This window comes from Streptomyces sp. NPDC054796 (assembly GCF_053611545.1).
Genome location: NZ_JBSHAO010000003.1, coordinates 112,311 through 169,174, shown reverse-complemented (window position 1 = coordinate 169,174; position 56,864 = coordinate 112,311). Strand labels below are relative to the sequence as shown.

The 56,864-nt window shown below is 72.4% G+C and carries 48 protein-coding genes and 1 pseudogene (2 of these 49 cut by a window edge); 24 read left to right on the top strand and 25 right to left on the bottom strand.

Features of this window, described 5'->3' with window-relative positions:
* From efeB to ACWGJ2_RS03985, 3 genes are all read left to right on the top strand, one after another.
* Positions 1–1,015 carry the 3' portion of an iron uptake transporter deferrochelatase/peroxidase subunit gene (gene efeB / locus ACWGJ2_RS03995; RefSeq protein ID WP_453344347.1) on the top strand. Its footprint begins 245 nt before the window's first position, so only the last 1,015 of its 1,260 coding nucleotides appear in the window; its start codon lies off the left edge, out of view; its stop codon occupies positions 1,013–1,015.
* A 261-nt stretch (positions 1,016–1,276) separates the two neighbouring features.
* Positions 1,277–2,641 carry a cytochrome P450 gene (locus ACWGJ2_RS03990; protein WP_453344346.1) on the top strand — a complete coding sequence of 455 codons (1,365 nt, stop codon included), beginning with the start codon at positions 1,277–1,279 and terminating at the stop codon, positions 2,639–2,641.
* Positions 2,642–2,645: 4 nt separating this feature from the next.
* Positions 2,646–3,752: a hypothetical protein gene (locus ACWGJ2_RS03985; protein ID WP_453344345.1), complete on the top strand. Its 1,107-nt coding sequence runs from the start codon at positions 2,646–2,648 to the stop codon at positions 3,750–3,752.
* Between the two features lie 40 nt (positions 3,753–3,792).
* Here ACWGJ2_RS03985 and ACWGJ2_RS03980 read toward each other — a convergent pair whose 3' ends face one another.
* A complete protein-coding gene (locus ACWGJ2_RS03980; RefSeq protein WP_453344344.1) occupies positions 3,793–4,446 on the bottom strand; it encodes a TIGR03086 family metal-binding protein in 654 nt (217 codons plus the stop codon).
* Positions 4,447–4,565: 119 nt separating this feature from the next.
* On the opposite strand from ACWGJ2_RS03980, the gene ACWGJ2_RS03975 reads away from it, so the two are divergent.
* Positions 4,566–5,564, top strand: coding sequence for a helix-turn-helix transcriptional regulator (locus tag ACWGJ2_RS03975; RefSeq protein WP_453344343.1), 999 nt, complete (start codon positions 4,566–4,568; stop codon positions 5,562–5,564).
* Between the two features lie 41 nt (positions 5,565–5,605).
* On the opposite strand, the gene ACWGJ2_RS03970 is transcribed toward ACWGJ2_RS03975, so the two are convergent.
* From ACWGJ2_RS03970 to pheA, 4 genes are all read right to left on the bottom strand, one after another.
* A complete protein-coding gene (locus tag ACWGJ2_RS03970; RefSeq protein WP_453344342.1) occupies positions 5,606–6,073 on the bottom strand; it encodes a MarR family winged helix-turn-helix transcriptional regulator in 468 nt (155 codons plus the stop codon).
* 138 nt (positions 6,074–6,211) lie between these two features.
* Positions 6,212–7,051 (bottom strand): HAD family hydrolase, encoded by an 840-nt coding sequence (locus ACWGJ2_RS03965; protein ID WP_453344475.1) that lies wholly within the window; start codon positions 7,049–7,051, stop codon positions 6,212–6,214.
* 26 nt (positions 7,052–7,077) lie between these two features.
* Entirely contained in the window at positions 7,078–8,355 is a 1,278-nt protein-coding gene (gene serS, locus ACWGJ2_RS03960) for a serine--tRNA ligase (protein ID WP_453344341.1), read from the bottom strand.
* A 619-nt stretch (positions 8,356–8,974) separates the two neighbouring features.
* The gene (gene pheA / locus ACWGJ2_RS03955) at positions 8,975–9,904 is read right to left on the bottom strand and encodes a prephenate dehydratase (RefSeq protein WP_453344340.1); all 930 of its coding nucleotides are present in this window, start codon (positions 9,902–9,904) and stop codon (positions 8,975–8,977) included.
* A gap of 242 nt (positions 9,905–10,146) precedes the next feature.
* On the opposite strand from pheA, the gene ACWGJ2_RS03950 reads away from it, so the two are divergent.
* The gene (locus tag ACWGJ2_RS03950; protein WP_453344339.1) at positions 10,147–10,833 is read left to right on the top strand and encodes a FadR/GntR family transcriptional regulator; all 687 of its coding nucleotides are present in this window, start codon (positions 10,147–10,149) and stop codon (positions 10,831–10,833) included.
* 166 nt (positions 10,834–10,999) lie between these two features.
* The gene (locus tag ACWGJ2_RS03945; protein ID WP_453344338.1) at positions 11,000–12,328 is read left to right on the top strand and encodes a CynX/NimT family MFS transporter; all 1,329 of its coding nucleotides are present in this window, start codon (positions 11,000–11,002) and stop codon (positions 12,326–12,328) included.
* A gap of 194 nt (positions 12,329–12,522) precedes the next feature.
* Here the strand turns inward: ACWGJ2_RS03945 and ACWGJ2_RS03940 are convergent, their stop codons facing one another.
* The 4 genes from ACWGJ2_RS03940 to ACWGJ2_RS03925 are packed head-to-tail and all read right to left on the bottom strand — an operon-like array spanning position 12,523 to position 16,250.
* Positions 12,523–13,245, bottom strand: a complete 723-nt coding sequence (locus ACWGJ2_RS03940; protein WP_453344337.1) for an ABC transporter permease subunit — start codon at positions 13,243–13,245, stop codon at positions 12,523–12,525.
* Positions 13,246–13,259: 14 nt separating this feature from the next.
* The gene (locus tag ACWGJ2_RS03935; protein WP_453344336.1) at positions 13,260–14,177 is read right to left on the bottom strand and encodes an ABC transporter ATP-binding protein; all 918 of its coding nucleotides are present in this window, start codon (positions 14,175–14,177) and stop codon (positions 13,260–13,262) included.
* A gap of 5 nt (positions 14,178–14,182) precedes the next feature.
* The gene (locus ACWGJ2_RS03930) at positions 14,183–15,139 is read right to left on the bottom strand and encodes an ABC transporter permease (RefSeq protein ID WP_453344335.1); all 957 of its coding nucleotides are present in this window, start codon (positions 15,137–15,139) and stop codon (positions 14,183–14,185) included.
* Complete coding sequence (locus ACWGJ2_RS03925; protein WP_453344474.1) at positions 15,129–16,250, bottom strand: ABC transporter ATP-binding protein; 1,122 nt, start codon at positions 16,248–16,250, stop codon at positions 15,129–15,131. Before ACWGJ2_RS03925 ends, ACWGJ2_RS03930 begins: the two co-directional genes overlap by 11 nt.
* A 260-nt stretch (positions 16,251–16,510) precedes the next feature.
* Between ACWGJ2_RS03925 and ACWGJ2_RS03920 the strand changes: the two genes are divergently transcribed.
* From ACWGJ2_RS03920 to ACWGJ2_RS03900, 5 genes are all read left to right on the top strand, one after another.
* The gene (locus ACWGJ2_RS03920; RefSeq protein ID WP_453344334.1) at positions 16,511–17,365 is read left to right on the top strand and encodes a M24 family metallopeptidase; all 855 of its coding nucleotides are present in this window, start codon (positions 16,511–16,513) and stop codon (positions 17,363–17,365) included.
* Positions 17,366–17,490: 125 nt separating this feature from the next.
* Positions 17,491–19,287 (top strand): SDR family oxidoreductase, encoded by a 1,797-nt coding sequence (locus ACWGJ2_RS03915; protein ID WP_453344333.1) that lies wholly within the window; start codon positions 17,491–17,493, stop codon positions 19,285–19,287.
* 215 nt (positions 19,288–19,502) lie between these two features.
* On the top strand, positions 19,503–20,480 hold the full coding sequence (locus ACWGJ2_RS03910; RefSeq protein ID WP_453344332.1) for a MerR family transcriptional regulator: 978 nt from the start codon (positions 19,503–19,505) through the stop codon (positions 20,478–20,480).
* 474 nt (positions 20,481–20,954) lie between these two features.
* On the top strand, positions 20,955–22,145 hold the full coding sequence (locus ACWGJ2_RS03905; RefSeq protein ID WP_453344331.1) for a hypothetical protein: 1,191 nt from the start codon (positions 20,955–20,957) through the stop codon (positions 22,143–22,145).
* A 63-nt stretch (positions 22,146–22,208) separates the two neighbouring features.
* On the top strand, positions 22,209–22,757 hold the full coding sequence (locus ACWGJ2_RS03900) for an RNA 2'-phosphotransferase (RefSeq protein ID WP_453344330.1): 549 nt from the start codon (positions 22,209–22,211) through the stop codon (positions 22,755–22,757).
* Positions 22,758–22,799: 42 nt separating this feature from the next.
* Here ACWGJ2_RS03900 and pspAB read toward each other — a convergent pair whose 3' ends face one another.
* The 3 genes from pspAB to ACWGJ2_RS03885 form a co-directional block, all read right to left on the bottom strand.
* On the bottom strand, positions 22,800–23,390 hold the full coding sequence (gene pspAB, locus ACWGJ2_RS03895; RefSeq protein ID WP_453344329.1) for a PspA-associated protein PspAB: 591 nt from the start codon (positions 23,388–23,390) through the stop codon (positions 22,800–22,802).
* A gap of 71 nt (positions 23,391–23,461) precedes the next feature.
* Positions 23,462–24,367, bottom strand: coding sequence for a zinc metalloprotease HtpX (htpX, locus tag ACWGJ2_RS03890; RefSeq protein WP_453344328.1), 906 nt, complete (start codon positions 24,365–24,367; stop codon positions 23,462–23,464).
* 194 nt (positions 24,368–24,561) lie between these two features.
* On the bottom strand, positions 24,562–25,449 hold the full coding sequence (locus ACWGJ2_RS03885; RefSeq protein ID WP_453344327.1) for an LLM class flavin-dependent oxidoreductase: 888 nt from the start codon (positions 25,447–25,449) through the stop codon (positions 24,562–24,564).
* 174 nt (positions 25,450–25,623) lie between these two features.
* Here ACWGJ2_RS03885 and ACWGJ2_RS03880 point away from each other — a divergent pair, with 174 nt between their 5' ends.
* Positions 25,624–26,520 (top strand): Cof-type HAD-IIB family hydrolase, encoded by an 897-nt coding sequence (locus tag ACWGJ2_RS03880; RefSeq protein WP_453344326.1) that lies wholly within the window; start codon positions 25,624–25,626, stop codon positions 26,518–26,520.
* A gap of 42 nt (positions 26,521–26,562) precedes the next feature.
* Here the strand turns inward: ACWGJ2_RS03880 and ACWGJ2_RS03875 are convergent.
* The 5 genes and pseudogenes from ACWGJ2_RS03875 to hisC all read right to left on the bottom strand — a co-directional run.
* Positions 26,563–27,885, bottom strand: a pseudogene (locus ACWGJ2_RS03875) (GAF domain-containing sensor histidine kinase); the annotation flags it as partial.
* 61 nt (positions 27,886–27,946) lie between these two features.
* Entirely contained in the window at positions 27,947–31,999 is a 4,053-nt protein-coding gene (gene cydD / locus ACWGJ2_RS03870; protein WP_453344325.1) for a thiol reductant ABC exporter subunit CydD, read from the bottom strand.
* 93 nt (positions 32,000–32,092) lie between these two features.
* Positions 32,093–33,094 (bottom strand): cytochrome d ubiquinol oxidase subunit II, encoded by a 1,002-nt coding sequence (gene cydB / locus ACWGJ2_RS03865; protein WP_453344324.1) that lies wholly within the window; start codon positions 33,092–33,094, stop codon positions 32,093–32,095.
* A 15-nt stretch (positions 33,095–33,109) separates the two neighbouring features.
* Positions 33,110–34,633 (bottom strand): cytochrome ubiquinol oxidase subunit I, encoded by a 1,524-nt coding sequence (locus tag ACWGJ2_RS03860; RefSeq protein WP_453344323.1) that lies wholly within the window; start codon positions 34,631–34,633, stop codon positions 33,110–33,112.
* A 211-nt stretch (positions 34,634–34,844) separates the two neighbouring features.
* Positions 34,845–35,927, bottom strand: a complete 1,083-nt coding sequence (gene hisC, locus ACWGJ2_RS03855) for a histidinol-phosphate transaminase (protein ID WP_453344322.1) — start codon at positions 35,925–35,927, stop codon at positions 34,845–34,847.
* Between the two features lie 342 nt (positions 35,928–36,269).
* Between hisC and ACWGJ2_RS03850 the strand changes: the two genes are divergently transcribed.
* From ACWGJ2_RS03850 to ACWGJ2_RS03840, 3 genes are all read left to right on the top strand, one after another.
* Complete coding sequence (locus ACWGJ2_RS03850) at positions 36,270–37,394, top strand: LacI family DNA-binding transcriptional regulator (protein WP_453344321.1); 1,125 nt, start codon at positions 36,270–36,272, stop codon at positions 37,392–37,394.
* Positions 37,395–37,679: 285 nt separating this feature from the next.
* The gene (locus ACWGJ2_RS03845) at positions 37,680–39,029 is read left to right on the top strand and encodes a metallophosphoesterase (RefSeq protein WP_453344473.1); all 1,350 of its coding nucleotides are present in this window, start codon (positions 37,680–37,682) and stop codon (positions 39,027–39,029) included.
* Between the two features lie 211 nt (positions 39,030–39,240).
* Positions 39,241–40,227, top strand: a complete 987-nt coding sequence (locus tag ACWGJ2_RS03840) for a hypothetical protein (protein ID WP_453344320.1) — start codon at positions 39,241–39,243, stop codon at positions 40,225–40,227.
* Positions 40,228–40,374: 147 nt separating this feature from the next.
* Here the strand turns inward: ACWGJ2_RS03840 and ACWGJ2_RS03835 are convergent, their stop codons facing one another.
* From ACWGJ2_RS03835 to ACWGJ2_RS03820, 4 genes are all read right to left on the bottom strand, one after another.
* Entirely contained in the window at positions 40,375–41,580 is a 1,206-nt protein-coding gene (locus tag ACWGJ2_RS03835) for a cystathionine gamma-lyase (protein WP_453344319.1), read from the bottom strand.
* A 50-nt stretch (positions 41,581–41,630) separates the two neighbouring features.
* Entirely contained in the window at positions 41,631–42,575 is a 945-nt protein-coding gene (locus ACWGJ2_RS03830; RefSeq protein ID WP_453344472.1) for a fructosamine kinase family protein, read from the bottom strand.
* 98 nt (positions 42,576–42,673) lie between these two features.
* Entirely contained in the window at positions 42,674–43,189 is a 516-nt protein-coding gene (locus tag ACWGJ2_RS03825; RefSeq protein WP_453344318.1) for a low molecular weight protein-tyrosine-phosphatase, read from the bottom strand.
* Positions 43,190–43,241: 52 nt separating this feature from the next.
* Positions 43,242–43,619: a phage holin family protein gene (locus ACWGJ2_RS03820; protein ID WP_453344317.1), complete on the bottom strand. Its 378-nt coding sequence runs from the start codon at positions 43,617–43,619 to the stop codon at positions 43,242–43,244.
* A gap of 63 nt (positions 43,620–43,682) precedes the next feature.
* Here ACWGJ2_RS03820 and ACWGJ2_RS03815 point away from each other — a divergent pair, with 63 nt between their 5' ends.
* Positions 43,683–44,000 carry a cupin domain-containing protein gene (locus tag ACWGJ2_RS03815; RefSeq protein WP_453344316.1) on the top strand — a complete coding sequence of 106 codons (318 nt, stop codon included), beginning with the start codon at positions 43,683–43,685 and terminating at the stop codon, positions 43,998–44,000.
* 224 nt (positions 44,001–44,224) lie between these two features.
* Positions 44,225–44,446, top strand: a complete 222-nt coding sequence (locus ACWGJ2_RS03810) for a DUF5326 family protein (RefSeq protein WP_453344315.1) — start codon at positions 44,225–44,227, stop codon at positions 44,444–44,446.
* On the opposite strand, the gene ACWGJ2_RS03805 is transcribed toward ACWGJ2_RS03810, so the two are convergent.
* Positions 44,409–45,905, bottom strand: coding sequence for a YibE/F family protein (locus tag ACWGJ2_RS03805; protein ID WP_453344314.1), 1,497 nt, complete (start codon positions 45,903–45,905; stop codon positions 44,409–44,411). The two genes, ACWGJ2_RS03810 and ACWGJ2_RS03805, sit on opposite strands and share 38 nt — an antisense overlap.
* Before the next feature lie 220 nt (positions 45,906–46,125).
* Here ACWGJ2_RS03805 and thiC point away from each other — a divergent pair, with 220 nt between their 5' ends.
* The 4 genes from thiC to ACWGJ2_RS03785 all read left to right on the top strand — a co-directional run bounded on the left by thiC (position 46,126) and on the right by ACWGJ2_RS03785 (position 50,261).
* Entirely contained in the window at positions 46,126–47,973 is a 1,848-nt protein-coding gene (thiC, locus tag ACWGJ2_RS03800; RefSeq protein WP_453344313.1) for a phosphomethylpyrimidine synthase ThiC, read from the top strand.
* A gap of 139 nt (positions 47,974–48,112) precedes the next feature.
* Complete coding sequence (locus ACWGJ2_RS03795; RefSeq protein ID WP_453344312.1) at positions 48,113–48,316, top strand: hypothetical protein; 204 nt, start codon at positions 48,113–48,115, stop codon at positions 48,314–48,316.
* 330 nt (positions 48,317–48,646) lie between these two features.
* Positions 48,647–49,543 carry a LysR family transcriptional regulator gene (locus tag ACWGJ2_RS03790; RefSeq protein ID WP_453344311.1) on the top strand — a complete coding sequence of 299 codons (897 nt, stop codon included), beginning with the start codon at positions 48,647–48,649 and terminating at the stop codon, positions 49,541–49,543.
* 157 nt (positions 49,544–49,700) lie between these two features.
* A complete protein-coding gene (locus tag ACWGJ2_RS03785) occupies positions 49,701–50,261 on the top strand; it encodes an NUDIX domain-containing protein (RefSeq protein WP_453344310.1) in 561 nt (186 codons plus the stop codon).
* Between the two features lie 37 nt (positions 50,262–50,298).
* On the opposite strand, the gene ACWGJ2_RS03780 is transcribed toward ACWGJ2_RS03785, so the two are convergent.
* The 3 genes from ACWGJ2_RS03780 to ACWGJ2_RS03770 all read right to left on the bottom strand — a co-directional run bounded on the left by ACWGJ2_RS03780 (position 50,299) and on the right by ACWGJ2_RS03770 (position 54,265).
* On the bottom strand, positions 50,299–51,519 hold the full coding sequence (locus ACWGJ2_RS03780; protein WP_453344309.1) for a pyridoxamine 5'-phosphate oxidase family protein: 1,221 nt from the start codon (positions 51,517–51,519) through the stop codon (positions 50,299–50,301).
* A gap of 81 nt (positions 51,520–51,600) precedes the next feature.
* Positions 51,601–53,415 (bottom strand): globin domain-containing protein, encoded by a 1,815-nt coding sequence (locus ACWGJ2_RS03775; RefSeq protein WP_453344308.1) that lies wholly within the window; start codon positions 53,413–53,415, stop codon positions 51,601–51,603.
* Positions 53,416–53,623: 208 nt separating this feature from the next.
* Positions 53,624–54,265 carry an HAD family hydrolase gene (locus tag ACWGJ2_RS03770; RefSeq protein WP_453344307.1) on the bottom strand — a complete coding sequence of 214 codons (642 nt, stop codon included), beginning with the start codon at positions 54,263–54,265 and terminating at the stop codon, positions 53,624–53,626.
* A 151-nt stretch (positions 54,266–54,416) separates the two neighbouring features.
* Here ACWGJ2_RS03770 and ACWGJ2_RS03765 point away from each other — a divergent pair, with 151 nt between their 5' ends.
* From ACWGJ2_RS03765 to ACWGJ2_RS03755, 3 genes are all read left to right on the top strand, one after another.
* The gene (locus tag ACWGJ2_RS03765; protein WP_453344306.1) at positions 54,417–55,085 is read left to right on the top strand and encodes a DUF2269 domain-containing protein; all 669 of its coding nucleotides are present in this window, start codon (positions 54,417–54,419) and stop codon (positions 55,083–55,085) included.
* A 4-nt stretch (positions 55,086–55,089) separates the two neighbouring features.
* Positions 55,090–56,013, top strand: coding sequence for a GNAT family N-acetyltransferase (locus ACWGJ2_RS03760; protein ID WP_453344305.1), 924 nt, complete (start codon positions 55,090–55,092; stop codon positions 56,011–56,013).
* Between the two features lie 420 nt (positions 56,014–56,433).
* Positions 56,434–56,864: the 5' portion of an N-acetyltransferase family protein gene (locus ACWGJ2_RS03755; protein ID WP_453344471.1), read on the top strand. It continues 7 nt past the right edge of the window; 431 of the gene's 438 nt are visible here — the first part of the coding sequence; it begins with the start codon at positions 56,434–56,436; the stop codon falls past the right edge of the window.

Here is a 56,864-nt window from a genome sequence, read left to right as displayed (position 1 = left end):
CGCGTTCGACCTCGCGCCCGGCGCGGGGCGCAAGCAGGCCGCCGCGCTGCTGCGGCGCTGGTCGGCGACGGCGCGCGAGCTGATGGAGGGCGAGGCGCAGGGCGGCGGCCACGACACGGGCATCGCCCTGGACGCGGGCCCCTCCTCCCTCACCGTGACCTTCGGTTTCGGGCGCGCCTTCTTCTCCCGTACGGGTTTGAAGGACCAGCTGCCGACCGAGCTGGCACCGCTGCCGGAGTTCTCGGCCGACGCGCTCGACAAGGACCGCTCGGACGGCGAGCTGTGGGTGCAGATCGGCGCGAACGACGCGCTGGTCGCCTTCCACGCGCTGCGCGCGCTCCAGCGGGAGGCCGGGGAGACGGCGAAGCTGCGCTGGCAGATGAACGGCTTCAACCGCTCCCCCGGCGCGACCTCCCACCCCATGACGGTCCGCAATCTGATGGGCCAGGTCGACGGCTCCAACAACCCCAAGCCCGGCGAGAAGGACTTCGACGCGCGCGTCTTCGTCCCCGCCTCCGGCACGCCCGCGTGGATGGCGCACGGCTCGTACGCCGTCGTACGCCGCATCCGCATGCTGCTCGACGACTGGGACAAGCAGTCGCCGGCCGAGCAGGAGCGCGTCATCGGCCGCCGCAAGTCCGACGGCGCCCCGCTCACGGGCGGCTCCGAGGACACGGAACCCGACCTGGACAAGCGGTCGGCTGACGGCTCGCCCGTGATCGCCGCCGACGCGCACGTCCGCGTCACCTCACCGGACACCAACGGCGGCGCCGCGATGCTGCGCCGTCCCTTCTCGTACCACGACGGCTTCCGCGACGACGGCGCGCCCGACGCGGGGCTGCTGTTCATCGCGTGGCAGGCCGACCCGCTGCGCGGCTTCGTCCCTGTCCAGCGCAAACTCGACCGCGGCGACGCCCTCTCCCGCTTCATCCGGCACGAGGCCAGCGCCCTGTTCGCGGTGCCGGGCGGGCCGGGGAAGGGCGAGTACGTGGGGCAGCGGCTGCTGGAGGGATAGGGGAGGGATAGAGGGGGGGCAGAGCCGGTGACCACATGTCCCGAAGAAAGGCAACGGGTCCTGTCACGCCAGTAATCACCTGAAACGGCTGAAACGCGTGTGCTGCGTGGGGTCTTGCCGTCGCTACGGTGATCGGAAACGCCTGAAACGTTTTGGTTCGGATCAGGTGGTGTCAGGTCGCGGGTCGGGGAGGGCTCGGGGTTGAACGGGACACGGGTGGGCGGGACAGGGGTGGGCGGACCAGGAGTGGGCGGACCAGGAGTGGGGGTTCCTCTCGCGCCCGGTGCGGTGCCGCTGCTGGGGCATCTGCTCGGGCTGGCGCGGGGGCGGACGGCGTTCTTGCAGGGGCTGCGGGAGCACGGCGACATCGTCGGGATGAGGCTGGGGCGGCGCGCGTTCTACGTGCTCAACGCCCCCGAGGCCATTCACGACGTGCTGGTGGCCCAGAGCGGCAAGTTCAGCAAGGGCATGCTCTTCGATCGCGTCAGGCCGTACATCGGCAACGGACTGGCATCGTCCGACGGGCCCTTCCACCTCCGGCAGCGGCGCGCCATGCAGCCCGCGTTCCACCGGGAGCGGGTCGCGGGGTACGCGGCGACGTTCACGGAGGTCGCCGGAGCGCGGGTGGCAGGCTGGCGGCCGGGGCGGGTCATGGCCATGGAGCGTGAGATGCGCGAGCTGGCCGTCGCGCTGCTGGTGCCGACGCTCTTCCCCGTCGCCGAGGGCGCCGAGGGGTCGAAGACCGGGCAGGCCATCGAGAACCTGGGCGCGCGCGTCAGCGACGACCTCGGGATTCTCGTGCGCGGCGTGCTCCGGGCCACCATCCTGCCGCCCGCGCTGGCCGCCCTGCCGACACCAGAACGCCGGAGGTTCCTGGCCTCGGCCACGGCCCTGCGCCGGCTCGCCGAGTCGGCCGTACGGCAGGCCCGCGAGAACCCGGAGAACCACGGCGTCCTCGCGCTCATGCTCGCGCACGAGGGCGGCATGACCGACGAGGAAGCGTGCGACGAGATGCTCACCTTCCTCGTCGCGGGCGTCGAGACGACGGCGACGACCCTGGCGTGGGCCCTGCACGTGCTCGCCCGCGAACCGGCGATGGCCGACCGGATCGCCGAGGAGGCGCGGGCGGCCGGGCCGGGGCCCGGACCCGGGGCCGTCACCCCCGACGCGCTCCCGTACACCGCGCGGTTCGTCCAGGAAGTGCTGCGCCTGTACCAGCCGCTGTGGTTCATGGGGCGGCGCGCGCTGGAGACCGTGCGCGTCGGGCGGTACGAGATCCCGCGCGGGGCCGAGGTCGTCTACAGCGCCGCGACGCTGCACCGCGATCCCGGCCTCTTCCCCGACCCGCTGCGCTTCGACCCCGACCGCTGGCTGACCAGGCCCGAGAAGAACCTGCCCCGAGCCGCCTACCTGCCCTTCGGCGCGGGCAACAGGAAGTGCATCGGCGACGGCTTCGCGTGGGCCGAGATGCTCGCGGTGCTCTCCGCCGTCACCACGCGCTGGCATCTGCGCCCCGCGCCGGGACACCGCGTCCGCGCCGTGGCGGACGCGCAGATCCACCCCGACGCGCTGCCGATGACCCTCACTCCGCGAACAGCCGTCCGACCGCCCGACCAGGAGAGCTGAACTGATGCTGGACTTCCACCTGAGCGAGACCGGCCTGTTCGGCACCGCGCGGGCGCGCGACGCCCAGTTGCGGGGGCTGACCCGGTTCCTCCCGGAGGACACGCCCGAGCCGCTGGACGGCGCCGAGCTGCTGGAGACCGAGCGCACGTGCCGCCGGGAGCGGCTCGCGCTGCTCGACGCCACCGACGAGGCGTACCGGAGCGGCGCGGAGGGGCGTGCCTTCGCCGCATGGCTGGAGTCGGCCGGACCGGCCGAGCTGATCTGCACCCGCAAGGGCGACACGTCGCTGGAGGACGTGCACCGGTACATCGTCCGCGACGCCGTGCAGTGGCTCACCCTGTGGCTGGCCGGTTATCGGCAGGACCCGCTGTGGCACGCGATGGCCAAGGCGGTGGCGTTGCTGGCGGTACTGGACGACACCGTCGTACCGCCGCAGGACGTGGCGGGCGGCGTGCACCGGATCGGGGACGAGAGCCTGGGCGAGGTGCTGGACCGGGTGAAGACGCTGGGCGGCGACCGGGACGCGCGCTGGCTCGACCACGCCTACCAGGAGACGCTGTTCAGCGCGCGCATCCAGTTCCACGAGAAGTGGGCCACCGCAGGCCCCGGGCTGGCACCGCCGGACGGCTTCGACGCCATACAGGCGTACGTCCGCGAGCCGGACGTCCTGCGCGCGAGCATCGTGCGGACCTACGCGGCCGAGACCCTGCCCGTCATGCACTTGATCGCCTACTACTTCCGCCTCCCCTTCGACGGGCGCGACCAGGCGGCCTTCGTCGCGGCCGGCGTGGCCCAGACCCTCGGCATGGACATCTCCAAGGACCAGTACGGGGTCGGCGTGAAGGAGCCCACCAACTTCGGTGAACGCCCTGGCAGACACGATCAGGAGAACGTGCGGCACCGCACCGGACTCCACCGCACGTTCCTGCGCCTGACCGCCCGCTTCCAGGACGCCACCGACTTCCCCACCACCGTCTACGACCGCTACTCCCGCGTCTCCCTCTCCTACGCCCGCCTCGTGGACCGCTACGTCGAACGCCGCCACATGACCCGCCTGCCCATGAACGGCACCCTGTCCAACGTCGTGGACGATGTCCTGACGGGCCGTTAGCGGTCCGTCGGAGCCGGTGGGGACACGTCTGCGGGCGGCCTCAACGGCCTGTCCGCGCCGCCCAGTCCGTGCGGCGTCCGAGCCAGGCCGCCAACTGCCCGTAGACGTCGGTGCCGTCGGGCGCCTCGCGCACCGGGCCGAACGGGACGCCCTCTCCCCTGCGCTCCTCGCCCACGGCCAGGCGGGCGACGGCGAGCGCGAACTCCCCCGGCCCGGAGTCGAGTCCGATCTCCGTGTCCAGGGCCTGCGCCAAGTCCCAGATGTGGGTGACGTTCTCCATGACGAAGCCCGCGAGCGCGGCCCGGCCCGGCACCGTGCCCCAGGGCACGGTCATGGGGGCGTCCAGCTTCGCGTCGTCCTCCCAGGCGGCGAGCGCCAGCGCGCCGGCCTTCTCGTACTCGGCCGCCCAGGCGGCGGCGTCCCCGTCGTCGGCCGGTGCCACGGAGACGGCGGCGCCCTTGGTGCCGCCCTCCGCGACGAGGGCGACGCCGTGCATGCCCTCCACGAGGTGCGCGATCAGTGCCCGTACGTCGAACTCCTCGCACGGGGTCGCGGCACCCATCCGCTCCCTCGGCACGGCCGCGATCAGCTCGGCGAGCCGGGCCGAGGTCCGCGCGTACAGGGGGCGCGGGTCCGCCCTGTGGTCCTGGGGCGCGGGGGCCTGGGGCGCGGGGGCGTTCACTTCTGCGGTCATGGCGGCTCACTCTCCGGTCGGTGCTTTCCGGTTCCACGGCCGGGAATCCCCGGCCGCGTGAGCAGCCTGGAGCAATAACCTGACAACGGCCGTCAGGTTTTCGCGGCACCCTGGGAAGCGTGAAATCCGACCGGCTGCTCTCCATCCTCCTGCTGCTCCAGACCCGTGGCCGCGTCAACGCGGACGAGCTGGCGCGGCGCCTTGAGGTGTCCACGCGCACCATCTACCGCGACATCGAGGCGCTCTCCGCCACCGGCGTCCCCGTCTACGCCGAGCGCGGGCGGCACGGCGGCATCGCCCTGCTCCCCGGCTTCCGCACGGACGTCACGGGGCTCACGTCCGACGAGGCGCGGGCGCTGTTCGTCCTCACCGCCAGGACGGCGCAGGGCGCGCACTCGGCGCTCGGGCTGGAGGGCGCGCTCGGCTCGGCGCTGCGCAAGGTGATGGCGGCGCTGCCCGCGCCGCACCGCCCCGCGGCCGAACTCACCAGCCGCCGCATCCTCGTCGACCCCGAACGCTGGCGCGCCGGGCCGCGCTCGGCCGTCGACCTCGACACCCTGCACACGGCGGTCTTCGCCGACCGGCGCCTGCGCCTGCGCTACCGCCACGGCGGCGAGACCCGCCACCGCACCTACACCGTCGACCCGTACGGCCTGGTCTCCAAGGCGGGCACCTGGTATCTCGTCGCCGACCGCAGGGGCCGCGCCCAGCTCTTCCGCGCCGACCGCGTCGCCTCCGCCGAGGTCATGGACGCGCCCGTGCGGCGCAGGGAAGGCGTGGAGCTGGAGGACGCGTGGGAGGGGCTGCGCCGTCAGGTCGAGGAACGGCCCACGCAGGTGCGGCTCTGCGTGCGGGTGCGCAGGAGCCGTCTCGACATGTTCGCCCGCATCATGGGCCCGGCCCTGGTGGGGATGCCGGACGAGGGCGAAGGCGAGGGCGAGGGCGCGACGGACACCGTCGACGTCGAGCTGGACCTGGCCGTACTGCGCGCCGTACGGCAACTGCTCCAGTTCGGCACGGAGATCGAGGTGCTGGGCCCGCCCGAGGCGCGGGCCGAACTCGCCCGCGCCGCCGCCTCTGTCACGCGCCTCTACGAGGACGACGGGCTGGACGCGTGACGACGGAGGACGCGTACCCGTACCCGTACTCGCGCCGACGGTCAGCTCGGCAGCGGCCCGTCGTCGGAACCGGCGAGCACGGCGCGGCAGATCTCGTGCAGTTGGCCGACCTGCTCCGGTGTGAGGTGATCGAAGAGGGAGAGCCGCGCCTGCTCCACATGGCCTGGAGCCGTCGCCTCCAGTTCGGTGAACCCGGTGTCGGTGAGCGTCGCCAGCGTCGTCCTGTGGTCCCCCGAGTGGCGGCCCCTGCTCACCCAGCCCTTGTCCTCCAGCTTGGCCACGGCGTGCGACAGCCTGCTCGGCGACGAACGCGTGCGCCGCGCCAGCTCGGTCATCGTCAGCGTGCGGCGGTCCGCCTCCGAGAGCATCGCCAGGATCAGGTAGTAGGCGTGCGGCATCCCCGCGTCGCGCTGCAACTGTCGGTCCAGCGACTCCCGTACGCGCTGCGAGGCGCCCAGAAACGCCCGCCACGCCGCCTGTTCCTCGTTGTTCAGCCACCGCGTGCCCATGCGGTCAGCGTACGAGGGCGAAGGGCCGCGACATGCCCCGACGCCCCCTGGCCGACGTCACCCGTACGGCTCATTCTCAACCGGACCCCGGCCCTCCGGCCCCGCACCGCTCGGCCGGGCACGCTCGGCCGGGCACGCTCAGCCGAGCATCCGCTCCAGGACCTCGGCGATGCCGTCCTCGTCGTTCGACGAGGTGACCTCGTCCGCGACGGCCAGCAGCTCGGGGTGCGCGTTGGCCATGGCGACGCCGTGCGCCGCCCAGGCGAACATCGGCAGGTCGTTGGGCATGTCGCCGAAGGCGATCGTGTCCGCGGCCGTCACGCCCAGCCTGCGCGCGGCCAGCGCGAGCCCCTTCGCCTTGCTGAGGCCCAGCGGCAGCAGCTCGACGACGCCCTCGCCCGCCATGATCACGCCCACGAGATCGCCGACGGCGGAGCGCGCGGCCGTCGCGAGGTCGTCGTCGCCGAGGGTGGGGTGCTGGATGTAGAGCTTGTTCAGGGGCTCCGCCCACAGCACGGCCGGGTCCGTGAACGGCACGCTGGGCAGCGTCGACGCCTCGTGCTCGCGATAGCCGGGGCCCACCAGCACCTCGCCGTCCATGCCGTCGCGCGAGGCGGCCAGCGCGAGCGGCCCGACCTCGGCCTCGATCTTGGCCAGGGCCACTCCGGCGAGCTGCCGGTCCAGCGTCATGGAAGTGAGCAGCCGCCGCTCGCCCGCGTCGTAGACCTGCGCGCCCTGGCCGCAGACGGCCAGCCCCTCGTAGCCGAGGTCCTCCAGCACGTGCCTGGTCCAGGGCACGGCGCGGCCGGTGACGACGATGTGCGCGGCGCCGCGCGCGCACGCCGCCTTCAGCGCCTCGCGCGTGCGCGGCGAGATCGTGTCGTCGCCGCGCAGCAGTGTGCCGTCGAGGTCGGTCGCGACGAGGCGGTACGGGAAGGCACCGTCACCGTCGGACGAACCGGTGCGAGGCGCCGGCAGGGGCGCGGGGGAGGAGGCGGGGGCGCTCACTTCGCGACCGGCTCCAGGACCTCGCGTCCGCCCAGATACGGGCGCAGCACCTCGGGGACGCGCACGGAGCCGTCGGCCTGCTGGTGGTTCTCCAGCAGCGCGACGATCGTGCGGGGCACCGCGCACAGGGTGCCGTTCAGGGTGGCCAGCGGCCGTACCTTCTTGCCCTCGCGCATGCGGATCGACAGCCTCCGCGACTGGAACTCGGTGCAGTCCGAGGTCGACGTCAGCTCGCGGAACTTGCCCTGGGTCGGGATCCACGCCTCGCAGTCGTACTTGCGCGCCGCCGAGGAGCCGAGATCGCCGGTGGCCACGTCGATCACCTGGAACGGCAGCTCCAGACCCGTCAGCCACTGCTTCTCCCACTCCAGCAGCCGCAGGTGCTCGGCCTCCGAGTCCTCGGGCGCGACGTAGGAGAACATCTCCACCTTGTCGAACTGGTGGACCCGGAAGATGCCGCGGGTGTCCTTGCCGTACGAGCCCGCCTCGCGCCGGAAACAGGGCGAGAAGGCGGCGTAGCGCAGGGGGAGCTGCTCGGCGTCGAGGATCTCGTCCATGTGGTAGCCGGCGAGGGGGACCTCGGAGGTGCCGACGAGGTAGAAGTCGTCCTTCTCCAGGTGGTACACGTCCTGCGCGGCCTGGCCGAGGAAGCCGGTGCCCTCCATGGCCTGCGGCTTCACGAGCGCGGGCGTCAGCATCGGCGTGAACCCGGCGGCCGTGGCCTGGGCGACGGCCGCGTTGACGAGCGCCAGCTCCAGGAGCGCGCCGACGCCGGTGAGGTAGTAGAAACGCGAGCCTGAGACCTTGGCGGCGCGCTCGGTGTCGATGGCGCCGAGGAGCTGGCCCAGCTCCAGGTGGTCGCGGGGCTCGAAGCCCTCGGCCGCGAAATCGCGCGGGGTGCCGATCGTCTCGCGGACGGTGAAGTCCTCTTCGCCGCCGACAGGGACGTCCGGGTGGACGAGGTTGCCGAGGCCGCGCAGCAGTCGCTGGGTCTCCTCCGCCGCCTCGTTCTGCTCGGCGTCGGCCGCCTTGACCGCGGCGGACAGCTCGCCCGCGCGCTGGAGCAGCTCCGCCTTCTCGTCGCCCGTGGCCTTGGGGATGAGCTTGCCGAGCTGCTTCTGCTCGGAGCGCAGTTCGTCGAAGCGGACGCTGGACGTCCTTCGCCGCTCGTCGGCGGAGAGCAGGGCGTCGACGATGCCGACGTCCTCTCCACGGGCGCGCTGGGAGGCGCGCACTCGGTCGGGGTCCTCACGGAGCAGGCGAAGGTCAATCACCCCGCCAGGGTACCGGGGAGCCCGAGCGGGCCTCGACCGGATAACACGCGGCCTCACCGGTGGGGGTTTTTGCCCGTTTTGTGATGCATTGCCAATTCCGGGGAATGCGTCAAGACGAATTCCCCGACCCGCTCGAAAGGGGCACTCGCGGCATGGTGGCGGACCGATCTGGCCTGCCGGCGAAGGGAGTTGGGGCGGAGGGCGAAGCGGGGGTCCGGGCAGGGCGGCGAAAACTTATCCACAGCCTGGGGGGCTTTCCCTGTGTTTTCCACAGGGCCCGCTCTCCGCCTGTGGAAATTGAACGGCTCGTTCCGCCCGGATTTCCGGCTGGCACAGAATTCCCGGTTCAAACCGTCGCTACACACTCATTCGAGCGGGATTGGCTCACTCCAAAGAGTTGATCGGGGGAATTGGCGTGACGAGGATGGAGGTGCGGTGCTGTGGAGGACTCTGCGGTCTCCATGCGGGTTTGTCGACACTGTCCGATTCGTCTGTCGACTTATGCACAGGTCGCCCCACACCCCTGTGGATAACTCTGTGGAGTCCCTGGCGGCACGCCCGGGCGGTCTCCGGGCGGTCTCCGGGCGGCGCCCTTTGGGCCCGCCCGTCCGGGGTGCCCTCAGACCCGTCCGTCGAGGCAGCGCGTCAGCCAGTCGGCGGCCTCCACGAACTCCTCGTCCGTCGTCCCGTGCCGCAGTTCCGGGCGCACCTCGTCGGCCCGCGGATACGAGCCCAGATAGCGCACCCGGTCGCACGCCCGCTTGAGCCCCATCAGCACTTCGCCGACGCGCCGGTCCGAAACGTGGCCCTCGCAGTCGACGGAGAAGCAGTAGCGGCCGATGCCCTCGCCGGTCGGCCGCGATTCGATGCGCATCATGTTGACCCCGCGCGCCGAGTACTCCTGGAGCAGCTCCAGCAGTGCGCCCGGGTGGTCCTCGCGCAGCCAGAAGACGACGGAGGTCTTGTCGGCGCCCGTGGGCGCGGCCGGGCGCGCGGGGCGTCCCACCAGCACGAAGCGCGTCTCCGCGTTCTCCGCGTCGTGGATGTCCGTCACCAGCGGTTCGAGCCCGTAGGTGGCAGCCGCGAACTCACCGGCGAAGGCCGCGTCGTACCTGCCCTCCTGCACGAGGCGCGCGCCGTCCGCGTTGGAGGCCGCAGACTCCCACACCGCCTCCGGCAGGTTCTCCCCCATCCAGCGCCGCACCTGCGGCTGGGCCACGGGGTGGCCCGTCACCGTCTTCACGTCGTCCAGCGTCGTCCCCGGCCGCACCAGCAGCGCGAAGGCGATGGGCAGCAGCACCTCGCGGTAGATCATCAGCGGGCGTCCGCCCGACAGCTCGTCGAGCGTCGCGGTGACGCCGCCCTCGACGGAGTTCTCGATCGGTACGAGCGCGGCGGCGGCCTCCCCGTTCCGTACGGCGTCCAGTGCGGCGGGCACCGACACCATCGGGACCAGCTCACGCGTGGCCGCCTCCGGCAGGGTGCGGATGGCGGCCTCGGTGAAGGTCCCCTCGGGACCGAGATACGTGTAACGGCTCGCAGGTGACATACGGCAACGGTAGTCGGGGGCCCGAAGCCCCCGCCGTCCGTCTCACGTACCGGGCCACGGGGCCGCGGGAAGAGGCCGGCCGGAGCGGGGCCGCCGGGCCCCGTGAGGTTCGGGAGGCGAACAGTTGTAGGATGACTGGGCAACCGGGTGAATCCCGCCCAACATGATCACGGGACGACGGGCGCGAGCCCCCCGGTCCCGGGCCGGGACCCGGCCCGGACACCACGAGCGAGGAGAGCGGCATGGCACTGCGGGCAGCGGGACGTCAGTCCCTGGTCGACACGGTCGTCGACGCGCTGCGGGCCCAGCTCACCGCGGGCGAGTGGGCGGTCGGCGACCGCATCCCCACCGAGCACGCCCTCGCCGAACAGCTCCAGGTCGGCCGCAACACGGTCCGCGAGGCCGTGCGCGTCCTCGTGCATGCCGGGATGCTCCGCTCGCGCCAGGGCGAGGGCACCTTCGTCGTCTCCTGCGCCGACCCCGGCGAGATCATGCGGGGCGTGCAGCGTGCCGGGGTACGGGACGTGCTGGAGTTGCGCATCGCCCTGGAGGCCGAGGGCGCCCGGCTCGCCGCGCTGCGCCACGAGCCCGCCGACATCGCGCGGATGCGGGAGATCCTGGCGGCGCAGCGGGGCCTGGAGCGGCAGCACGAGCTGTACGCCGACTACGACGTGGACTTCCACATCGCCGTCGTCGAGGCCGCGCACAACGCGGCGCTGAGCGCGACGTACCGCTGGTTCAGCTCCTCCGTGCGCGAGGCGCTCGTCACCTCGCTGAGCGACGAGCGGATGCCGTTCATCGACGACGGTCCGCACGAGGCCCTCGTCGACGCCATCGCCTCCGGCGACCCCGAGGCGGCCGAGCGGACGGCGCGGGCGCTGCTGGACGTACCGAAACGGGCGGTCGACGCGCTGCTCGCCGAGGGGTGACCGCGCACCGCCGGGTCCGCCTTTCCGGCACCCACCGCCTTTCGTGGCCTCTCCGGCTTTCCGGCGCTCCCTTTCTTTCTCCGATCCCCATTTCTCCCTTCTCCGGCGTGGCAGCGTCGCCACAGCCCTCCTTCTCCGAGCACCACTGGAAAGAGGCAGTCTCCGTATGTCCCCACACCCTCATCAGGAAGGGCTCATAGAGGCCGAACTGATCGACGCCGAGGAGGACCTGGCACCGGTCCCCGCCGTGGCCGAGGCCAGGAAGCGGCTGCGTACGGCGCACCCCTGGCTTCTCCTCGTCGGCATCGTGCTCGCGTCGCTCAACATGCGTGCCGCGCTGGCCGGGGTCTCGCCCGTGCTCGGGGAGATCGGCGGCCACTTCGGGCTCACCGCGACCACGAGCAGCCTGGTCACGACCATTCCGCTGGTCTTCATGGGCCTGGCCTCGCCCCTGGGGCCGAAGCTGGCGCGACGCTGGGGCACCGAGGCCGTGCTCCTGGGCGCGCTGGTGCTGCTCGCGTGCGGCATCGTGCTGCGGATCGCGCCGCCCGTCGCCGCGCTGTTCGGCGGGTGCGCCGTGGTGGGCACGGGCATCGCGCTGCTGAACGTGCTGATGCCCGGCCTGATCAAGCGGGACTTCCCCGAGCGGGCCGCCGGGATGACCGCGCTGTACTCGACGGCGATGATCCTGGGCGCGACCGTTTCGGCCGCCGCCGCCGTTCCCCTGGAGCGCGCGCTGGGCGGCTGGCAGGGCTCGCTGGTCTCGTGGTCGGTGCTGGCGGCCGTGGCCGCGCTGGTGTGGGTGCCGCAGACCGTGCTCGCGCGCAGGGGCGTGCGGCACGGGGAGGCGGCGGCCGAGCGGATGCCCGCGACGGGCGCGGGCCCCGGGAGCGGCGCCGATGGCGGCCGCGAGTCCGTGCGACTCGCGCGGTCCGGGCTGGCGTGGCAGGTGACCCTCTTCATGGGGTCGCAGTCGCTCATCGCGTACGTGACCATCGCCTGGATGCCGACGATCTTCACGGACAACGGCATGAGCCGCACCACGGCGGGGCTCGTCTTCGCGTTCAGCACCCTGGTGCAGATGGTGGGCTCGTTCATCGTGCCGACGCTGGCCGGGCGGATGCGCGACCAGCGGCTGCTGGCCGTCGCCGTCGTGCTGCTGATGGCGGCGGGCGTCGCGGGGCTCCTGGTGGCGCCGGTGGCCGGTGCCTGGGTCTGGGCGGCGCTGCTTGGCGTCGGCCAGGGCGGCACGCTGGGGCTCGCGCTGACGATGATGGTGCTGCGCACGCGGGACGCGCACACGGCGGCGCGGCTCTCGGGCATGGCCCAGACGTGGGGCTATCTGCTCGCCGCCGTGGGCCCGCTGGCCCTGGGCGCCGTCCACGACGCGACGGGCGGCTGGACCGTGCCCATCGTGCTGATGCTGGCCGTCTGCGCGGGCCTGATGGCGCTCGGCCTCGGCGCGGGGCGGGACAAGAAGCTGGGCGCCGCGTAGAACGCACGCGACGGGCGGGGCGATCCGCGTACGGGGCATGGCGCGCGGCCCCGTGCCCGCCCCGGCCCCGCGCGGGCCGCCGCGCCGCGCGGACGTCCGCCCCACCGCCCCGCCCGTAGGGGCCGCGCCCGCCGAGGGGGGGGAGGAGGCGGGCGCGGCGGTCCACTACGGGCGCGGGTGTGGGCGCGAGGGCCTCACTCCTCCCCGGCCAGCGTCAGGGAGCGCAGCTTCTGGGCCGCGAGCCAGGTGCCCCCGAGGGTCACCACGGCCAGCAGCACCAGACCGGTGGGCAGCCCCACCTCGGACGTGATCTGCGCGCCGCTGCCCGCCGTCTTCTCGGCCAGCGACAGGGCCCACTGCTGCACGGACAGCGTCCGCGCACCCGGCACCAGGCTGCCGAAGAGCGCCTCCCAGATCAGCGCGTAGACGAGGCCCAGGACGACCGCGTGCCGCGAGACGGTGCCCAGCAGCAGGAACAGCGCGCTGTAGGCGACCGAGGCCACGGCGGCGGCGACCGCGTAGGCCACCGCGATCTGCTGGCTGTTGCCGTTGAGGACGAACCCGGCGATCAGTGTGGGCACCGCGGAGAAGGCGACCGTGATGCCGATGGCCACGATCAGCTTGGTGACGATGATGGTGGGCCGCTTCAGGGGCTTGGCCAGCAGATAGACGACGGAGCCGTCGTCGATCTCCGGGCCGATCGCGCCCGTACCGGCGATGACGCCGATCAGCGGAACCATCGTGGCGAGCGCGAACCCGCCCAGGAGTTCGGTGGTCACCGCGTCGTCAGCGCCGACCAGGCCGCGCACGGCGACGGCGACGACGAGCAGCAGAAGCGGCAGCGCGCACAGGATCAGTGCCCTGCGCTTGCCCAGCAGGGCCCGGTAGGTGAGCCGGGCGACAGTCGGATCGAACATCACTCGTGCTCCCTTCAGGCCGCGACGAGGTAGGAGAAGACGCTTTCCAGGGACTCGTCCGAAGGCGAGACCGTGAAGAGCCTGATGTTGTTCTCGCGCGCGACGCGCGGGAGCAGTTCGGTGAAGCGGGCGAAATCGATGGCCTGGATGCGCAGGGCCCGTTCGTTCCAGTCGAGTTCGATACCCGCGGTGGAGCCGTCGGCGATCAGCGCCGAGGCCAGCAGGCGGTCGTCGCTGGAGCGCACGAGATAGCGGTGCGGACGGTCCGTCATCAGGCGGCGGATCTTGCGGAAGTCGCCGCTGGCCGCGTGCCGCCCCGCGACGACCACCTCGATGTGCGAGGCGAGCTGCTCGACCTCCTCCAGGATGTGCGAGGAGAACAGCACGGTGCGGCCCTCGTCGCCCATGCGCCGCAGCAGGTCCATCAGGTGCATGCGCTGCCGCGGGTCCATGCCGTTGAACGGCTCGTCCAGCAGCAGCACGGACGGCTGGTGCACGAGGGCCGACGCCATCTTCACGCGCTGGCGCATGCCCTTGCTGTACGTGGAGACCTTGCGGTCCTGCGCCTGCTCCATCTCGACGGTGGCCAGCGCCTCGCGCGCCGCCGCGTCCGGGTCCGGGAGCTGGTGGAGCCGCGCGTTGGCCTGGACGAACTCCCAGCCCGTGAGGAAGTCGTACATCGACTCCCGCTCGGGGACGAGCCCGATGTGGCGGTAGACCTGCTCGTTGCGCCAGATCACCGTGCCGTCGAGGGTGACGCTTCCGGTGGAGGGCGCCAGGAAACCACCCATCATGTTGATGAGCGTGGACTTGCCCGCGCCGTTCGGGCCGAGCAGCCCGGTGACACCGGGCCCGATCTCCATGGAGATGTCGTTGACGGCGACGACGTTCCCGAACCAGCGGGACGTGTGGTCGATATGGATCGTGGTCATGGCGGTTACAGCCCGGCCTTTCGGTAGCGGCGCAGCAGCAGGGCGTACGTCCCGGCGAGGAGCGCGGCGACGAGGAGCAGATAGAACGGCGCCTGGGCGTTGGTGAGCACCTGGCCGCCGGGGAAGCCGGACTCTCCGCCGAGGAACTTCGCCTGCACGCCGTCCATGAGCGTGCCGGGCGAGGCCAGCCCGAGCCATCCGACGGCACCGGGGCTGTTCTGCTCGCTCGCGATGGCCTGGAGCGCGGTGATCAGCATGTACGGGATGGTCAGCACGGCGATGATCGCCGCGACCCCGAAGCCCCTGCGCGGGGTGACCGCGGCGACCGCGAGCCCGATGCCCGCGTGGACCACGGCGAACAGGGCGCAGAAGACGATGCCCTGCGCGAGGTCCCGGGTCTGGTCGGCGAAGTCGAGTTTCGCGAGCAGGGCGCCCGCGTACAGGATCACGACGGGCGAGGCGACGAAGAGGAAGAGCGCGGCGGCGAGGGCCGCGTACTTCGCGAGGACGTAGTCGACGCGCTCGATGGGGCGGGAGAAGTACAGCGGCACGATCTTGTAGCGCAGGTCGAGCGAGACGGCCTGGGGCGCCACGGCGGCGATGAAGATGCCGATGACGGGCTGGAGTTGCAGCACGTACGAGCTGTTGCCGAGCGGGAGTTCCTTGGCGCTGGTGGCCACGGTGACGGCGACGACGATCGCCGCCGGCAGACAGACCACGGCGAACAGGATCATCGGCAGCACCTTGGACTTGGCCGACCGGCCGAGTCCGTAGGCGCCGCGCAGCGACTGCGCGAACAGGGAGCGGCGGGCGTAGCCGCGGCCGAGGCGCGGGCCGTCGTAGCCGCGGTAGCCGATGTTGTGGATCACGTCCTCGCCGCGGGGCGCGGGCGCCGTCGCGATACCGGACGGGGTGCCGACGGGCGTGTGCTGGTCCGGGTTCTGCTGGGGCTCATGCGACATCGCCGCCGCCTCCCTTCTGCGCCTGCTGGGGCTGCTCCGGCTGGTGGGACGGCTGAGGTTGAGGGGGCGCCGCGCCGACGGTGGTGGGCGGAGCGGAGGCGGGGGCGGCGGCCGTGCGGGTCGGGGCACCGTCTTCCGCGCCGCGTGCGGGCGAGGGGGCGGGCGCGGAGGCGTCCGCGTCCGCGAAGACCTCGGCGATGCGGTGGCGGCGCTGTTCCATGCGGACGAGACCGAGCCCGAGATCGGCCACGGTGTCCCGGATGGTGTCGAAGACGGCCTCGTCCGACGCGTCCACCATGATCAGGTGTCCGGCTCCCGGCGCGCCCGCGCCCGCCGCCGCCGGTGCCTCGACGGCCAGCCCCGCGCGGGCCAGCGCGGCGCGGAGCGTCGCGGTCCCGTCCGGGTGCGTCTCGGTGTCGGTGACCTCCACGGCCAGCGACGTCGTCCGCTGTGTGAAGTCAGCGGTGGAGGAGGCGCGCAGCAGTTTGCCGCCGTCGATGACGACGACGTCGTCGCAGGTGCGCTCCAGCTCGCCCAGCAGGTGCGAGGTGACCAGGACCGAGATCCCGAAGTCCGTGTGGACACGGCGGATGAGACCGAGCATCTCGTCACGCCCCGCCGGATCGAGCCCGTTGGTGGGCTCGTCCAGAAGCACGAGCTGGGGGTCGTGGACGAGTGCCTGGGCCAGCTTGACGCGCTGCTTCATGCCCGTCGAATAGCCGCCCATGGGCCTGTACCGCTCCTCGTACAGGCCGACGTGGCGCAGCGTGTCCGCGGTGCGCTCGCGGGCCGCCGTCGCGGGCAGCCCGGACATCCGCGCCATGTGGACGACGAACTCCGTGGCCGAGACGTCCGGCGGCAGGCAGTCGTGCTCGGGCATATAGCCGACGCGCTCGCGGATGGCCAGGCCCTCCCGCGAGACGTCCAGACCGAGGACGGTGGCGCTGCCCTCCGTCGCCGGGGACAGCCCCAGCAGAATCTTGATCAAGGTCGATTTACCGGCCCCGTTGGCGCCCACCAGGCCGGTCACACCTGGTGTGACGCCCACGGTCAGCCGGTCCAGTGCGGTCACCCGTGGGTACCGCTTGGTCAGGCTCTCTGTCGCGATCACAGTCACGCAGACGACGCTAACGCCCATGTGGGGTGCGTCACGTCCCCCCAGGGTCTGGAGAAAAAGTAGTTCCCGAGGCTGAGATGCCCCTAGGGGGTCCTCCGCGAGCGGGAGCCGGGTCTCGGGGTCGGCCCGTCACGGCCTGTTACCTCGGGTATCCACAGGCGGTGCACATGTCTTGACGCCGCCACGTTCTGTTGTCACATTCATCAGTGTCAAGTTACGGCGACGGATCGCGCTCAGGGACGGGACGGTTGGCCATGCCCGCAGCAGTGAACGGACGGCAAGTCTCCGCTGACCTGCGGGGATTCAGAGAAGTGCAGCAGCTCAGCTACGCGTGCGCGGAGGCGGTGGCCGCGCAGCTCAGGCCGGGGGTGACCGAGCGCGAGGCGGCCGGAATGCAGCGCGAGTGGCTGCGGGAGCGCGGGGTGCGGGACTGGTTCCATCTGCCCTTCGCCTGGTTCGGGGACCGCACGGCGTTCACGGGATTCAAGGTCCCGCTCCAGTTCTTCCCCACGAACCGGAAACTGGAGCCTGGCATGCCCTTCATCCTGGACATGGCACCTATCCACAAGGGCTATACGGCCGACATCGGCTATTCGGGCTGCCTCGGCCTCAACCCCGTCCACGACCGGCTGCTGTCCGATCTCGAGGCGCACCGCGAGCTGATACTGCGCCAGGTGCGCGAGCGCCGCCCCCTCCGCGCGATATACGAGGCGGTCGAGCGCCTGATGGTCAGGCAGGGCTTCGCCAACAGGCACCGCGCGTATCCCTTCGGCGTCATCGCGCACAAGGTGGACCGCGTCAGTGACCGCCGCTGGTCACCGACCCTGTTCGGCTTCGGCACCAACTCCCTGAAGGGCCTGGCCAAGGACGCGCTGCACGGGCACAGGGACGGCTGGTCCCCGCTGTGGTCGCCGTACAGGTTCTCCGACCACCCGCCGCAGCCCGGCCTGTGGGCCGTCGAACCGCACCTCGGATTCCGGGGCACGGGCGCCAAGTTCGAGGAGATCCTCGTCGTCACCGACTCCCGGGACCCGGAGGAGAGCGCCTTCTGGCTCGACGACGACCTGCCGCACGTCCGCCGCTGGAGGGAGGAGGCGAGGGCCGCGTGAAGGGGACAGACGACGAGGGCCGAGGCGAGCCCGGCCGAGGACGCCAAGAACAAGATCACAAGGACGGGCATCGAACCCAGTACGGACACGGGCAGGACCACGGCCACGGAGAGAGCAGGGACCAGATGAGAAGCGGAGACAGCGGCGACAGGGGCAGGATCGCCCTCGCCGCGGCGCGCGAGCGCCGGGTGCGCACACGCGAGGGCGTCGAGCTGTGCGTGGCCGAGCTGGGCGACAGCACGCAGCCGACCATCGTCCTCGTGCACGGCTTCCCGGACAGCAAGGAGGTCTGGTCCGAGGTGGCGGCGCGCCTGGCGGACCGCTTCCATGTCGTGCTCTATGACGTGCGCGGCCACGGCCGTTCGACCGCGCCCAAGCCGCTGCGCGGAGGCTTCACGCTGGAGAAGCTGACCGACGATTTCCTGGCCGTGGCGGACGCGGTCTCTCCCGACCGGCCCGTCCACCTGGTCGGTCACGACTGGGGCTCCGTGCAGGGCTGGGAGTTCGCCACGGTCAAGCGGACCGAGGGCCGCCTGGCCTCCTTCACCTCGATGTCAGGGCCCTCGCTCGACCACTTCGGGCACTGGATCAAGAAGCGTGTCTCCCGCCCCACCCCCCGCCGGATCGCGCAGGCCCTGGGCCAGGGCGTCCGGTCCTGGTACGTGTACGCGCTGCACACCCCCGTGCTGCCCGAACTGGCCTGGAAGGGCCCCCTCGCCAAGCAGTGGCCGAAGATCCTGGAGCGGATGGAGAAGGTCCCGGCCAACGGCTATCCCACCGCCTCCCTGCCCACGGACGCCGCACACGGCGCCTGGCTCTACCGCGACAACGTGCGCTCCCGGCTGCGCCGCCCACGCAACGACTGCTACGCGCACACGCCCGTCCAGCTCATCACCCCGACGGGAGACCTGTTCCTGAGCGAGCGGCTCTACGACGAACTGGAGCTGTGGGCACCGAACCTGATCCGTCGCACCCTGCCGGCGAAGCACTGGATACCCCGCACCAGGCCCGATCAACTGGCCACCTGGATACGCGACTTCGTGACCAGCAACGAGTCGGGCGTGCCCGTCGTCGAGCATCCGCCGAGCGGACCGTACGCGGATCGCTTCGCCGGTCAGCTCGTGCTGATCACCGGCGCGGGCAGCGGCATCGGGCGGGCCACCGCGTTCTCCTTCGCCGAGGCGGGCGCACGCATCGTGGCCGTGGACCTGGACGCGGAGAGCGCGGCGCGCACGGCGGACATGGCACGGCTCATCGGGGCGCCGGAGGCGTGGGCCGAGACGGTGGACGTCAGCGACGAGCAGGGCATGGAGAAGCTGGCGCTCAAGGTCGCCGCCGAGTACGGCACGGTGGACGTGCTGGTCAACAACGCCGGGATAGGCGTCTCCGGCTCCTTCCTGGACACCAGCGTGGAGGACTGGAAGAAGACTCTGGACGTCAATCTGTGGGGCGTCATCCACGGCTGCCGTCTCTTCGGCAAGCAGATGGCCGAGCGCGGCCAGGGCGGTCACATCGTCAACACCGCGTCGGCCGCCGCGTTCCAGCCCTCCAAGGCGCTGCCCGCCTACAGCACCTCGAAGGCGGCGGTGCTGATGCTGAGCGAGTGCCTGCGCGCGGAGCTGGCGGGCACGGGGATCGGGGTCTCGGCGATATGTCCGGGCATCGTCAACACCAACATCACCAGGAGCGCACGCTTCGCGGGGGTGGACGAGAAGGAGCAGCGCAAGCGCCAGGAGCGCAGCTCACGGCTGTACGGGCTGCGGAACTATCCGCCCGAGAAGGTCGCCGAGGCGATCGTGCGCGCGGTCGTCCGCGATCAAGCGGTCGTCCCGGTGACGCCTGAGGCCAGGGGCGCACGCCTGCTGTACCGCCTCTTCCCGGGCGCGCTGCGCGCCGTCGCACGCGTCGAGCCGCCCATCTGAGCGCGGGGCGTGCGGGGCACTCGTCCAGCATGGTGCCGTTGAGCGTTGAGCGGTGGGCGGCCGGGGCGGTGAGCCGGTCGGCCCGGCGCCCGGCCGCCCGGCACCGCGCGGAGAGGCCCGCGCGAGCCGCGCGAGCCCGCGCGGGTGCGCAGGGGACAGACAAGGGACGCACAGGGGAGGCGGAAAGTGCCGTCTCCGTGAGGGAGTTGGGGCGAATGGACCAGGCGGAGTACCGGATCGAGGATCTGGCCCACCACAGCGGCGCCACCGTCCGCACCATCCGGGCCTACCAGGACCGGGGCCTGCTCCCCAAACCCGAGCGTCGCGGCCGGGCGAACGTCTACGACGACACCCACCTGGCCCGGCTGCACCAGATAGCGGACCTCCTGGACCGCGGCTACACCCTGGCGTCGATCAAGGAGTTGCTCCAGGCGTGGGACGAGGGGCGGGGGCTGGGCGGTGTCCTCGGGCTCGTCGCGGAGGTGGACGGCCCCTGGACCGACGAGACCTCGGGCCGGATCACCCGCACCGAGCTGCACGCGCTGTTCGCGGGCCCCCACGCGGGGGACGGCGGGGAGGAGGGCGAGGCCGGGCAAGCGGGGGACGAGGGGGACGAGGAGGCGGTCGCCGAGGCGGTCGCGCTCGGCGTCCTGGTCCCCGTGCCGGGGCACCCAGACGAGTTCCAGGTGCCCAGTCCGCAAGAACTGGAGGTCGCCGCCGAGCTGCACACCGCGGGGGTGCCGCTGCTGGCCATCATGGAGCACCTGCGGGAGCTGCGTTCCCAGGTCGAGCACATCGCGGCCCGCTTCCTGGACTTCACCAACGAACACGTCTTCATCCGCTATCTCGGCCACCGCCCCAGCGACGCCGACGCCACCGAGGCGGCGGATCTCGTGCGGCGGCTGCGTCCGCTCGCGCAGCAGACCGTGGACGCCGAACTCGCCCGCGCGATGCGGCTGTTGGCCACGCGCAACCTCCGCGACCACCTGCGTACGGCAGCGGCGGCCCCGCCGCCGGGCGGCGAGGCCGAGCTGTCGACGGAGCCGGTACGGCTGCCGGTGGAGGTGCTGGCGGCGGTGCGGTCCCTCGTGGGCACGGAACGGGCGGCGGCCTTCATCGCCGCGGCGGCCGACCGCGAGGTGCAGGCCCGCACCATGGACCGGCTCACGGCCGACAGAAACCGGGAGGAGTGATCCCGTAGCCACGCCGGGATTCCAGCGTCGGCACCGTCCCTAGCCCCAAGCCTGACCGGAGTCCGCACCCGGAGGCCACGCCGGAACCGGGCCGAGGCCCGCACCCGGAGGCCGCTCCAGAACCGGACCGGGCTCCACGCCAAAACCCGCGCCAGAACCGAGCCGGAGCCCGCGCCCCGAACCTGCGCCGGAACCGGGCCGAGATCCAAGGGCCTGACCGGGACCGAGGCCCGAGCCCGAACCGGGCCGGGCCGGAGTCCGCACCCGGACCCCGCGCCGGACCGGGACCTGGGCCCGCGCCCGAACCCGGGCCGTCGCAGGGTCGGAGCAGGCCCGCGCTCCAACCCGCGCCGGAACCCGGCGCCGGGGTGGTCAAGGGGGCGCTCGTTCCTGCCCATTGACGCGCGGGTGTGGACACACCAGCGTAAGACCCCCGAAACAGACGGACGCACCCACAGGCCACAGGGGGTCATCATGCGAAGACGCGGCTTTGTCACCGGGATCGGTCTGACCGCGCTCGGCGCGGCCGGACTCGGACTTGGTCCGGCCTCCACCGCGTACGCGCTGCCCGGGAGGCATCGCGGAAGCCGCCCCGCAGCGGGGACCGGTGCGCTGCTCCAAGGTGAGTGGCAGCGGGTCGGCGCGCCCGAGGGCACGCCGGCCGCGCTGCTGAACGACGTCGCCGCGTCGGGCCCCGGCTCGGCCTGGGCCGTCGGCGAGGACAACATCCCCGGCGGCATCCCCCGCGGACGCCCCCTCGCGCTGCGCTGGGACGGCGCGGCCTGGGCGCGTACGGACGTCTCGCACCTGGGCATCGGCGGGGCGCTCGTCGCGGTGGCCGCCGGGCCGGACGGCCGGGCGTGGGCGCTCGCCGACGACGGCGCCGCCACCTCCCCCGTCACCCGCCTCCTCGCCTGGGACGGCTCCCGGGACGGCGGCACCTGGCGCGAGGTCCCCTACCCCGGCAGGGGCGAGGCGGGCACGGCGCTGAACGCGGTGGCGGTCGGGCCCGACGGCCGCGTCTGGGTCGCCGGGAGCAAGGGCGGCCGGGCGGGGCTGATGTGCGGGGACGGGTCAGCATGGCACTGGGTCAAGCCGGTTCCTGACGAGGCGTCGCCCGTTCCGTACGGGGTGCACATCGCCTCCTCGGGCGACATCTGGATCTCCGGCCCCGTCATCGCGCGCTGGGACGGCCGCGACTGGACCGTGCTGCCGCCCGTCCAGGCCATCCGCCTCACCGTCACCGACCTGCTGCCCTCCGCGCCCGACGACGTGTGGGTCACGGGCGCCGCGTTCGGCGTCGGCGGCCCGCCCGACAAGCCCCCGGGCATCGTGCTCCAGCGCTGGAACGGCACCGAGTGGACGTCGTGGAGGGACCGCGCCCCGTTCACCGTCGGCGCGCTGACCTCGATCTGTGCCGACGCGCGGGGCCGCCCCGCACTGATCTCGGGCTGGGACTTCTGGGACCAGAGCCGCTCCCACTACCTGCGCTGGGACGCGGCGGCCGAAGCCTGGACCAGCCAGCGCGGCCCGGCGACACCGGAGATCAAGCCCCTGATGAACAACGTCACCGCCATCCCCGGGACGGACGGGTTCTGGTCGGTCGGCACGACGTCGCGCTACGCGTATCCACCGGCTCAACTGCACGTCGAGCGCTACGCGTAGGCGGAGAACAGCCGGAGGGAAAAACGGCGTGCCGTGCGCCGTGGCGCGCGGCACGCTGGCCGCATGAACGAGCAACGCGACACGAGGATCTCGAAGTACCTCGCCCGCCATCTGCGCCACGACCCAGCGCGGATCGGCATCCGCCTCGACGAGCACGGCTGGGTGGACATCGACGAGCTGATCGGCGCAGCCGCAGCGCACGGATTCCGCTTCAGCCGCGCCGAGTTGGCCGAGGTCGTCGCCACGAACGACAAGCGGCGCTACGTGATCGACGCGGACGGCGTCCGTATCCGCGCCCAGCAGGGGCACAGCGTCGAGGTGGACCTCGGGCTGCCGCCCGTCGAGCCGCCGGAGTGGCTCTACCACGGGACCGTCGGCCGGGTCGTGGGCGCGATCCGGGAGGAGGGGCTGCGGGCCATGGCGCGGCACGACGTCCACCTCTCGCCGGACCGCGAGACGGCGGTACGGGTCGGGGCGCGGCGCGGTCGGCCTGTGGTGCTCCCCGTCGCGGCGGGCGCCATGCACCGCGACGGACACGCGTTCCGCGTCACGGGGAACGGGGTCTGGCTGGTGGCCGCCGTGCCGCCCGCCTATGTGAGCTTCCCGGGCTGAAACCCGGACCTCCCCTCCCCTCCCCTCAACTAAAGAGTCCGCTCACAGGCCCGGCGCGCCCCAGACGGGGAACCAGCGCCCCAGGTCCTTCTCGACGGTCAGGTCATCGGCGAGCAGCCCGCTGGCCTGGATCTCCAGCGCGTTGTCCCGCTTCTCGCCCCCTCCGGGCACGGGCGCGAAGGGGTAGAAGGTGCCGCGCTTGTAGAGGTAGACCAGCGCGAGGGAGCGCCCCGCACCGCCCTCCTCCCTGAACCCGACGAGGGAACACAGCAGTTGGGGCCCGAAGCCGCCCTCGGCCAGCAGGGTGTTGACCACGTGCAGGTCGTTGACCAGTGAGGCCATGTCCTCCGGCGTGTGGCGTGCCAGCAGCCAGGTGTAGCCGTAGTCGTCCTGGCTGAACTCGACGGGGACACCGCCGCGTTCCGTGTCCGCGTCCAGCAGCGCCCGCACGTCCTGGCGCAGCCGCGCGAACGCGCCGCCTTCCACCGTCGCGAAGCAGACCGAGCCCAGACCCGTCGGGACCAGTCCCGCACCGGCCTGGAGCGTGACGGCGGCCGAGGGGAGGGCGAAGAGCTGGTCGAGATCGGGCCGCACCGGCTTGCTGCGCCCGAGGATCGCGTCCAGAAAACCCACGTCGTCTCCCTACTTCCCGTGTCCCGGTCCCCCGTGTGCCTGCCTCCCGTGTCCCCGCTCCCGCGTCCGTGTCATCCGCCGAGCTGGGTCGATATGCGCCGCAACTGGTCGAGCCGCTTCTCCAGCGGCGGGTGCGAGGACAGCAGCGCGGCCATGCTCTGGCCGGAGAAGGCGGGAGCGAAGTAGAAGGCGTTGAACGGCTCCGCCTGCCGCAGGTCCTTCGTCGGGATGCGTGACATATCGCCGCTGATCTTGGTGAGTGCCGAGGCCAGGGCCGAGGGCCGCCCGGTGAGCAGCGCGCCCGCGCGGTCGGCCGACAGCTCGCGATAGCGCGAGAGCAGCCGCGTCAGCAGAAAGCTGACGACATAGACCAGGGCGCTGACCAGCGGGATCAGCAGCACCAGCGGCGTGTTGTTGTTCTGCCGCCCGGCGGCGCGCCCCAAGCCGCCCCACAGCGCGATACGCGTGACCATCCCGGCGAGCACGCCCAGGAAGGAGGCGATGGTCATGACGGCCACGTCCCGGTGCGCGACGTGGGACAGCTCGTGCGACAGCACCCCCTCCAGCTCCTCGGGCTCCAGGCGCCGCAACAGGCCCGTCGTCGCGCAGACCAGGGAGTTGCGCTGGTTGCGGCCCGTCGCGAAGGCGTTCGGCACGTCCGTGTCCGCGATGGCCACCTTGGGCTTGGGCATGTCGGCCAGCGCGCACAGCCTGTCCACCGCGCCGTGCAGCTCGGGCGCCTGCTCGGGCGTGACCTCGCGGGCGCCCATGCTGAAGGCCGCGATGCGATCGCTGAACCAGAACTGCGCCACGAACAGCCCGCCCGCGATCAGCACGACCAGGGGCCACGCCTTGCCGAGCAGCGCGATCAGCACGCCGACGAAGACGACGTACAGCAGCCCGATCAGGAACATCGTGACGACCATGCGGCTCGTGAGCCCACGGTCCGGCGCGTAGCGCGTGCGTCCTGCGGCCATGCCGTGTCCTCCTCGTCCTGCTCGTCCTGCTCGCCGTGCTGAGCAGGGGCGGGCTGTTCGCGCTCGCCGCCCCGGCCCCTCGATTGTCCCTCTTCCTCCCTCAACGCGGCATAAGCACCCTGACCAGCCCTGACCAGCCCCGGCAGGCCTGCCCAGGCCCACCCAGGCCCGGCCAGGAACCGCCCAGGCCCCGGTCAGCCCTGGGGGAACTCCGTGGCGATCTTCTCGAAGACCGCCAGGTCGGCCGCGAACTGCGAGTCCGGGATCGGCCAGTGCAGCACGATCTCGTCGAGGCCCAGCTCGGCGTGCCTGCCGGCGAAGTCGGCGAACGCGTCGACCGACTCCAGGTGACGGTCAGGGGTGAAGCCCGTGAGCAGCACACGGTCCACCTCGGACGCGTCCCTGCCCTCCTGCGCGCACGCCGCGTCCAGCCGCTCCGCCTGCCGCCCGAGCGCCGCGCGCGACGCCTCGGGCGTGCCGCCCTCGACGTTCGTCGCCGGGTCGCCCGTCGTCACCCACGCCTGCCCGTAGCGCGCCGCCAGCCGCATCCCGCGCGGGCCCGTCGCCGCGACGGCGAAGGGGAGCCGGGGCCGCTGCACACAGCCGGGGATGTTGCGGACCTCGTGCGCGGAGTAGTACGTGCCCTCGTACGAGGTGACGTCCCGCGTCAGGAGCTGATCCAGAAGCGGTACGAATTCGCCAAAGTGGTCAGCGCGCTCGCGCGCCGTCCACGGGTGCTGGCCGAGCGCCGTCGCGTCGAAGCCGGAGCCGCCCGCGCCGATGCCCAGCGTGACCCGGCCGCCGGAGATGTCGTCCAGGGAGATCAGCTCCTTGGCGAGGGTGACCGGGTGCCGGAAATTGGGCGAGGTGACGAGGGTGCCGAGCCGTACGCGCTCGGTGGCCGCCGCAGCGGCCGTCAGGGTGGGGACGGCGCCGAACCAGGGGCCGTCGCGGAAGGTGCGCCACGAGAGGTGGTCGTAGGTGTACGCGGCGTGGAAGCCGAGGTCCTCGGCGCGGCGCCACGTGTCGCGGCCCCCCTCGGACCAGCGGTGGATCGGCAGGATGACGGTACTGAGACGCATGGCGCCGACCCTATGCGAGCCGTTCCCCGGGACGGACTGTCCGGCGGCGCGGGACCGTCCTCCCGCCGTACGTCCGGCCTCCCTACCGCCCGACCGGCTTGGCGTGGCCGATTCGCACGGCTGAGCGCTCATCCGGGCGCCCCTTCGCACGCCTGTTCAGGCATATGCGGGAAGATGGTCATCGTGACCGCGACCGAGCCGCCCGCATCCCGCTCCCGCCGCCGACCCCGGCCCCGGCCCCGCCCCCGACTGATCGCGACGGATCTCGACGGAACTCTCCTGCACGACGACAAGTCCGTGTCCGACCGTACGGTCGCGGCCCTCGCCGCCGCCGAGGTCGCGGGCATCGAGGTCTTCTTCGTCACCGGACGCCCCGCGCGCTGGATGGGGGTCGTCAGCGAACACGTACACGGACATGGCCTCGCCATCTGCGCCAACGGCGCCGCGGTCGTCGACCTGCACCGCGGGCGGCGCGTCGTCAGGGTGCGGGAGCTGCCGCGACGGGACGCGCTGGAGGTCGTCCGCGCGCTGCGCGAGGCGGCGCCCGGGGTGTCGTTCGCCGTCGAGCGGACCGGCGGCATCCACTACGAGGCGGCCTACCCGCCCTTCCACCTCGACCCCGGAGCCGTCGTCGCACCGGCCGAGAAGCTGCTCTCGGACGACCTTGACGACATGGACGAGTCGGCCGACTTCGCCGCGCAGCCCGTGCTGAAGCTGCTCGCGCACCACCCCGAGATGGACCCCGACGCCTTCCTGCGGCTGGGGCGCGAGGTCGCGGGAACGCACGCGGAGTTCACCCGTTCCAGCCCGTCGGCCCTGCTGGAGATCAGCGGCCCGGGAGTGAGCAAGGCCAGCACGCTGGCCCGCTGCTGCGACGAGCGGGGCATCAGCGCCGAGGAGGTCGTCGCCTTCGGCGACATGCCGAACGACCTGGAGATGCTGGGCTGGGCGGGCACCTCGTACGCGATGGCCAACGCGCACCCCACAGTCCTCGCGTCCACCACGCACCGGACGTCCTCCAACGAGGACGACGGCGTCGCGGAGGTCGTCGAACGCCTCCTCGCCTCCTGACCGCCCCTCCCACCTCCATCCCCACACCGCAGCACGCCACCGTCACAGCGGCGCCCGCCACACCACCGTCGTCCCCGCGCCCTCGGGGCCGATGCCGGGGCCCCAGCTCGCCGTGCCGCCGAGGTTCTCCGCGCGACGGGCCAGATCCCGCATCCCGCTGCGGCGCCCGGCGTCCGGGGCGCCGACGCCCACCCCGTCGTCGGCGACCGTGAGCGGCACCCCGTCCGACCCGTCGGGCAGGGCCGCCGTGACGTCGACGGTGACCTCGATACGGGAGGCGCGGGCGTGCCGGAACGCGTTCGACAGCGCCTCACGCAACGCCGCCACCAGCTCCTTCGTGGTCGGCTCCGGAAGCCGCGCGTCCACCGGCCCTACGAAGGTCACCGAGGGGCGGAAGCCCAGCGGGACGGCGGCGAGGCCGGTCTCGCGCAGCACGCGCGTGCGCGGGCCCGCGACGGCCTCGTCCGGCTGCTGCTGTAGCGCGTAGATCGCGGTACGGATCTCCGCGATGGTCGCGTCCAGCTCGTCCACGGCCCGCCCGATCCCCTCGCTCACCTCCGGCACCGGACCCGGCAGCGGCTCCGGTGCCGACCCAGACCCCGGCCCCGGTTCCGATCCCGATCCCGGTTCCGATCCCGATCCCGAGCCCGGTCTCGTGCCCGGCAGCGGCTCCCGCGCCCTGCGCTGGGTGCTCTGGAGCATCAGGCCGGTCGCGAAGAGCCGCTGGATGACGAGGTCGTGCAGATCGCGCGCGATGCGGTACCGGTCCTCGTACACCGCGAGCCGTTCGCGGTCGCGCTGCGCGTCCGCCAGGACCAGCGCCAGCGCGGCCTGCGCCGCGAACCGCTCGGCCAGTGTCTTCTCCACCTCCGTGAACGACTCCCCGCCCCGCTCCCTCGGCAGGGCGAGCGTGCCGATGACCCGGCCGCCGCTCGTCAGCGGGAGCATCATGCTCGGCCCGAAGCGCTGGGCCACATGCGTCACCATGCGGGGGTCGGTGGCCGCGTCGTCGATGTAGACGGGCTCGCCGCCGCGCAACTGCTCCAGCACGGCGCTGCCGGGCGGGATGACGGTGCCGATCAGTCCCCTCGCGTCGTCGGCCGATACGGCGACGATCTCCAGCCCGCCCCCGCCCTCCCCATGCCCACGCTCGCCGTCGCCCGACGTGGGGAGCAGCACGATTCCGGCGGCCGAGTCCGCCAGCCAGCGGGCCTCCTCCGCGACGACGGCGAGCGCGTTGTCCACGTCGCCCGCGAGGAGGGAGGTGGTGAGGGCCGCGCTGCCGTCGATCCAGCGCTCGCGCTGCCGGGCCGCCTCGTGGAGGCGCGCGTTGCCGATGGCGATGCCCGCCTGAGTGGCGAGGATCTTGATGAGGAGCACGTCGTTGTCGGCGGAGAACATCCGCTTCTCCGACCCCGCGTCGCGTCTATACGGGCAAGGCGGCCCGCGCGGAACCGTTCCCGGACCCGGACCCGGACCCGGCTCCCAGCAGCCCGTCCGTCGCCGCCTCCCGCTCCAGCATCCGGCGGAACGGCCCGTCGCCCCCGGCCAGCTCCGCGTACGGACCGCGCTCGACGGTACGGCCGCCGTCCAGCACGATCACCTCGTCCACCGCCTCCAGACCGTGCAGCCGGTGCGTGATCAGCACCGTCGTACGGCCCTCGGTCACCGCGAGCAGATCGGCGGTGAGCGCGTCGGCCGTGGGCAGGTCCAGATGCTCGGCGGGCTCGTCCAGCACGAGTACGGGGAAGTCGGCCAGCAGCGCGCGGGCCAGCGCGAGCCGCTGCCGCTGGCCGCCGGAGAGCCGGGCACCGTGCTCGCCGACGAGCGTGTCGAGCCCGTCGGGCAGCGTCGCCACCCAGCCGTCGAGCCGCGCCCGCGCGAGGGCGCCGCGCAGGTCGGCGTCGCTCGCGTCCGTACGGGCGAGCCGGAGGTTCTCGCGCAGGGTGCTGTCGAAGAGGTGCGCGTCCTGGGCGCACAGCCCGACGTGTCGGCGCACCTCGTCCGAGGGCAGCGCGGCGGCGGGAACCCCGGCCAGCGTGTACGAGCCGCTCTCCAGCTCCACGAAGCGCAGCAGCGCCTGCGCGAGCGTCGTCTTGCCCGAACCCGAGACCCCGACGACGGCAACGCGCCGCCCGGCGACCAGATCCAGCTCGAACCCCTCCAGCGCGGCTCGCCCCTCCTGCCCGGGGTGACGCACACTCAGCGCCCTGACGCTGAGGGGGAACGGGGAGCCGGGCACCGCACCCACCCCGTCGGACCCCTGCACGGGACCGGGCCGGCCCGCCGGGACGAACTCGCCCACAGCACCGGGCTCCCGCACGGAGCCGGGCCCCCGCTCGCCCTCGGGTTCCCGCCCAGGGTCGGGCTGGCCCACGAGGGCAGACCCCCGCACCGGCCCAGATGCCCGCCCAGAGGCAGGCTCGCCAGCCGGGGCGGGCTCGCGCCCGGGCTCGGGCGCCCGCCCGGGAACGGACTCGCCCACAGCACCGGGGCAGCCCACGGAGTCGGACGTGCCCACAGCACCGGGCTCCCGCACAGGCTCGGCCACCCGCCCGGAGACGGGCCCCCGCACAGCGGCAGGCCCGCCCACCGGGCCGGACTGCCCCGCCGCGTCGGGCTCGCGCACCGGCTCGGGGGCGTCCAGTACCTCGAAGACCCGCTCGGCCGAGCGCTTCGTACGCTGCCGGAACTGCACCGCCAGCGGCAGGCCGTTGACCGCCTCGAACGCCGCGAGCGGGGTGAGTACGACCACCGCGAGGCAGACCCCCGCGAGCCGCCCGTCGAAGACGGCCTGCGCGCCCGCCCAGGCGGCGGCCGTGACGGTGAGGCCGGCCGCGAGGCTGGTGAGGCCAGCCGCCAGTGCGGTCGCGGCGGCGGAGCGCGTCGCGACGCGGGTCAGTGCCGCGTCGGCCTCCCGCACCTCGCGGGTACGGGACGGGAGCGCGCCCGCGACGGTCAGTTCGCCGGTCCCGGTCAGCAGGTCGACGGTCCGCGTCGACAGCTCGCCGCGCGCGGGCGCGAGCCTGCGCTCCGTACGCCGGGAGACGGCGCCGGTCAGCGCGGGCACGGCGAGCCCGGCGACGAGCAGGCCCGCCGCGAGTGCGGCACCGGCCTCGGGCAGCAGCCAGGCGGTGAAGCCGACGGCGCCCGCGCTGACGGTCACCGCGACGGCGGCGGGCAGCAGCCAGCGCAGGAAGGAGTCCTGGAGCGCGTCCACGTCGCCGACGAGCCGGGAGAGGAGGTCGCCACGTCGCGTACGGCGCAGTCCGGCGGGCGCGAGCCGTTCCAGGCGGCGGTAGACGGCGACGCGGAGGTCGGCGAGGACGCGCAGCACGGCGTCGTGGGAGACGAGGCGTTCGGCGTACCGGAAGACGGCGCGGCCGATGCCGAAGGCACGGGTCGCGGTGACGGCGACCATCAGATACAGCACCGGCGGCTGCTCGGAGGCCCGCGAGATCAGCCAGCCCGAGGTCGCCATGAGCCCGACGGCGCTGCCGAGCGCCAGCGCCCCGAGCAGCAGGGCGAGCGCGAAGCGGGCCCGCAGGGGCCGCGCGAACCGTCGCACCCGCGCGAGGGCACGGCCCTGAGCGGCACCGCCCGTCGCGACCTCGCCCCTGTCTCCGGAACCGTGAGCGGCCTCCCCTTCCGGGGCCCGTACCGGAACTGGAACCTGAACCTGAACCTGCGCCGGAACCGGAACCGGAACCGCCCCGCCCGCCTCACCGGAACCGCCGGAACCGCCGGAACCGGTCACGGGCGTGTCCCCGTGCGCCACCGCGTCCACCCAGCGGGGTTCGGGCCCTGGACGGGGCACGGCCGCACCGGCCTCGGGCGGCGCGCCCAGCCGTACGACGCGGTCGGCGACGGCGAGCAACGCGGGCCGGTGCGCGACCAGCAGCACCGTCCGGTGCTCCGCGAGCCGCCGCACCGCGTCGACGACCGCCGCCTCGGTCTCGCCGTCGAGCGCGGCCGTCGGCTCGTCCAGCAGGAGCAGGGGCCGGTCGGCGAGGAACGCGCGGGCCAGGGCGACCCGTTGGCGCTGGCCCGCGGACAGGCCACTGCCGCCCTCGCCGAGCACCGTGCCGGGGTCCAGCTCCGGCGCCGACGCGTCGCGCAGAGCGCGGCGTACCTCCTCGTCGCCCGCGTCCGGCCTGGCCAGCCGCACGTTGTCGGCGACCGTGCCCGCGAAGAGGTGCGGATGCTGGGGCACCCAGGCGATCTGCTCGTGCCAGGTGGCCAGGTCCACCCCGGCCAGGTCCGTACCGTCGCCCCCGCCATCGCCGTCGGCCTCGGCGAGGACACGTCCTGAGGCGAGCGGCGTGAAGCCCAGCAGGGCCATGAGCAGGGTGGACTTGCCCGCACCGGAAGGCCCGACGAGCGCGACGGTCTCACCGGGCGCGAGCCGCAGGCTGGTCTCGGGCAGCGCGTCGTGCGTACGCCCCTCGTACCGCACCCGCACCCGGTCCAGCGCGATGTCACGGGAGCGCACGTCGGGCGCGGGCGCGCCGCCGCGCGCCGGGGCCTCGGTCTCCAGGACGGCGAAGACCTCCTCGGCGGCCGAGAGCCCCTCGGCCGCCGCGTGGTACTGGGCCCCGACCTGACGCAGCGGCAGATACGCCTCCGGCGCGAGGATGAGGACGACGAGCCCGGTGTAGAGGTCGAGTTCGCCGTGCACGAGGCGCATGCCGATGGTGACGGCGACGAGCGCGACGGAGATCGTCGCGAGGAGTTCCAGCGCGAACGACGACAGGAACGCGATCCGCAGGGTGCGCAGCGTCGCGCGCCGGTAGTCGTCGGTGATGGCACGGATGTTCTCGGCCTGTGCCTTGGCCCGCCCGAAGACCTTGAGCGTGGGGAGCCCGGCGACGACGTCGAGGAAGTGCCCCGACAGCCGCGCGAGCAGCCGCCACTGGCGGTCCATGCGGGACTGGGTCGCCCAGCCGATCAGGATCATGAAGAGCGGGATCAGGGGGAGCGTGACCACGATGATGGCCGCGGAGATCCAGTCCTCGGTGACGACGCGGGCCAGCACGGCGACGGGGACGACGACGGCCAGCCCGAGCTGGGGCAGATAGCGGGCGAAGTAGTCGTCGAGCGCGTCGATGCCGCGCGTGGCGAGCGCGGTGAGTTCGCCGGTCCGCTTGCCGGAGAGCCAGTTGGGGCCCAGCCGCGCCGCGTGCGCGAGGAGGCGGTTGCGCAGCTCGGACTTGACCGCGGCGCTGCACCGGTGCGCGGCCAGCTCCGTCAGCCAGGAGACCAGCGCGCGCCCGGCGGAGACGGCGGCCAGGAGAAGCAGGGGGTCGCGGAGGTCGGCCGCCGAGGCGGCCTCCTGATAGGCGCCGACGACGATCTCCGCGATCAGCATGGCCTGCCCGATGACCAGGCACGCGCCCGCCAGCCCGAGCACCACGGACGCGACGAGGAAGACACGGGTGGCACGGGCGTGCCGGAGCAGACGCGGGTCCACGGGTTTCATGCTGCGGCCCCCAAAGCCTCGGTACTGCGGGGTGGGTCGGGGTGCCGGGCCGTCGATTCGCACCGACGGCCCGGCCTCGGAAAGCTCCGGTCCTCAGTGCGTGCCGGCGATGTGCTGCGTGCCGATCCGCTTGCGGAAGACCCAGTACGTCCAGCCCTGGTAGAGCAGGACGACGGGCGTGGCGATGCCCGCGCACCAGGTCATGATCTTCAGCGTGTACGGGGTCGACGAGGCGTTCGTCACCGTCAGGCTCCAGTCGGGGTTCAGCGACGACGGCATGACGTCGGGGAACAGCGACAGGAACAGCATCGCCACGGAAGCGGCGATGGTGATCCCCGAGAAGGCGAACGACCACCCCTCGCGCCCCACGAGGTTCGCCCCCAGCGCCGCCACCAGCGCGGCGACGGCCACGACCAGCGCCACCAGGCTCTTGCCGTCCCCGGTGTGCGCCTGCGTCCAGACGAGGAAGACGACGGCCAGCACCGCCGTGACCGGCCCCAGCCGGGTGGCGAGCCGCCGCGCCCGCGTACGGATGTCGCCCACCGTCTTCAGCGCCGTGAACACGGTGCCGTGGAAGGTGAAGAGGGTGAGCGTGACCAGCCCGCCGAGCAGTGCGTAGGGGTTGAGCAGGTCGAAGAGGGTGCCCGCGTACTCCATGTCCGCGTCGATCTTCACACCGCGCACGATGTTGCCGAAGGCGACGCCCCACATGAAGGCGGGCAGCACGGAGGTGATGAAGATGGCCCACTCCCACCGGGTCTGCCAGCTGTCCTCGGGTCGCTTGGCGCGGTACTCGAAGGCGACGCCCCGGATGATGAGGCAGACCAGGATCAGCAGCAGGGGCAGGTAGAAGCCCGAGAAGAGGGTGGCGTACCACTCGGGGAAGGCGGCGAAGGTGGCGCCGCCCGCGGAGAGGAGCCAGACCTCGTTGCCGTCCCAGACGGGGCCGATGGTGTTGATCAGCACCCGCCGTTCGGCGCGGTCACGGGCCAGCAGCCGGGTGAGGACGCCGACGCCGAAGTCGAAGCCCTCCAGGAAGAAGTAGCCGGTCCACAGGACGGCGATGAGCACGAACCAGACGTCGTGGAGTTCCATTGCGCGCTCCCGGGCTCAGTACGAGAAGGCCATCGGCCGGTCGGCGTCGTCACGGTCGTGACCGCCGATCCGGGTGGGCGGGTTGAGGTCGTCCTCCGTCAGCTCGGGCGGTCCCGCCTTGACGTACTTCGCCAGCAGCTTGACCTCGATGACGGCGAGGGCCGCGTACAGCGCCGTGTAGACGATCATCGACGTGAGCACCTCGCCCTGCGAGACGCTCGGCGAGACGGCGGAGGAGGTGGGCAGCACGCCGTAGACGACCCACGGCTGGCGGCCCATCTCGGTGAAGATCCAGCCCCAGGAGTTGGCGATGAGCGGGAAGGCGATGGTCCACAGGGCCAGCCGCCAGTACCACTTCGTCAGCCAGGGGCTCAGTTCCCGGTTCCTGGTGAGGGCGAGCCGTGGCACCTCGTCGGCCGTGGTGCGCAGGCGCTCGGCGAGCCACAGCTTCCTGCGCGTCAGATAGAGCCCGGCCGCACCGACCGCGACGGACGCCATGCCGAATCCGATCATCCACCGGAATCCCCAGTAGGCGACGGGAATGTTGGGCCGGTAGTCGTCGAGCCCGATGGTGTCCTTGTACTTCTCCTTGAGCATCGCGTTGGTGTCGTTGATGCCGGGGACTTCCTCGGTGAAGTTGTCGTGCGCGAGGAAGGACAGCACGCCGGGGATCTCGATGGCGACCTTGTTGTGCCCGGCCGCGACGTCGCCGTAGGAGAAGACGGAGAACGGCGCGGGCCCCTGGGTCTCCCACAACGCCTCGGCGGCGGCCATCTTCATGGGCTGCTGCTCGTACATGATCTTGCCGAGCCGGTCGCCGCTGACGACGGTCAGCAGCCCGCCGACGACGAGCGTGACCAGGCCGACCCGCAGCGAGGTGCGCATCACCCTGACGTGCTTCTTGCGCATCAGGTGGAAGGCCGAGATGCCCAGCAGGAAGGCGCCGCCCACTATGGCCGCCGCCGTCATGGTGTGGAAGAACTGCGCGAGCGCGGTGTTCTGGAACAGCACCCGCGCGAAGTCGGTCAGCTCGGCGCGCCCCGACTCCTCGTTGATCCGGTATCCGACGGGGTGCTGCATCCAGGAGTTCGCCGCCAGGATGAAGTAGGCGGAGAGGATGGTGCCGATGGCGACCATCCAGATGCAGGCGAGGTGGATCCTCTTCGGCAGCTTGTCCCAGCCGAAGATCCACAGGCCGATGAAGGTCGACTCGAAGAAGAACGCGATGAGGGCTTCGAAGGCGAGCGGGGCTCCGAAGACGTCACCGACGAAGCGCGAGTAGTCGGACCAGTTCATCCCGAACTGGAACTCCTGGAGGATGCCGGTGACGACACCCATGGCGATGTTGATCAGGAAGAGCTTTCCCCAGAACTTCGTCGCTCGGAGGTACTTCTCGTCGCTCGTGCGCACCCACGCGGTCTGGAAGCCCGCGACGAGTGACGAGAGCGAGATCGTCAGGGGGACGAACAGGAAGTGGTAGACGGTCGTGATGCCGAACTGCCAGCGCGCCAGGGTCTCCGGCGCCAGAGCAAGGTCCACGGGCTCTCTCCTTAGGTCGCGCCCTCCGCACAGCCACAGCCCCAGTCACTTTGCCGGTTTTGTGCAGCATTGACGGGACCGCAAGACACGGTCGTGAATGCGTTCACATTCACAAGCAATCCTACGACCGGTCTTTTCGGACATGCGACCGGCCCCCCACTCGCGTGAGGGGCCGGTGTGGAGCCGGGCTGTGAGCTGGCGGTTCAGCCGGTCACAGCTCGTTCTTGCGGAAGGCCGCAGCCGTCTGGAGGAAGATGTCGTTCGCCTCGGTCTCGCCGACCGAGACCCGCACGCCCTCGCCCGTGAACGGCCTGACCGTCACCCCGGCCTCCTCGCACGCGGCGGCGAAGGCGCCCGTGCGCTCCCCCAGCCGCAGCCAGACGAAGTTCGCGTGCGACACGGGCACCGTCCAGCCCTGCGCCTCCAGTTCGCGCGTCACCCTCGTGCGCTCGCCGACCAGCGCCTCCACCCGCTCCAGCAGCGCGTCCTCGCTGCGCAGCGAGGCCACGGCCGCCTCCTGCGCGAGCTGGCTGACGCCGAAGGGCACGGCCGTCTTGCGCAGCGCGGCGGCCACAGGCTCGTGCGCCACGGCGAAGCCGACGCGCAGCCCGGCGAGCCCGTACGCCTTGGAGAAGGTCCGCAGCACGCACACGTTCGGCCGGTCGCGGTACAGCTCGATGCCGTCCACGACGCGCTCGTCGCGCACGAACTCGCGGTACGCCTCGTCCAGCACCACCAGCACATCGCCGGGCACCCGGTCCAGGAAGCGCTCCAGGTCCTCGCGGGGGATGGCGACGCCGGTGGGGTTGTTGGGGTTGCAGACGAAGATGAGGCGGGTGCGCTCGGTGACGGCGTCGGCCATCGCGTCGAGATCGTGCTCCTCGCCCTCTGTGAGCGGCACCGTGACGGGCGTCGCGCCGGAGATGCGGGTGATGATCGGGTACGCCTCGAAGGAGCGCCAGGCGTAGATCACCTCGTCGCCCGGGCCCGCCGTCACCTGGAGCAGTTGCTGCGCGACGCCGACCGAGCCCGTGCCCGTCGCCAGGTGCTCGGGCGGGACGCCGAAGCGCTCGGCGAGCGCGGCCATGAGCGTGGAAGCGGCCATGTCGGGATAGCGGTTGAAGGACGCGGCGGCCTCCGTCACCGACTCCAGCACGCCGGGGAGCGGTGGATAGGGGTTCTCGTTGGACGAGAGCTTGTAGGAGACGGGGCCGTCCGCCGCGGCCGGCCTTCCCGGCTTGTACGTCGGGATACCGTCGAGTGCGCCGCGCAGCCTCGGGGTCTTCTCGCTCACCGCTGATCCTCCTTGACCGTCCCGTGGACTCCCATATTGCTCACCCTATGAGGAGGCCGGAAAGGGGCGCGCAAAAGGGGACGAGAGCCCTCCGTGCGCCCTGCGCGCTGGTGGCGGGAGCCGTGGCGCGCATCCCCCGTGAAGGTGAGTTGAGACCTCTTCGCAATATCGCCGATTCAGCGGGCTCACGGGCCGAAATCCCGAGTGTTCAAGGTCACACGGCCCTTTGTCGCCAACGATTCCCAGGATTTTCCGGGGAAACGTTCTTGCAGAAACGTACCTTCTGCACCTCACTCGTACCTCCCCTCGTGCCGCGTACTGCGGGCCTACGATCGGGTCGCCATGACAGCAGCAGAGAAGCATCAGGTGGGCCGCGCTTCGGCCCCCCGGGGGGCGCGTGGCGGGAGCCGGCTGAACGGGCGGGCGGGTATCCGCGACGTCGCCGCAGCGGCCGGTGTCTCGATCACCACTGTCTCCGACGCGCTCAACGGCAAGGGCCGCCTGCCCGATGCCACCCGCCGCCACGTCCGCGAGGTCGCCGAGCGCCTCGGGTACCGGCCCTCGGCCGCCGCCCGGACGCTCCGCACGGGCAAGTCGGGTCTCATCGGACTGACGGTCACCACGTACGGCGAAGAACCGTTCACCTTCACGGAATTCGCGTACTTCGCGGAGATGGCGCGGGCCGCCACCTCCGCCGCGCTCGCGCGTGGGTACGCGCTGGTCATCCTCCCCGCCACCTCCCGGCACGACGTGTGGTCCAACGTCGCGCTCGACGGCACCGTCGTCATCGATCCCTCGGACGAGGACGCCGTCGTCTCGGAACTGGTGCGCTCCGGCATCCCCGTCGTCTCCGACGGCCGCCCCAGCGGCTCCCTGCCCGTCACCGCCTGGGTCGACAACGACCACGAAGAGGCCGTCATGGGCCTGCTCGACCACCTCGCCGAGTCCGGTGCCCGGCGCATCGGGCTGCTGACGGGCACCAGCACGGACACCTACACCCGGCTGTCGACCACCGCCTACCTGGACTGGTGCGCGCGCGTCGGCCAGGACCCCGTCTACGAGTCGTATCCCGCGCACGACCCCTGCGCGGGCGCCATCGCGGCCGACCGCCTGCTCGCACGCGCCGACCGCCCGGACGCCGTCTACGGCCTCTTCGACCCCAACGGCACGGACCTCCTCGCCGCGGCGCGGCGCTACGGACTGCGCGTCCCCGAGGACCTGCTCCTCGTCTGTTGCAGCGAGTCCAACGTCTACGCCACCACCGAGCCGCCGATCACCACCCTCTCCCTCAAACCGGGCCGCATCGGCAACACCGTCATCCAACTGCTCATCGACGCCATCGAGGGCATCGACACGGGCCGCCCCGTGGAGCAGGTCATGCCGACCGACCTCATCGTCCGTACCTCCTCGCAGCGCCGTCCACCGCGCGCCACCATCAGTGCGCCCCGCACCCCCTCGGCCGACTGACCTCGGCGAGCCGACGGAAAACACCCCGGCCGACGGGCAGCGCGGCCACGCGCGGCGGCACGGCGCGCTTCCGTACCCTCAGAAATCAGGCGAAATTCCCGGTCCGCCGGGGCCGCGTGTCAATTGGCACCCCCCAGGTGCGTCACAAGGCACGACCGGCATTCCTATGATGGGCGAACGACACCGGACCCACCTCCCGACCTGTGGGACCTCCCCGCCGAAGGACAGGTGTGGAGTGTGCCCAAGAGAGGCAGGGGAAGGTTCGGCGGTGCACGGCGGCGCGCGATGGTGGAGGGGTCGATGACTCAGGGGGCCGGTCAGGGACCCGACGTATGGCACGGCGGTGCGGCGAGGGGCGCGGGGCATCTTCAGCCCATGCGGCCCGTGAGGCTCGCGCCCGAGGACGTGTCGGAGGCCGTACCCGTATCTTCCGTACCGGCACAGGTGCCGGACCAGGTACCGGCCCAGGAACAGGTCCAGGCGGTACCGGTGGTGCCGGCAGTACCCGCCCAGGAGCAGGTACCGGCACCGGCGCAGGCACCGGCACCAGCACAGGTACCGGCCCGGACGCCCGCGCAGGCGGCGCCCGTGGGGCCGCCCGTGACGTGGGCCGCTTCCGTGCCTCCCACGCCTCCCGCGGCGCAGGCGACGACACCGTCCGACACTCCCGCGGCGCCCGAGCCCGAGGGCGAACCCTCCCGGGAGTACACGCCGACGCAGCGCGATCTGCCGGTCATCGGCGGCACGGCCGCCACGCCCGAGCCCACGCTCGTCGACGTCCCGTCCCCCGTCGCCACCACGCACGAGGGCGATGGCCCGCTGTACGTCGTGGGCGACGTGCACGGCTATCTCGACCAGTTGCGGACCGAGCTGCGCGAGGCCGGGATCATCGACGCCGAGGACCACTGGATCGCGGGCGACACGCGCATCTGGTTCCTCGGGGACTTCACCGACCGAGGCCCCGACGGCATCGGCGTCATCGATCTGGTGATGCAGCTCTCCGCCGAGGCGGCAGCGGCCGGCGGCTACTGCAAGGCGCTCATGGGCAACCACGAGCTGCTGCTCATCGGCGCCAAGCGCTTCGGCGACACCCCCGTCAACTCCGGTGCGGGCACCGCCTCGTTCCAGGCGGCCTGGCTCCTCAACGGCGGCCAGCGCACGGACATGGAGCGCCTCCAGGACCACCACATCCAGTGGATGTCCCGGCTCGACGCCATGGCACTGGCCGACGGCCATCTGCTCGTGCACTCGGACGCCACCTGCTACCTCGAATACGGCGACACCATCGAGGCCGTCAACGACGCCGTCACCCAGGCGCTCCAGCGCAACGACGCGGACGAGACCTGGGACCTGTTCCGCAAGTTCACCAAGCGCTTCGCCTTCCGCGACGAGGAGTCGGGGGTGCCCGCCGTGCGCGAGTTCCTCGGCGCCTTCGGCGGCAAGCGGGTGGTGCACGGGCACAGTCCGATCCCGTACCTGCTGGGCGAGGTAGGCGGCGAGGCGGGGGACGACGAGGAGGCGCCGCCCCATGTCACCGGTCCGCACGTCTACGCGGACGGCATGGCCGTGGCCATGGACGGCGGTGTGACGATGGCCGGAAAACTGCTTGTCACTCAACTTCCCCTGGCTGAATAGCCTGTTCGGGGGCAGGAGTAGCTCGGAAGTGACGTGCGGGGCACGAAGCCGTACGGGACAGCGCGGGGGGCCAATTTAGGGAAACCACCTGTCACGGAGTGCCGGAAGCCCTTTACCATCGGTTCTGCCATGACGGGTTCCTGACGCCCGTCGCGGCCGCCCCGCCCGTCGACCGGCCAGCAACGGCCCTACGGAGCATCGGGGGATGCACATGAACAGCGCTCCGCACCTGCGGCTAGAGGACCGGCCCGAGTTCGAGCGGGCCCTCGACGAGGCACTGCGTCACGCCCACCGGCGTCCTGACACGGCGGCGATCGGCCAGCGTCTCAACGCCGAGCAGTTGCGCACGATGGCACTCAGCGCGGCCACGGCGATCGCCGCCTGCGCCGCCGTCGAGTACGAGCACTTCGTCCGCCTGCGCGAGGAGATGCGCCACCTGGCGAACCTGCCCGCCTCAGCGGCCCCGCAGCAGCGCGGCGCGGCCAAGTCCGACGGCGGCTCCGCCGAGGGCGGTCCCGGGCGCGCGGGCGAGGCGGAGGGCGGCGTCGGGCTCGCGGGTGCCGTGGGCGAGGGGCTGGTCGAGACGGCGGGGGCCGGACTCGCCGCGATGCTCTCCGTGCTGGCGCCCGTCCTCGCGGGAACGGCGGCGCTGATCTTCCTGCTGCTCGGCTATCTCCTCCACATGGTCACGCCCGAGCCCGCCGTCGCCGAGCCGATGCGCGACATCGGCCTGGTCTTCGCCGTCCTGGCGGCGGCGGGGGCCGTCGTGGCGATGACGGCGCTGTGGCTCACCGCGCTGCGCAACGGGTCGAGTTCGATCAGGGCGAAGGAGGAGGCCGCTGGGCCGGGAGCCGCGCTCGCCGACGAAGTGGACCGGGCGCGGGGCCTGTGGCGGGAGGCGCTGCTGGAGCGCGGCATCCTGCCCTTCCTGCGGGAGGCGCTGGCGGACCCGCAGGGCTCCGGGCAGGCGCCCGCGGCGTACGTACGGGACGATCTCGCCACCGGACAGTCCGGGCAGTCCGGGTCGCAGGAGCCGGAACCGCAGCAGCGCACGCCGCGGCTCGGCTACTCGCACCCGGACTTCTCCAGCCGCACGTCCTCGGAGGCCAAGAGCGGCGAGAAGAGCGTCAGGCCCCGCTACACCAGCCCGGACTTCTCCAGCCCCGACTACGGCGGCCCCGACCACCAGCCCGACTGAGCAGCACGGCACGGGGCCTCGGGCGGGGCCGGGGGCCTGACCGGGCGGCCGGTCGCGATCCGACGGAGTGAGCCGTCACCCCGGTGCCGCCGGTGCGCCGGTGCCGTCCGCGCCACGGCGGCCGTCACCCGACACCCGCCACCGGGGTCACCCCGCAGCCGCGTCCAGCGCGCGCCGTACGTCAGCGACGAGGTCGGCCGCGTCCTCCACGCCCACCGACATCCGGATGAAGCCCTCCGGCACCGCGTCCCCGCCCCAGCGACCGCGCCGCTCGGCTGTGGTGCGGACGCCGCCGAAGCTGGTGGCGTCGTCGACGAGGCGCAGCGCGGCGAGGAAGCGCTCGGCGAAGTCCTTGTCGGGCAGCGTGAAGGAGACTACGCAGCCGAACCGGTTCATCTGCCGCGCCGCCTGCTCGTGCGCGGGGTCGCCCGGCAGCCCGGGGTGGCGGACCCCGGTCACCTCGGGGCGCGCGCCCAGCGCCTCGGCGACGGCGAGCGCGTTGCCCGCCTGGCGCCGGGTGCGCACGTCCAGGGTGGCCAGCGAACGGTGCGCGAGCCATGCCTCCATCGGGCCCGGGATGGCGCCGACGATCTTGCGCCAGTGCCGTACGGAGGCGGCCAGCTCCGGGTCGCGGCAGGTCACATAGCCCAGCAGCACGTCGCCGTGCCCGGTGAGCGCCTTGGTGCCGCTGGCCACCGAGAAGTCGGCGCCGAGGGCGAGGGGGCGCTGGCCGAGCGGGGTGGCGAGGGTGTTGTCGACGGCGACGAGGGCGCCGCGCTCGTGTGCCGCCTCGGCCAGCCGCCGGATGTCGCAGACGTCGAGGCCCGGGTTGGAGGGGGACTCGATCCACAGCAGGGAGGCGCCGTCGAGCCGCTCCAGCTGCGCGTCGGCCGCGGTGGGCGCGGTGCGCACCTCGACGCCGAAGCCCTCCAGGCGCTCGCGCAGCGGGATCAGCAGGTTGTAGCCGTCGTCGGGCAGCACCACGGCCGAGCCGGGACGGGACTGCGAGAGGAGGACGGCGGAGATGGCGGCCATGCCGGAGGCGAAGGCCACGGTCTCGACGCGGTCGTCGCCGGGCGACTCCAGCTCGCCGATGGCGCGCTCCAGGCCCGTCCAGGTGGGGTTGCTGTCCCTGCCGTAGGCGTACGGGGCACCGGCCGGGTCGCCCGGCAGGTGGTAGTGCGCGGCGAAGACCGGGCCGGGGAGGGGCGGCGCGTAGGGCTCCTCCTCGGGGAGGCCCGCGCGCACGACGCGGGTGGCGTCGCCGTCGGCGGGCCCTGTGCCGGTGCCCGTGAACTCCTCGCGGGGGGTGTCGCGGGGGCTCTCGGCGCTCGGGTGTTCGGGAGTGCTCATGTGCGGATGCTCTCTGCTTCGCGGTCCCGCGTCCTGCGGACCGTCGGCGGTCAGCCCAGTGCCGCCCGCGCCGCCGCACCGCACTGTGCGCCGTAGCCGGAGCCGAAGAGGACGGCGTGCACCAGAAGGTGCTGCAACTGGTGGAGGGGTACGCGCTCGACCCGCCCAGGAACAGGCCGGATCTCCTCGTACGCGGCGAGGATACGGGAGAGCTGCGGGCAGCCGAACAGCTGGAGGAGGGCCAGGTCGGTCTCCGGGTGGCCGCCCTGGGCCGAGGGGTCGATGAGGCGGGCGCGGCCGTCCCCGCCCCCGGAGGGCGCGGAGGGGTCCGTCCAGTGGACGTTGCCCGACCACAGGTCGCCGTGGATGACGGCGGGCGGCTGCGGCGGGCCCGCGACCTCGTCGATCCGCTCGCACAGCCGCTCCACGTCGCGCGCGTCACCGGGACCGATGCCGCCGTTGTCGACGGCGCGCCGCAGGAAGGGCAGCAGCCGGTACTCGGCGTGGAAGGCGGGCCAGTCGGCCGGGTCCGTCACGGCGTCGGCGGGGCCGGGGGAGTCCAGGGGGAGCGAGCCGAGGTAGGCGGGGCGCCCCGGGGTGCCGTACGCGTCGGCGGGCGTGCCGTGCAGCGCGGCGAGGTCGCGGCCGAGGCGCTCGGCGGCCTCCGGGGTGGGCGCGCCGGGCTCGGCCCACTCCAGCACCAGCACCTCGTCGTCGTACCCCAGCACGGCGGGCACCGCGACCGCGCCCGTGCCGGCGAGGAGCGCCAGCCCGCGCGCCTCGGCCTCGAAGAAGGCGGGGGGTGCGCCGGGGAGGGTCTTCGCGAAGACGGAGAGGGCGGGGGTTCCGCGGTCGCCGTCACCGTCGCCATCACCATCGCCGTCTTCGCGGGCGAAGGTGAGGTGATACGCGTCACAGATGTCGCCGCCGCCGACGGGGGCGCCCCGGAGCGCACGCAGCCCGGACCCGGCCCCGGAGACTCCGTTTCCGGCCACTCCGCTTCCGGCTCCGGTTCCAGTTCCGCTCCCGGCTCCGGAGGGGGCCCCGTCGAGCAGCGCCGCGACGCGCGCGTACAGCCCCTCGGGCACGCCGCTCACCCCGCGCCCCGCAGCTCCTCGCGCTCCTCCATGGCGGCGGCCACCTCGGCGACCAGCCCCGGAACGGCCGCCTCCACCAGGTGCAGGCACTCGTCGAAGCCCGTGGTACCGCCGTAGTACGGGTCGGGCACGTCCAGCCCGTAGCCGTCGTGCTCCGACGCTTCCGGGTCGTAGGAGCGCAGCAGCCTGACCTTCGCCGCGGCCTCGCGCGTGGGCGCCATGAACCGCAGCTCGCGGTCGTGGCCCTCGTCCAGCGCGATGACCAGATCGTGTTCCGCGAAGTCCGCAGGACCGAACTGGCGGGCCGTGTGGTCCAGCTCGTATCCGGCGGCGCCGAGCGCGGCGGACGTACGGGGGTCGGCGGGGTCTCCGACGTGCCAGCTTCCGGTGCCCGCGCTGCTGGTCGCGACGAGATCGTCGAGACCGGCCTCCTCGACGCGGGCACGGAAGACGGCCTCGGCCATGGGCGAGCGGCAGATGTTGCCGGTGCAGACGAAACAGACGCTGTACATGCTCTCCATCCTCGGCGAGGGGTGCGGGTGGCCTTGCTCCCGGGGCGGGCGGTCAGTCCTTGTCGGGCAGGGCCATGTTCAGCGCCCAGGACACGATGGAGATGATCAGGCCGCCGAGCACGGCGGTCCAGAAGCCCTCTACGTGGAAGCTGAGGTCCAGCTTGTCGGAGAGCCAGGACGTCAGCAGCAGCATCAGGGCGTTGATGACCAGCGTGAACAGGCCGAGGGTGAGGATCAGCAGCGGCAGGGACAGCAGCTTCACGAGTGGCTTGACCACGACGTTCACCAGGCCGAAGACCAGCGCCACCAGCACCAGGGTGAGCGCCTTCTGCCCGGTGCCGCCGCCGGTGAGCGTGATGTCGGCGACGAGCCAGATGGCGACGGCGAGGGCCGCTGCGTTGGCGAGCGTCTTGATGAGGAAGTTCGTCATACTGTGATCGTCGCAGGAAAAGCGGTACGGGACACAAGTCGAGGGACGAGGGGTGGGCCAGGCGTGAAGGCGTTCCGGCTGGAGGAGCTGGAGGCGGAGCGTGCCGCCAATGACGGCGCTTACCTGCAATTTCTGCGTGAGCGCCATATGTCGGTCGGCCTCTACGCGCTCGACAAGGGCAGTACCGATCCGCAGCAGCCGCACAAGCAGGACGAGGTCTACTTCGTCGTCAGCGGGCGCGGATCTCTGACGGTCGGGACGGAGACGACGCACGTGGCGCGCGGCAGCGTGGTCTACGTGCCCGCCGGGGTGCCCCACAAGTTCCACCACATCTCCGAGGACCTGCGGGTCATGGTGGTCTTCTCCCCTCCCGAGGGCTGAGCGGCGCGTCCCCGGGGCTGAGGGGCGGGGGCCGACGGCTGAGGGGCGGGGGCCTGGCGGCGTCAGGGTCGCGTCGGGGTCAGGGTCAGGGGAGGACCGGGGACAGAGCCTCTCCCGGTCCGACCTGCGGCGACCTAGCCTGGAAGGCAGAAGGTGACAGGCGTCGCGGGCGACCGGTCGCGATCCGACGGAGACAGGTTCAACGGAGACAGGGGTGACAGCGCATGGATGCCAAGGGACTGCTCACGGGGCTGCCGTGGTGGGTGAAGTGGGTGGCGATACCGGTGATCGCCATTGTCGTGTTCGGCGGGCTGATAGCCAGCGTCGTCGGCTTCCTCGTCGGGCTGCTGTTCAAGGTGCTGCTCTTCGTCGCCCTCGTCGGAGGCGTCATCTACCTGGTGCGCCGGTTCACTTCGGCTTCCTCCTCTTCCCGCGGCGACTGGTGACGCGGGAACCCGCGCGGCCGGGCGCGGGTGCGGAAGCAGGGGCGGACGCGGGTCCGGATGCGGGTCCGGGCGCGGAGCCGCCCGTGGCGGGGCCCGGTGCCGGGGACGCGGCGGGCGTCGCGCGGTGCCGGTCGGCCGAGACGACGAGCGCGGCGAGCAGCGTCGTCACGGGCACGGAGGCCACCAGGCCGATCGAGCCCACGAGCGTACGGACGATCTCCTCCGAGACGACCTCGCTGGTCGCGACCATGGAGACGCTGCTGCGCGCGATGGAGAAGAGCAGCAGCAACGGCAGCGCGGCACCCGCGTAGGCCAGGACGAGGGTGTTGACCACCGAGGCGATGTGGTCACGTCCGATGCGCATCGCGGCGCCGTAGATCTTGCGCCAGCTCGCCTCCGGATCGGCCTCCTTCAGCTCCCAGACGGCCGAGGTCTGGGTGACGGTCACATCGTCCAGCACGCCCAGCGAGCCGATGAGCACCCCGGCGAGCAGCAGGCCCTGGATCTCGATGTCCGGATAGAGCCCGTGCACCAGGCTCGTCTGGTCGTCGGTGTTCCCCGACAGATGGGCCCAGCCGATGAAGACCGAGCCGAGCACCCCGATCAGCAGCAGCGAGACGAGCGTGCCGAGCACGGCGACGGACGTGCGCGCGGAGAGTCCGTGGCACATGTAGAGCGTCGCGAGCATGATGGCGCTGCCGCCGATCACCGCCACCAGCAGCGGGTTCGAGCCCTGGAGGATCGCGGGGAGGATGAAGAGGGTGAGCACGGCGAAGCTGACGACGAGACCCGCGAGCGCCAGCAGTCCACGCAGCCGCCCCACGACCACCACGGCCAGCGCGAAGATCCCGGCCAGCACGGTCACGGGGACGCCGCGTGCGACGTCGGTGACGCTGTACTGAAGGGAGCGGGGCGCCTTCTCCGCGTAGGCGACCACCACTTCCTGGCCCGCGGACAGCTTGCGCGTCGAGTCCGGGGTGACGACCTCGGTGTACGTGTGGCCCTTGTCCTTGCCCCCGGTGACCTCGATCGTCGCCTTCTGGCACGCGGCGCTGGCCTGTCCGCCGCTGCCGCCCCCGCTCGCGCCACCGGCACCGGCGCCGCCCTGCGCGCCGCCCGAGCCGGAGTCGCCCTGCTGCGCGGGCTGCTGCGCGTTGACGTCCTTGCAGTCGACCTGGGCCACCTTGGTCACCTTGGCCGGGAACGTGGGCCGGTCGAAGCCGACGCCGCTGTGCCCGTGCCCGGGGGTGCCGCCGGGCCACAGCACGACGAGCCCGACGACGATGGCCGCCGCGAAGGGGATCAGCACCGCGCCGATCACCTTGCGCAGATGCCGCGACACGGGCACTGCGGGCCCGTGGGCGTGGGCGTGACTGTGCCCGTGCCCGTGGCCGTGGCCATCGGTGTGCGCGTGGCCGGGTCCGGGGCTCTGGGAGTGGGGCTCTGGTGTCGGGGTCACCGCCAGATCATCGCAAGAACGTCCGGGTCCCCTGTTCAAGGCCGCACGTGTGCCGTTAGCGTGGAGTCGCCTTTGCACACATCGCGGGAGCTCCGAGCACGGGGCTGAGAGGGCGCTGACCTGCGTAGTCGCATCCGACAGCGGATGCGGACCTACCGCAGAAGGCTGCGTCGACCGCCGAACCTGTTACCGGGTAATGCCGGCGTAGGGAGTGGGTCTCATGACCACGCAGGACGCACGCACGCCTGCCACCACTGAGGAGCGGACGGAGTCCGCCACGGCCGACGGGGGCGCGGAGCAGCAGCCGCGCCGGATCGGCTGGCACAAGGGTTACGTGGAAGGATCGCGCCCGGACATCCGGGTCCCGGTCCGGCGCGTGCACCTCACCAACGGCAACGACGTGACGCTCTACGACACGTCGGGGCCGTACACCGACCCCCAGATCGACACCGACGTCCGTCGCGGACTGGCCCCGCTGCGGCAGAACTGGATCATCGAGCGGGGCGACACCGAGGAGTACGCGGGCCGTGAACTGCGGCCCGAGGACGACGGGCTCAAGCACACCTCGCCGCGCGGCGGGCTGCGCAACCTCGACGCGGTCTTCCCGGGCCGCCCCCGCCAGCCCCGGCGCGGCCGGGAGGGCGCGGGCCCCGACGGGAAGCGGGCCTCGGTCTCCCAACTGGCGTACGCCAAGCGGGGGGAGATCACGCCGGAGATGGAGTACGTCGCCGTACGCGAGAAGTGCTCGCCCGCCTTCGTGCGCGACGAGATCGCGGCGGGCCGCGCCGTCCTCCCGGCCAACGTCAACCACCCGGAGACCGAGCCGATGATCATCGGCAAGAACTTCCTGGTGAAGGTGAACGCCAACATCGGCAACTCCGCCGTCACCTCCTCCATCGAGGAGGAGGTCGAGAAGATGACCTGGGCGACCCGCTGGGGTGCCGACACGGTCATGGACCTCTCGACGGGCCGCAACATCCACACCACGCGCGAGTGGGTGCTGCGCAACTCCCCCGTCCCCATCGGCACCGTCCCCCTCTACCAGGCGCTGGAGAAGGTCGACGGCAAGGCCGAGGAGCTGAGCTGGGAGGTCTACAAGGACACCGTCATCGAGCAGTGCGAGCAGGGCGTCGACTACATGACGGTCCACGCGGGTGTGCTGCTGCGCTATGTGCCGCTGACGGCCCGCCGCAAGACCGGGATCGTCTCGCGGGGCGGCTCGATCATGGCCGCCTGGTGTCTGGCGCACCATCAGGAGAGCTTCCTCTACACGCACTTCGCGGAGCTGTGCGACATCCTGCGCACGTACGACGTCACCTTCTCGCTCGGTGACGGGCTGCGCCCCGGCTCGATCGCCGACGCCAACGACGAGGCGCAGATGGCCGAGCTGGACACCCTCGGCGAGCTGAACCGCATCGCCAAGGCGCACGACGTGCAGACCATGATCGAGGGCCCGGGGCATGTCCCGATGCACAAGATCAAGGAGAACGTGGACCGCCAGCAGGAGGTCTGCGAGGAGGCACCCTTCTACACCCTGGGCCCCCTCACCACGGACATCGCGCCCGCCTACGACCACATCACGTCGGGCATCGGTGCCGCGATGATCGGCTGGTGGGGTACGGCGATGCTCTGCTACGTCACGCCGAAGGAGCACCTCGGGCTGCCGGACCGCGACGACGTGAAGACCGGCGTCATCACGTACAAGATCGCGGCCCACGCCGCCGACCTGGCCAAGGGCCACCCCGGGGCGCAGGACTGGGACGACGCGCTCTCGGACGCGCGGTTCGAGTTCCGCTGGGAGGACCAGTTCAACCTGGCCCTCGACCCGGACACGGCCCGCTCCTTCCACGACGCGACACTCCCGGCCGAGCCCGCGAAGACGGCGCACTTCTGCTCGATGTGCGGGCCGAAGTTCTGTTCGATGAAGATCAGCCGCAGCATCACCGAGCAGTTCGGCTCGGACCAGGACGGCACGCTCAGCGAGGAGGAGGTCAGGGCGGGCATGCTCGCGAAGTCGGAGGAGTTCGCGGCGGCGGGCAACAAGGTCTATCTGCCGATGGCCGACTGAGGCGACGGGCGAAGTGCTTTTATCAGACCATTGACGCCATCTCGGGGAAATCTCATAAAAGCCCCGTGGCTTGTGGGAAATACACCTCCGACAACGGGCACATTGTCCGTGCTCCATTTCCCGTCGGAAGGCTTTCCCCATGCGTTCTGTCGCTCGCCCCATCATCGTCGGTGTCGCCGTTCTGGGTCTCGCCGGTTTCGGCGCGGTCTCCGCTCACGCCGGTGAGGGCCCGCACCACGGCCACAGCTGCTGCAAGACGGTCAACAAGAAGAACACGGAGATCGAGGACAACGACCGGGTCATCAGCAAGTCCATCCTCTTCGGCGGCATGGACCTGGACTGATCCGGCACGATCCACCACCTTCGGTCCTGGGCCGTCCGCCACGGCGGCGGCCCGGTGACCGGCCAGGGCACCAAAGGCCCCACCCGTTCGCGGGTGGGGCCTTGGCGTGCGCGGGTGCCCCCCACACGCGCGGGCGGTTCGAGGCTCCCCCCTCATGCCTCGAACCGCCGGGCGGTTCAACGCGCGAAGAACCGCGCGTACAAGGCTAGTTGACCCAGCGTCAGTGTCCAATCACAGTATCGACACAGACCTATCGGAATACTTATCGTTGCCGCACTGTCAGTGACCGAAGTGAGGGTCATCCCTACCGGGTGGCCGCCCGGAGGCGCTATGGATCTGGCCCTGCTGCGCACGTTCCTCGCGGTGCACAGGGCCGGGTCGTTCACCCGCGCCGCCGCTCTGCTGGGGCTTTCGCAGCCCGCCGTGACCGGACAGATCAGGAGCCTGGAGCGACAGTTGGGCAGGCCGCTGTTCCTGCGGCAGGCGCGCGGCGTGACGCCGACCACCGTGGGGGAGGAGCTGGCGCACAAGGTCGCGCCGCACCTCGACGCGCTGCTGGAGATCACCGAGAGCGGGCTCGACGAGGACTCCGCGCAGCGGACCCTGCATCTGACGGGCCCGCCCGAGTTCACCTCGCTGCGCGCGCTGCCGGCGCTCGCCCCGCTGGTCGAGCACGGCCTGACGCTGCGCATCGCGTTCGGCCCGGCCGAGGAGAGCCTCAACGGGCTCGCCGCCGGGCACCACGACATCGCCATCAGCACCCACCGCCCGCGCGGCGAACTGCTCACGGCCACGCCGCTGTGCGACGAGGAGCACGTGCTCGTGGCCGCGCCCCGCTGGGCGGCCCGGCTGGGCGGGCCCGCCGTCGTACGGGCGAAGGGGGCGCGGTCGCTGGAGCGGGTGCCCGTCATCTCCGTGCACGAGAGCATGCCGCTGCTGACGCGCTACTGGAGCACCGTCTTCGACACCCCGCCCACCGCGTCGGGCGCGGTGATCGCGCCGGATCTGCGCGCGGTGCTCCAGTGCGTGACGGCGGGCGCGGGGATGGCGGTGCTGCCGCGCTATCTGTGCACGGACGCGCTCGACGCGGGCGAGGTCGTGGCGCTGCACGATCCGCCGGTGCCGCCGCTGCGCACGTACTTCCTGTCCGTACGGGTCGGGACTCTTGCCCATCCGCACATCGCCCGCGCCCACGAATGGCTGCTGCGCGCGGCAGGTGACTGGTGACCGGTGGCCGGGCCCGGCGAGGGGCCGGGTGTGGGGCGCGGCGGCGTGGGGCGTGGGGCGGTCTCGTCGCGACGGAGAGCGCGCGGGCGCGTAGCCGCACGTCCGCGCGGCGCGGAGGCCGGGTTTGATCCTCCGCCGGACGGGCGAAACCTCATCCATGGCCCAAGAGCGTCCCGTGGTCAAGCGCACCGCACGCGCCATCCTCCTCGATGGTGACGAGAGCCGTGCGGGCCGCATACCGTCCCCCGACTCCCCGCTCCGCTCCCCCGGCGCCGAGGCCGCGCCCCCTCCCGATCTGATCCTCATCAAGCGGACCAAGCCGGGCCGCGAGCCGTACTGGATCACTCCGGGCGGCGGCGTCGAGCCGGACGTGGACGCCACCGTCGTCGAAGCGCTGCACCGCGAAGTGGACGAGGAACTGGGCGCGAAGGTCACCGACGTGGTGCCCGCCTTCGTCGACACCGTCCACCACTCCGCGCACCACGCGGCGCACGGCGTGAAGGTGCAGCACTTCTTCGTGTGCCGTCTCGCCTCGATGGACCTCTCGCGTCGGCACGGGCCCGAGGTCGAGGAGCCGTGCGGGGAGTACGAGATCGTGCGGGTCCCGTTCACGCGCGAGGGCATCGCCTCGGTCGAGGTGGTGCCGCCTTCGCTGCGCGACTATCTCGACGCCAACATCGAGGGCGTCAAGGCCCTCCTCGCGCCCGACCTGGGCTGACGGCCGGACGCCCGCACCTGGTGGGCGGGGCCGGCCGTCAGCCGAACCAGCCCTGGAACGGTGTCGTCCGTTCCGCTTCCGCGGCTCTGCGCTGTGCCTCGGCCAGCGCGCGCTGCGCTTGCTGCCGCCACGCCTCGGGGTCGGTGGGCGGGGACGCGGGTGCGGGTGCGGGTGCGGGTGCGGACGCCGGGGCGGAGCGGGGCGGGGACGCCGGCCTCGGCAGCGTCAGCGGAAGCGTCTCGGGGGCCGACGTGAGCTGGGGCTGCTGCGCCCCGGACGGTGCCGGTTGCTCGGGCCGCAGCGGAGGAGGCGTCTGCTGCTGCGCCTGGACCAGGTCCGGAGGCGGGCTCTGCGGCAGGCCGCCGCTGACGGTCCCGTTCACGGGCTGCGGCTCGGGAGGCGCGGGTGCGGGCTCGGGATCCGTCGCTGGCACTGGTGCTGGTGCTGGTGCCGTCGGCGCGCTCCTGCGGTGCTTCCGCTCGCCACCGTTCCGGCCGCCGCGCGCGGCGCCGAAGAAGTCGCCGCCCTTGCGCTTGTAGTCGTCGGTGCCCCAGTCGCGCGCGGTGCGCTTCGGCGCCTTCTGGAGGTGCGGGATGTGCTTGGCGCAGTGGATGTACGCCTCCTCCACCTCGACCCTCACCCACAGTTGCGCCCGCCGCCCGGGTACCGGGTCGGAGGGGAGGTCCGGGTGCCAGGCCCGTATCTCGGCGTCCTCCACCAGCTCGGCACGGCCGTTGATGTGCAGTCCGATGCGGGCCTGTACGAAGTCGATCAGCATGATGCCCAGGTGCGGGTTCTCCTGGATGTTGCCGAGGCTGGCGTGCACGCCGTTGCCCCGGTACTCGGGAAAGACGAGGGTGCGCTCGTCCAGTACGCGCAGGAAACCCGCCGGGCCCGCGCGGAAGCTGCTGTCGCATTCGCCGTTGCGGTCGGAGGTGGCGAGGAAGAACATCTCCTGGCGCTGTGTGAACTCCCGCATCCGCGCGTTCAGATGGTCCAGCACCTGGTCGTCGTAGAAGCGCGCGGCCCGCTCGGCCGTGCCCAGCCGCTCCTGGAGCGCGTGCTCGCCGTCGCTGCCAGGCCGTCGGACCGCGTCACGGGCGTACGCGCCGGGGCCAGGGTCGTCGTGGCCCCTCGCCTCCTGCGCGCCCTGCGGCGCGTCACGCACGTCGTCCGCGCCCGTGTGGGCGCGCTCCGGGCCGTACCCGTGCCCGGCCTCGTGCCCCGGCTCGTGCCCTGCTGCCTCAGCGTCTGCCACGCCGCTTCCTTCCCCGCTCGCGCTCGTCCTCGTACCGTCCAGTGCCCGTGCGTCTGTGCCCGTGCCCGTGCCCGTGCCCGCCTAGTCTGCGGTGGCGACGAGTTCGTCGAGGGAATCGTGCCGGATCCGGTGGGTGGGGATACCGGCCCCCACCAGAGCGTCCACACCGCTGCGGATCATTCCTGGCGGCCCGGACAGATAGCCGTCGTAGGAGCCCCACGGCCCGTACTGGCGCACCGCGTCGGGGAGCTGGCCCGCCAGCGAGCGCGCCGAGGAGGGTCCGGCGCGGCCGTCGGAGATGACGGGGCGCACCGACAGCCATCTGTGCTGTTTCTCCAGGCGGATCATGGTGTCCAGGTCGTAGAGGTCGTAGTCGCTGCGCGCACCGTAGAAGACCTCGACGGGCCGCGCCCTGCCGTGCTGCGCCACGTCCTCGATCAGCGCCTTGATGGGCGCGATGCCCGTACCGCCGCCGAGGCACAGGAGGCCGCTGTCGCTGGCGTGGTTCACCGTCATCGTGCCACCGGGCGGCCCGAGCCTGATCACGTCCCCTGGCCGGGCCCTGTGCACCAGCGCGCTGGAGACCCAGCCGGCGGGGACGGCCTTGACGTGGAAGGTGAGCAGCCCGTCGGCGCGTGGCGAGGAGGCGAAGGAGTAGTGCCGCCACACGCGCGGCCACCAGGGCGTCTCGACGCTGGTGTACTGCCCGGCGAGGAAGGGGTACGGCTGGTCGGGCCGCACGGTGAGCACCGCGATCTGCGGGGTGCGCTGCTCGTGCGAGACGACCTCGGCGTTCCACCAGGCGGGCGCGCGGTGTTCGTCGTCGGCCGCCGCGTCGATCATCACCTGCGAGATGGTGGTGTACGCGCGCACCCACGCGCCCTCGGTCTCGTCGTCCCATGTGCGCGTCGCGTACTGGGAGAGGGCGCCGAGCAGGCATTCGCCGACCGCCGGGTAGTGCTCGGCGCGCGTCCCGTACTTCCGGTGCCCCCGGCCGAGGTGGGAGAGGTACTCGGTGAGCGTGTCGATGTCGTCGACCAGCTTCACGGCCGTCAGCAGCGCCCTGAAGAGGCGGTCGCGCTGGGTGTCCATGGACGCGGGGAAGAGGTCGCGCAACTGGGGGTGCTGGACGAAGAGGAGGGCGTAGAAGTACGCGGTGACCGCGTCCGCCGAGGGCTCGATCTCGTCCATCGTGCGGCGGATGAGGAGCGCGTCGCGCGAGGGCTCGCGCACGCCGGCGCTCGTCGCGGCGTTCGTGGCGGAGGCTGCCGGGCCGTCCGTCGACGAGGCCGCGCGGGGAAGCGGCACCGACGGCTGCGCGGGCGGGGGCGCCTGGCCCGGACGCTGGGCCTCCGTGACGTCGCGGGCGGGCGCGGATGCGGACGCGGGTCCGGACGCCTGCGCGGGTACGGGGGTGGACGCGAGCGCCTGCGCCGGGGCGTGCGCGGCGGCTTGGGCGCGCGGTGCCTGGCCTTCGGCGGCGCGGGAGTGCTCGGGGGACGCCTGGCCGCGGGACTGCTCGGGCACGCGGCGCGCGGGCGGTTCGGGCGCGTGCGGCCCTGTCCTCGAGGCGGGCGCGCCGGTCGGCAGGGGCACCCCGGCCGAGGCGGACGCCGGGCCCGGCGCACCCGTACCCGTATCCGTCCCCTGCTCCGGTCCCGGCGCCCTGCGGGCACGCTCGGCACCGGAGCCGACGGGACGTATCGCGCTCACAGGGCGGCTCGGTATCTCCCCGCCGTCGAGCTCGCGTTCACGTTCGCGCTCACCCGCGCCCGTGCCCCCCTCACTCTCGGTCCCGTCCTTGGCCTTCGCCGGGGTGAACCATCCCCAGTCGCCGCTTTCACCGCTGCCGCTGTCATCGGCGGACGCCCCGTTACCGGCTGACGTGGTGGTCATGGTCTGCCTCGCCTCGAACATCTTCCGGACAGTCTGCACACTTCCGCAATCGGAACGTGTCGGTAATTCGACCCCCTGTGACACTGCGACATCGGCCGTGGATTCCGTAACCGCCCGATGCGGAGTCGACCATACCGTTATGGCTTCACTGCACAAGTCCCGTCCACGGTTCCAGCGAATTCCGTGATTCGGGCCACTAAGCGGAGAATTACCGCCCGTAACAGACGAGTCCGTATGCCTCCCGAAGATCACGACCGCTGTACTTGTGCGAGGCGATACCGCTGACGTGCCGGTCCGCATTGACGGCCACGGAGACCGGCACCGTCGCGAACAGCTCGGCGTCCGAGAGCGAATCGCCGTAAGCCACGCAGTCCGACCTCCGCACCCCGAATTTCGCGCAGAGTTCGTCCGCGATCTTGACCTTGGCGGCGGGCGACAGAATCCCGGCGGGGTCCAGCGGTTCGCGGAACGGAACCTCCGGCCACCGGGAACCATAAGCCGCGTCCGCACCCCACGCCAGCAGCCTGCTGACAAAGAAATCCGGCGACAGCGAGATGACCGCACAACGCTCCCCGCGCGCCCGGATATCCCGCCACACTTCGCGGATGCCATCGAGCCACGGCGCCCCCTCGAACGCGGCGGAGACATGCGCGTCCGTCAACTCGTCCCACAGGTCGCGGGCGCGGGCCGCGAAGCCGGGCGGGGTCAGCTCCCCCGCAGCGAAGTCCCGTTCCAGCTCCCGGATCTCGCGCTCCAGACCGAGCTGCCTGGCGATCTCCACGGAGGCGGCGGAGCCGTGGATCAGCGTTCCGTCGAGGTCGAAGAGATGCAGCCGGGTCGATCGCGTCATGGGGGTGATGGTAGAGGCGTGCGGGGCGTGCTCTCACCCGTCTTCTTGCAGAGGCGTACAGAGACGTACAGCGGCGTACTCGCCCCCGAGTACGCGCGGATACTCCCGCCGTCAGACGCGCACCCGTGCGCGTGTCAGCAGGGTGGGGAGCATGAAACCTCTCTCGCGGCCCGTGCGCAGAGCCGCCCTCGTCGTCCACGTCGTCGTCTCCGTCGCCTGGCCCGGCATCTCCCTGTGCCTGCTCGCGCTCGGCGTCGCCGGTGCGCTGTCCCCGCCGTCGTCCGACGAGGCCGCGGCGGCCTACGGCTCCATGCGCGTCTTCGGCGACTGGCTGCTGGCACCCATCGCGCTGACGTCGCTGCTGTCCGGGCTCGTGCTGTCGCTGGGGACGCCGTGGGGGCTGGCGCGGTACCGGTGGGTGTACGCGAAGTTCTGGCTCACGCTCGCCGCGACCCTGATGACGCTCCTCGCGTTCCGTCCCGCCGTCCAGGACGCCGCAGCGCTCAGCGCCGAGGGCGGCACGGTCAGGGCAGCCGGGATGATCGCGCCGCCCGTCGTGTCGCTGACCCTGTACGTCTTCCTGACCGCGATCTCGGTGCTCAAGCCCTGGGGCCCGACGCGCAGGGGCCGCCGCCTGCGCGAGGCGGCACGCGGGGCACGTGGGGCAGGCGCCGCACGCCGGGCAGGCGGAGCCCGGACGGCACACGTCGCACGGGAACGGGAGGACGGCCGGGCGGTGACGCGCGAGAAAGCAGGCGCGGAAGATCGCGCGTATGACCGAAATTCGGTGGAAGCGGACCCCGCTCATCAGACAGCCTGACCCCGTGACCACGTCGTCTTCCCCCACCTCAGCAGCCGCGCTCACGGGGCTCCCCGTCCGCAGGCTCTCCGTCGCCGATCTCGCCGCGTGTGCCGACCTCGCCGAGGACAGGGGCTGGGCGCGGGAGGAGCACAAGTGGCGGCTGCTGCTCACGGCCGGGCAGGGGTACGGCGTGGACGCGCCCCCCGGCGATCAGGGCGGCGGCCTCATCGGCGTCTACGTCCTCACCTCGTACGGGAACGAGTTCACCTGCGTCAGCATGGTCCTGGTCGCCGAGCGCCACGCACGGCGCGGGCTCGGGCGCAGGCTGATGGAGCACGCGCTCGCGGAGTCCGGTGGCCTGCCGTGCTTCCTTTCGGCCACCGTGTACGGCCGCCCCCTCTACGAGCAGTTGGGCTTCACGGCCGTCGGCAGCATCGTCACCCTGCGGGGCCACTTCTCCGGCTTCCCCGGCTTCTCCGGGGCGGGCGACTCGGCCGACGAGCCCGCCTCCGTCGTCCCCGTGCGCCGCGCCACGGCCGCCGACCTCCCGTCGATCATCGCGCTCGACGCGCCCGCCTTCGGCACGGACCGCACCGAACTGCTCGCCCGCCTCCCCGCCTTCGCCGACCGCCTCATCGTCGCCGAGACCGCACACGGCACGCTCACCGGCTTCGCCGCGGCCTGGCCCAACACGCACGAGACAGTGCTGGGCCCCGTCGTCGCCGAGGACCTCCCCACAGCGCAGGCCCTCATCGCCGATCTCGGCACCCACGCACCGGGCCGCATCCGCTTCGACGTCGACTCCCGCCACCCCGAACTCGACGGGTGGCTCCGCGCCCACGGCCTCTCCGGCGACTTCACCTGCACCCTCATGGTCCACTCGGCCCCGGACATCCCCGGCGACATCACCCGCCGCTTCGCGCCCTACTCCGTAGCCCTGGGCTGAAGCGCGCGCCCCGCTGAGGAACGCGCCACCACGAGCCCAGCCACGCACCCCGCGCGGCCGACACGCTCCGCCACCCCGACGACGCGGGACCGACGCGGAGCGACCACGATCCGCGCAACCCCGTCGCGGCAGCAGTTGCCCCCCCCACCACCAGCCCACTCCCTGCGCACCCACCGCACTCCCCCCGTAGCCGGCCAAGGCCACCCCAGCCGAACCCGACCCGCAGCCGGGCACGGCGGCGAACCGCACCAGCGACGCACCGCGTCACAGCGCACCCCGTACCGCGTCGCACCCACCTCCGCAGGCCCCGTGTGGGCCCGGAACACGGGGCGTAGGCTGCCGATCATGAGCACTGCGCCTTCGTCACCGTCGTCACCCTCGCGTCCCGCGCCGGACGCGGGCTCCGCGCCGCCGCTCACCATGCGCCGCGCGACTCCCGAGGACCTCCCGGCCATCGTCGGCATGCTCGCCGACGACCATCTGGGCGCCGAGCGCGAGTCCCCCGACGAACCGGCCGTGTACCGCGCCGCCTTCGACCGGCTGGACAAGGACCCCAACCAGCACCTGGTGGTCGCGGAACGCGACGGCGCCACGGTCGGCACCCTCCAGCTCACCGTCATCCCCGGCCTGTCGCGGCGCGGTTCGACGCGCGCGCTGATCGAGGCCGTACGCGTGCACACCGACGCGCGCGGCGACGGCCTCGGCACCCGGCTCATCGAGTGGGCCATCGAGGAGTCGCGCCGTCAGGGCTGCGTCCTGGTCCAGCTCACGTCCGACGCCACCCGCGTCGACGCGCACCGCTTCTACGAGCGGCTGGGTTTCGAAGCCTCGCACCTGGGCTTCAAGATGAT

Excerpts from the sequence above, each read along its gene's own strand:
- ACWGJ2_RS03985 (WP_453344345.1), top strand. The coding sequence starts at position 2,646 with ATGCTGGACTTCCACCTGAGCGAGACCGGCCTGTTCGGCACCGCGCGG.
- ACWGJ2_RS03980 (WP_453344344.1), bottom strand. The coding sequence starts at position 4,446 with ATGACCGCAGAAGTGAACGCCCCCGCGCCCCAGGCCCCCGCGCCCCAG.
- ACWGJ2_RS03970 (WP_453344342.1), bottom strand. The coding sequence starts at position 6,073 with ATGGGCACGCGGTGGCTGAACAACGAGGAACAGGCGGCGTGGCGGGCG.
- pheA (WP_453344340.1), bottom strand. The coding sequence starts at position 9,904 with ATGTCACCTGCGAGCCGTTACACGTATCTCGGTCCCGAGGGGACCTTC.
- ACWGJ2_RS03950 (WP_453344339.1), top strand. The coding sequence starts at position 10,147 with ATGGCACTGCGGGCAGCGGGACGTCAGTCCCTGGTCGACACGGTCGTC.
- ACWGJ2_RS03945 (WP_453344338.1), top strand. The coding sequence starts at position 11,000 with ATGTCCCCACACCCTCATCAGGAAGGGCTCATAGAGGCCGAACTGATC.
- ACWGJ2_RS03940 (WP_453344337.1), bottom strand. The coding sequence starts at position 13,245 with ATGTTCGATCCGACTGTCGCCCGGCTCACCTACCGGGCCCTGCTGGGC.
- ACWGJ2_RS03935 (WP_453344336.1), bottom strand. The coding sequence starts at position 14,177 with ATGACCACGATCCATATCGACCACACGTCCCGCTGGTTCGGGAACGTC.
- ACWGJ2_RS03930 (WP_453344335.1), bottom strand. The coding sequence starts at position 15,139 with ATGTCGCATGAGCCCCAGCAGAACCCGGACCAGCACACGCCCGTCGGC.
- ACWGJ2_RS03920 (WP_453344334.1), top strand. The coding sequence starts at position 16,511 with ATGCCCGCAGCAGTGAACGGACGGCAAGTCTCCGCTGACCTGCGGGGA.
- ACWGJ2_RS03915 (WP_453344333.1), top strand. The coding sequence starts at position 17,491 with ATGAGAAGCGGAGACAGCGGCGACAGGGGCAGGATCGCCCTCGCCGCG.
- ACWGJ2_RS03910 (WP_453344332.1), top strand. The coding sequence starts at position 19,503 with ATGGACCAGGCGGAGTACCGGATCGAGGATCTGGCCCACCACAGCGGC.
- ACWGJ2_RS03905 (WP_453344331.1), top strand. The coding sequence starts at position 20,955 with ATGCGAAGACGCGGCTTTGTCACCGGGATCGGTCTGACCGCGCTCGGC.
- ACWGJ2_RS03900 (WP_453344330.1), top strand. The coding sequence starts at position 22,209 with ATGAACGAGCAACGCGACACGAGGATCTCGAAGTACCTCGCCCGCCAT.
- htpX (WP_453344328.1), bottom strand. The coding sequence starts at position 24,367 with ATGGCCGCAGGACGCACGCGCTACGCGCCGGACCGTGGGCTCACGAGC.
- ACWGJ2_RS03885 (WP_453344327.1), bottom strand. The coding sequence starts at position 25,449 with ATGCGTCTCAGTACCGTCATCCTGCCGATCCACCGCTGGTCCGAGGGG.
- ACWGJ2_RS03880 (WP_453344326.1), top strand. The coding sequence starts at position 25,624 with ATGGTCATCGTGACCGCGACCGAGCCGCCCGCATCCCGCTCCCGCCGC.
- cydD (WP_453344325.1), bottom strand. The coding sequence starts at position 31,999 with ATGAAACCCGTGGACCCGCGTCTGCTCCGGCACGCCCGTGCCACCCGT.
- cydB (WP_453344324.1), bottom strand. The coding sequence starts at position 33,094 with ATGGAACTCCACGACGTCTGGTTCGTGCTCATCGCCGTCCTGTGGACC.
- ACWGJ2_RS03850 (WP_453344321.1), top strand. The coding sequence starts at position 36,270 with ATGACAGCAGCAGAGAAGCATCAGGTGGGCCGCGCTTCGGCCCCCCGG.
- ACWGJ2_RS03845 (WP_453344473.1), top strand. The coding sequence starts at position 37,680 with ATGGTGGAGGGGTCGATGACTCAGGGGGCCGGTCAGGGACCCGACGTA.
- ACWGJ2_RS03840 (WP_453344320.1), top strand. The coding sequence starts at position 39,241 with ATGAACAGCGCTCCGCACCTGCGGCTAGAGGACCGGCCCGAGTTCGAG.
- ACWGJ2_RS03835 (WP_453344319.1), bottom strand. The coding sequence starts at position 41,580 with ATGAGCACTCCCGAACACCCGAGCGCCGAGAGCCCCCGCGACACCCCC.
- ACWGJ2_RS03825 (WP_453344318.1), bottom strand. The coding sequence starts at position 43,189 with ATGTACAGCGTCTGTTTCGTCTGCACCGGCAACATCTGCCGCTCGCCC.
- ACWGJ2_RS03820 (WP_453344317.1), bottom strand. The coding sequence starts at position 43,619 with ATGACGAACTTCCTCATCAAGACGCTCGCCAACGCAGCGGCCCTCGCC.
- ACWGJ2_RS03810 (WP_453344315.1), top strand. The coding sequence starts at position 44,225 with ATGGATGCCAAGGGACTGCTCACGGGGCTGCCGTGGTGGGTGAAGTGG.
- thiC (WP_453344313.1), top strand. The coding sequence starts at position 46,126 with ATGACCACGCAGGACGCACGCACGCCTGCCACCACTGAGGAGCGGACG.
- ACWGJ2_RS03795 (WP_453344312.1), top strand. The coding sequence starts at position 48,113 with ATGCGTTCTGTCGCTCGCCCCATCATCGTCGGTGTCGCCGTTCTGGGT.
- ACWGJ2_RS03790 (WP_453344311.1), top strand. The coding sequence starts at position 48,647 with ATGGATCTGGCCCTGCTGCGCACGTTCCTCGCGGTGCACAGGGCCGGG.
- ACWGJ2_RS03785 (WP_453344310.1), top strand. The coding sequence starts at position 49,701 with ATGGCCCAAGAGCGTCCCGTGGTCAAGCGCACCGCACGCGCCATCCTC.
- ACWGJ2_RS03775 (WP_453344308.1), bottom strand. The coding sequence starts at position 53,415 with ATGACCACCACGTCAGCCGGTAACGGGGCGTCCGCCGATGACAGCGGC.
- ACWGJ2_RS03770 (WP_453344307.1), bottom strand. The coding sequence starts at position 54,265 with ATGACGCGATCGACCCGGCTGCATCTCTTCGACCTCGACGGAACGCTG.
- ACWGJ2_RS03765 (WP_453344306.1), top strand. The coding sequence starts at position 54,417 with ATGAAACCTCTCTCGCGGCCCGTGCGCAGAGCCGCCCTCGTCGTCCAC.